This window comes from Streptomyces sp. NPDC051214 (assembly GCF_040682375.1).
Taxonomy (GTDB): domain Bacteria; phylum Actinomycetota; class Actinomycetes; order Streptomycetales; family Streptomycetaceae; genus Streptomyces.
The window spans coordinates 110978-167261 of record NZ_JBFBAT010000018.1 but is presented as its reverse complement, the minus strand read 5'-3'; the positions used below and the strand labels follow the sequence as shown (position 1 = coordinate 167261).

Genomic DNA, 56284 nt, shown 5'->3' with positions numbered 1-56284 from the left:
GCGTGCTCGCGGCGGCGCCGCGTCCCAAGAGCCCTCGCTACGACCAGGTGAGCCTGGCCGTGCAGGCCGCCGTGTACGACGCCATGGCCGGGCATCAGACGCCCGAGGCGGCTGTGCGGCGCCTCGCCCGGGAGCTTGCGGCCATCTCCCGCTAGTTATCTGTTAGGTATCCAGAGTTCCCCTGTGGGGCCTCAAGGGTGCCCGAAACTCTGGACATAACACCTCAACTCATGCCCGCTTTCCGTCTACTCGTTGACACCTCCGCGACATGCCTACCTAACATGCATGCATCACCGCGCGGGTCGCGGTCACTCCACGCACTTCACGTAGACAGGTCAACGGGTCATGCTCACAGCCCCGGCCGGCGACGGCCTCGCGCGCCTCCACACGCACCACTGGTGGCGGGACGCGGTGATCTACCAGGTGTACGTCCGCAGCTTCCTGGACAGCACCGGTGACGGCATCGGCGACCTCGCGGGGGTCCGCGCGGGACTGCCGTACCTGAAGAAGCTCGGCGTCGACGGCATCTGGCTGAGCCCCTTCTACCCCTCGCCCCAGCGCGACCACGGTTACGATGTCGCCGACTACTGCGACGTGGACCCGATCTTCGGCAGCCTCGCCGAGTTCGACCTGCTGATGGCCGACGCCCGGCGCCTCGGCGTCAAGGTGCTCCTGGACATCGTCCCCAACCACTGCTCCAGCGAGCACGCCTGGTTCCGTGCCGCGCTCGCCGCACAGCCCGGCAGCGCCGAGCGCGCCCGCTTCCACTTCGCCGCGGGCCGCGGCCCGCACGGCGACGAGCCGCCCAACAACTGGCACGCCATGTTCGGCGGCCCCGCCTGGACCCGCGTCACCGATCCGGACGGCACCCCCGGCCAGTGGTACCTGCACATGTTCACGCCCGACCAGCCGGACCTGAACTGGCGCAACCCCGAGGTGGGCGCCCACTTCGAGCACGCCCTGCGCTTCTGGCTCGACCGGGGCGTGGACGGCTTCCGCATCGATGTCGCCGCCGGGCTCTTCAAGCACCCCGGCCTGCCCGACTCGCCGGACCCCGAGGCCGACGCCCGCACCCGCGACTCCGTGAACCCCCTCGCCTGGAACCAGCCCGAGGTGCACGACGTGTGGCGGCACTGGCGGGCGGTGTGCGAGGAGTACACCGCGCGCGACGGCCACGAGCGCCTCCTCGTCGGCGAGGTGTCCGTGCCGACCGCCCGCGAACACGCCCGGTACGTACGCCCCGACGAACTCCACCAGGCCTTCTTCTTCGACCTGTTGGGCGCGCCCTGGGACGCCGACGCCTTCCGCAAGGTCATCACCGAGGCGATGCGGGACATCGCGGGCACGGGCTCCACGGTCACCTGGGTCCTCAACAACCACGACCAGGTACGCACGGTCACGCGGTACGGCGAGTCCGGCACCGAGGGCAGCGGCCTCGGCGCCACCCGGGCGCGGGCCGCGGCGCTGCTCATGCTGGCGCTGCCCGGGGCCGCGTACATCTACCAGGGGGAGGAGCTCGGCCTTCCCGAGGTCGACGATCTGCCCGACGAGGTGCTCACCGACCCGATCTTCCACCGCACCGGAAGCCGGGCCCGGATCCGCGACGGCTGCCGGGTGCCGCTGCCGTGGTCGGGGCACGCGTCGCCGTTCGGCTTCACCCCCGGGGCGGAGAGCGCCAAGCCGTGGCTGCCGCAGCCCGCGTGGTTCGCCGAGCACGCCACCGACCGCGCGCTCGCCGACACCCGCTCCTTCTGGCATCTGTACCGCGACGGACTCCAACTGCGCGCCGGACTGCCCCAGTTGGGTGAGGGGCCGCTGCACTGGCTGGAGACGCCGCCCGGCGTCCTCGCCTTCGTGCGCGGCGACGGCCTCGTGTGCGCGGTCAACTTCGGCGCGGCCCCGGTGCCCGCGCCCGTGTCCGGCGCCCCTCTGCTGTCCAGCGGGCCGTGCCCGACCGGCGTCCTCCCCGGCGCCACCGCCGCCTGGTGGATCAGCGACCGCACCACCCCCTGACCGTCAACTCTTTTGCCTCCGAAGGGACATCAACGATGATGCGACGACGTATCACGCTCGCGAGCTGTACCGCCCTCGCCCTGGCCATGGGCGCCACCGCCTGTGGCGGTGGCGACGTCAGCGCCGGCGGCGGTGACAAGTCGCTCGACGGTCAGACGATCACCGTCGCCGGCGTCTGGTCCGGCAGCGAGCAGAAGAACTTCCAGAAGGTGCTCGACGCCTTCGGCGAGGAGACCGGGGCCAAGGTCCAGTTCGTCTCCACCGGTGACAACGTCTCCACCGTCGTCGGAAGCAAGATCGAGGGCGGCAACGCCCCCGACGTCGTGATGGTCCCGCAGGTCGGCGTCCTGAAGCAGTTCGCGAAGAAGGGCTGGCTCAAGCCCCTCTCGAAGAAGACCGAGCAGGCCGTCGACGCCAACTACGCGAGCGTGTGGAAGAAGTACGGCAGCGTCGACGGCTCCTTCTACGGCCTGTACTTCAAGGCCGCGCACAAGTCGACGGTCTGGTACAGCCCCGAGGCCCTCGACCAGGCGGGCGTCAAGACCCCCAAGACGTACGAGGAGATGCTCAAGGCCGGCGAAACGGTCTCCGACTCGGGCCTCGACGCCTTCTCCGTCGCGGGACAGGACGGCTGGACCCTCACCGACTGGTTCGAGAACATCTACCTCTCGCAGGCCGGGCCCCAGAAGTACGACCGGCTCGCCACGCACAAGATCAAGTGGACCGACCCGTCCGTGGTCGACGCGCTCACCACCCTCGGCAAGCTCTTCAAGGACGAGCAGCTGATCGCGGGCGGCCGCAAGGAGGCCCTGAGCACCGACTTCCCGGGCTCCGTCGAGAAGGTCTTCGGGCCCGAACCCAAGGCGGGCATGGTCTACGAGGGCGACTTCGTGGCCGGTGTCGCCAAGGACCAGTTCGACAAGAAGATCGGTGAGGACGCCGACTTCTTCCCCTTCCCCGCGGTCGGCGGCGGCAAGGCGCCCGTGGTCAGCGGCGGTGACGCCGCGGTCGCCCTGAAGGACGGCAAGAACCAGAAGGGCGCCACGGCGTTCCTGGAGTACCTGGCGACCCCCGAGGCGGCGGCCGTCTGGGCCGAGGCGGGCGGGTTCCTCTCCCCGAACAAGAAGGTCGACCTCGCCTCGTACGGCGACGACGTCACCCGCGAGACCGCCAAGTCCCTGGTCGACGCCGGGAATTCGGTCCGCTTCGACATGTCCGACCAGGCCCCGGCGGCCTTCGGCGGCACCAAGGGCATGGGCGAGTGGAAGCTCCTCCAGGACTTCCTGCGCGACCCGTCGGACCCGAAGGCCACGGCGCGGCGGCTCGAGGCCGCGGCGGCCAAGGCCGACAAGGGCTGATCGCCATGACCACCACGTCCGCCGAGACGCCGAGCCCGCCGGGCGCCGAGACGTCGGCCGCCGAGCCGTCCGGCGCCCCCGCCGGCAAAGGCTCCGCCGGCAAGAACCCCTCCGGCAAGGCCCCGAGACCCCCGGCCACCGAGGCCGCCCGGCGCAGGCGCCGCGGGCGGGTCATCGCCGTCGCCTTCGTCCTGCCCGCCCTGCTCCTGCTCGGCGCCCTCGTCGTCTACCCCGTGCTGTTCTCCGCGGGCCGCAGCCTCTTCGACGCCTCCGGCAGCACGTTCGTCGGCGGCGACAACTACGCCGAGATGTTCCGCGACCCGGCCACGCTCAAGGCCATCCGCAACAGCGTCATCTGGGTCGTCATCGCCCCCACCCTGCTCACCGGGCTCGGCCTGATCCTCGCCGTCCTGGTGGAGAAGATCCGCTGGGCCACCGCGTTCAAGCTGCTGCTCTTCATGCCCATGGCGGTCTCGTTCCTCGCCGCGGGCATCATCTTCCGGCTCGCGTACGACGAGGACCCCGAGAAGGGGGTCCTGAACGCCGCCGTGGTGGGCGTCCACGACGCCTTCGAGGGCGCCTCCTCCTATCCGACGGCGCATGCCCGCGACGGCCAGGGCCTGACGAAGGGCGCGGACGGCTCGTACCGTACGACCGCCCCAGCGACCCCGGGCCACACGGTCGGTCTCGGGCTCGTCGGCGTGGCGCCCAAGGACGTGCCCGAGGAAGCCGAGCCCGCGTACGCGGCGGCCGGGCGGTCGGCCGCCGCGCGTGAGCTGCGCGGAGTCGTCTACCTGGACTTCGTGCCCGGCGGGGGAGGGAAGCAGGGCAGGACGGACCGGGCCGAGAGCGGACTGCCGCGGATGCAGGTCGAGGCGGTGCGGGACGGCAAGACGGTCGGCAGCGCCACCACCGGCGCCGACGGCTCCTTCCGCTTCACGGACCTCGACCCCGGCGCGACCTACACCGTGCGGCTGCCCGCGAAGAACTTCGCCCCGCCCTACGAGGGCGTCTCCTGGCTGGGCCCGGCCCTCGTCACCCCGGCCATCATCGGCGCGTACCTGTGGATCTGGACGGGCTTCGCCATGGTGCTCATCGGCGCCGGGCTCGCCTCGCTGCCGCGCGACGCCCTGGAGGCGGCCCGGATGGACGGCGCCAGTGAGTGGCAGGTCTTCCGCCGGATCACCGTGCCGCTGCTCGCACCCGTCCTCACCGTGGTCTTCGTGACCCTGGTGATCAACGTGATGAAGGTCTTCGACCTCGTCTACATCATCGCGCCGGGTCCCGTGCAGGAGGACGCCACGGTCCTTGCCACCCAGATGTGGCTCGTCTCCTTCGGCGGCGGCAACAACCAGGGCCTCGGCAGCGCGCTCGGCATGCTCCTGCTGCTCCTGGTGATCCCCGCCATGGTGTTCAACGTCCGCCGCTTCCGCAGGAGTCAGTCATGACCGTCACCACTCCCGACCGGCAGGCGGTGGCGCCGGAGAAGGAACCGGCGGCCGTCGCACCGGCGCGCCCCCGCCCCAAGGGCCGGCTCGGCCGGTGGCTCGGCAGCAGCCTGGTCCAGGCGTTCCTCGTGGTCGTCGCACTGATCTGGATCACCCCGCTCGCCGGGCTCTTCCTCTCCTCGCTGCGCTCCTCCCAGGACAACGCGCGCGGCGGCTGGTGGACCTCCCTGACCAGCCCGGCGCAGCTCTCCTTCGACAACTACTCGGCGCTGCTCGCCAACACCGGGATGACGAAGGCGTTCTGGAACACCGTCCTGATCTCGGTGCCCGCCACCGCCCTCGTCGTCGTCATCGCGGCCTGCGCCGCGTACGCCTTCGCCTGGCTGGAGTTTCCCGGCCGGGACCCGCTGTTCCTGCTCGTGGTGGCGCTCCTCGTGGTGCCGATGCAGATCGGCCTGCTCCCGGTGGCCAAACTCTTCGGTCAGCTGGGTCTCTTCGGCACCATTCCGGGCGTGGTGCTCTTCCATGTCGCCTACGGACTGCCGTTCGCCGTCTTCCTGCTGCGCAACTACTTCGCCGAGATACCGAAGGAGATGCTGGAGGCGGCGCGGATGGACGGCGGGACCGAGTGGCGGATCTTCACGCGGCTCGTGCTGCCGGTGGGACGGCCGGCCATCGCCAGCCTCGCCATCTTCCAGTTCCTCTGGGTGTGGAACGACATGCTGGTGGCGCTGCTCTTCGCCGACAGTTCGTCGCAGCCGCTGACCGTGGAACTGCAGTCGCAGATACGCCAGTTCGGCAGCAACATCGATGTGCTCGCGCCCGGCGCGTTCCTCTCGCTCGTCGTGCCGGTGGTCGTGTTCTTCGCGTTCCAGCGGCACTTCGTGCAGGGGGTGATGGCGGGCTCAGTCAAGTGAGGCCGTGCGTACGGCAGTTGTCGTCACGTGTAACGCGCCGCGGCCCGGCCCCCACGAGGGGGACCGGGCCGCGGCACGTCGTCCTGCCGACGCTCAGGGAGAAGCCGGCGGATACAGGTCGCGCGGCAGCTGCGAGGCTGCCGCCTTGTCCAGCAGCCACAGCGTCCGTGACCTGCCGTACGCGCCCGCGGCGGGCGCCTGCACCTCGCCGGCGCCCGACAGGGCCATCGCCGCGGCGTTGGCCTTGTCCTCGCCGGCGGCGAGCAGCCACACCTCACGCGCCGCCCGGATCGCCGGAAGCGTGAGCGTGATGCGCACGGGCGGCGGCTTGGGCGCGCCGTGCACGCCGACCACCGTCCGCTCCGTCTCACGGACCGCGGGCAACTCCGGGAAGAGCGAGGCGACATGGGTGTCCGGGCCGACGCCGAGCATCAGCACGTCGAACGTCGGCACCGGACCATGGTCCTCGGGCCCCGCGGCCGCGGTGAGCTCGGCCGCGTACATCCCGGCCGCCGCGTCCACCTCGTACGCGCCGTCCGACGCGGGCATCGGATGCACCCGGGCCGGGTTCAGGGGCACCGAGTCGAGCAGCGCCTCCTTGGCCTGGGTGTAGTTGCGCTCCGGGTCGCCGTCCGGCAGGAAGCGCTCGTCGCCCCACCACAGGTCAAGCCGCGACCAGTCGATCGCGTCCTTAGCCGGGGACGAACTCAGCGCCGCGAGCAGGCCGTTGCCGTTGCGCCCGCCGGTGAGGACCACCGACGCGAAGCCGCGGGCGGCCTGCGCGTCGACGATCTTCGTGATGAGGCGGGCCGCGGCGGCCTGCGCCATCAGCTCCTTGTCGCGGTGCACCACCAGCTGCGGGGCCGCACTCACTTCGTTGCCGCCTTCTTGGCCGCGGTCTTCTTCGCGGGAGCGCTCTTCTTGGCCGCCTCCGCGGGCTCCTCCACGGCGGGAACCGCCGTCTCCTCGTACTCGCCCAGGCGGTCCACGCCGTACCTCAGCGCGGAGGCGTAGGTGTCGTCCGGGTCGAGACGGCGCAGCTCCTCGGCGATCAGCTCGGCCGTCTCGCGGCGCTTGAGCGCCACCGCGCGGTCGGGCTGCCCCTGGATGGAGAGCGTGGCGAGAGAGCCGTCGGCCCGGCCGAGCACGATGGGACCGCAGTCGGTGTCCATGCGTACGCCGGTGAGGCCGGGGCCCGCGGACAGCGAGCGCTTCACGGGGACGGAGAGCCGGTCCGCGAGCCACATGGCGAGCAGCTCGCAGCTCGGGTTGAACTCCTCGCCCTCCACCTCGACCGACGTCACCTTGCAGGCGATCTGGTCGAGAGCGGCCGCGAGCATCGAGCGCCACGGGGTGATCCGGGTCCAGGAGAGGTCCGTGTCACCGGGGTGGTAGGCCTCGGCGCGCGCGGTCAGCTCGTGGATCGGCTGCTCGGCGGCGTACGTGTCCGTGACGCGGCGCTGGCCGAGCGCGCCGAGCGGGTCCTTGGCCGGGTTGAGCGGCGCGTTGACCGGCCACCACACGACCACGGGGGCGTCGGGGAGCAGCAGCGGCAGGACCACCGACTGGGCGTGGTTGATGACCTCGCCGTACAGCCGCAGGACCACCGTCTCGCCGGTGCCCGCCTCGACGCCGACCCGTACCTCCGCGTCGAGACGCGAGGTGGTGCGGTCACGGGGTGAGCGCGCGGCGCGCTTGATGACGACCAGCGTGCGCGAGGGGTGCTCGCGGGACGCTTCGTTGGCGGCCTTCAGGGCGTCGTAGGCGTTCTCCTCGTCGGTGACGATGACGAGGGTGAGCACCATGCCGACGGCCGGGGTGCCGATCGCCCTGCGCCCCTTCACGAGCGCCTTGTTGATCTTGCTGGACGTGGTGTCCGTAAGGTCGATCTTCATGGGCGACGCCAGCTCCGTCCGTCTCGTGCGAGCATTTCGTCCGCCTCGGACGGGCCCCAGGTCCCGGACGAATACTGCGCGGGCTTGCCGTGCTTGTCCCAGTACTCCTCGATCGGGTCGAGGATGTTCCAGGAGAGCTCGACCTCCTCCGTGCGCGGGAAGAGGTTGGCGTCGCCGAGCAGGACGTCCAGGATCAGGCGCTCGTACGCCTCCGGGCTGGACTCGGTGAAGGACTCGCCGTAGGCGAAGTCCATCGACACGTCGCGGATCTCCATCGAGGTGCCGGGCACCTTCGAGCCGAACCGGACCGTGATGCCCTCGTCGGGCTGAACGCGGATGACGATCGCGTTCTGGCCCAGCTCCTCCGTCGCCGTGTGGTCGAAGGGGGAGTGGGGCGCGCGCTGGAAGACGACCGCGATCTCGGTGACGCGACGGCCCAGGCGCTTGCCCGTACGCAGGTAGAAGGGGACGCCCGCCCAGCGGCGGTTGTCCACCTCCAGCTTGATGGCGGCGTAGGTGTCGGTCTTCGACTTGGGGTCGATGCCGTCTTCCTGGAGGTAGCCGACGGCCTTCTCGCCGCCCTGCCACCCCGCGGCGTACTGACCGCGGACCGTGCTCTCGCCGAGGTCCTTGGGCAGCCGCACGGCGCCGAGGACCTTCGCCTTCTCGGCGACCAGCGCGTTCGCGTCGAAGGAGGCGGGCTCCTCCATCGCGGTCAGCGCCATCAGCTGGAGCAGGTGGTTCTGGATGACGTCACGGGCCGCGCCGATGCCGTCGTAGTACCCGGCACGGCCGCCGATGCCGATGTCCTCGGCCATCGTGATCTGGACGTGGTCCACGTACGACCGGTTCCAGATCGGCTCGAACATCTGGTTGGCGAAGCGCAGCGCCAGGATGTTCTGGACGGTCTCCTTGCCGAGGTAGTGGTCGATCCGGAACACCTGGTCCGGGGCGAACACCTCGTGCACGATCGAGTTGAGCTCCTTGGCGGACGCCAGGTCGTGTCCGAAGGGCTTCTCGATGACCGCGCGGCGCCAGGAGCCCTGCGGGGCGTCCGCGAGCTCGTGCTTCTTGAGCTGCTGGACGACCTGCGGGAAGAACTTCGGGGGCACCGACAGGTAGAAGGCGAAGTTGCCGCCCGTTCCCTGTGCCTTGTCGAGGTCCTGAATGGTGGCCTTGAGCTGCTCGAAGGCGGCGTCGTCGTCGAAGTTGCCCTGGACGAAGCGCATCCCCTGGATGAGCTGCTGCCAGACCTCTTCGCGGAACGGCGTACGAGAGTGCTGCTTGACGGCGTCGTGGACGACCTGGGCGAAGTCTTCGTCCTCCCAGTCGCGGCGCGCGAAGCCGATGAGCGAGAAGCCCGGCGGCAGCAGGCCACGGTTGGCGAGGTCATAGACAGCGGGCATCAGCTTTTTACGGGACAAATCGCCCGTGACGCCAAAGATGACCAGGCCCGACGGCCCCGCGATACGCGGGAGCCGTCGGTCTGCGGCGTCACGCAGCGGATTGCTGCTTGACAAGATGGTCAGCCCTCCGAAGGGGTGAGGCGCTTGAGCTCCGCCTCGGTGGACTTGAGCAGGTCGTTCCAGGACGCCTCGAACTTCTCGACGCCCTCGTCCTCGAGCAGCTGCACCACGTCGTCGTAGCTGATGCCGAGCTTCTCGACGGCCTCGATCTCGCCGCGCGCGGTGTCGTACGTACCGGCCACGGTGTTGCCCGTGATCTGGCCGTGGTCGGCGGTGGCCTCCAGGGTGGCCTCCGGCATCGTGTTCACCGTGTTCGGCGCGACCAGGTCGTCGACGTACAGGGTGTCCTTGTACGCCGGGTCCTTGACGCCGGTCGAGGCCCACAGCGGACGCTGCTTGTTGGCCTGCGCCTTGTCCAGCGCGGCCCAGCGGTCGGACGAGAAGACCTCTTCGTACGCCTCGTAGGCCAGGCGGGCGTTGGCGAGCGCGACCTTGCCCTTGGCGGACTTGGCCTCGTCGGTGCCAAGCGCGTCCAGGCGCTTGTCGATCTCGGTGTCCACACGGGACACGAAGAAGGACGCCACCGAGTGGATCTTGGAGAGGTCCAGGCCGCGCTCCTTGGCCTTCTCCAGGCCGGCCAGGTACGCGTCCATGACCAGGCGGTAGCGCTCCAGCGAGAAGATCAGCGTGACGTTGACGCTGATGCCAAGGCCGATAACCTCGGTGATCGCGGGCAGGCCCGCCTTCGTCGCCGGGATCTTGATGAGCGTGTTCGGGCGGTCCACCAGCCAGGCGAGCTGCTTGGCCTCGGCGACCGTCGACTTCGTGTTGTGCGCCAGGCGCGGGTCGACCTCGATCGAAACGCGGCCGTCCTGGCCGCCCGTCGCGTCGAAGACCGGGCGCAGGATGTCGGCGGCGTCACGGACGTCCGCCGTCGTGATCATGCGGATGGCTTCTTCGACGGTGACGCCGCGCGCTGCGAGGTCGGAGAGCTGCTGGTCGTAACCGTCGCCCTGCGAGATCGCCTTCTGGAAGATCGACGGGTTGGTCGTGACGCCCACGACGTGGCTCTGGTCGATCAGCTCGGCGAGGTTGCCGGACGTGATCCGCTTGCGCGACAGGTCGTCCAGCCAGATCGCGACGCCTTCGTCGGAAAGGCGCTTGAGTGCGTCTGTCATGAGGATTACATCTCCTACTTGGTCGTATGTCGGCGTCAGCGCTGAGCGGCGTCGATCGATTCCCGGGCTGCGGCCGCCACGTGGTCGGCGGTGAAGCCGAACTCGCGGAACAGCACCTTGCCGTCGGCCGACGCACCGAAGTGCTCCAGCGAGACGATGCGCCCGGCGTCACCCACGAAGCGGTGCCAGGTCAGGCCGATGCCCGCCTCGACCGCCACGCGCGCCTTGACGGACGGCGGAAGGACGCTGTCGCGGTACCCCTGGTCCTGCGCCTCGAACCACTCGACGCACGGCATCGAGACGACGCGCGTGGGAACGCCCGCGGCCTGCAGCTGCTCGCGCGCCTCGACGGCGAGCTGCACCTCGGAGCCGGTGCCGATGAGGACGACCTCGGGGGTGCCGCCGTCGGCCTCGAAGAGGACGTAGCCACCCTTGACGGCGCCCTCGGTGACCTCGCGGTCGTACGTCGGCACGCCCTGGCGGGTCAGCGCGAGGCCGTGCGGGGCGCCCTTGCCGAACTCCTTGGTGTAACGCTTCAGGATCTCGCGCCACACGACAGCGGTCTCGTTCGCGTCCGCCGGGCGGACCACGTTCAGGCCCGGGATGGCACGCAGCGAGGCCAGGTGCTCGACCGGCTGGTGCGTCGGGCCGTCCTCGCCGAGACCGATGGAGTCGTGCGTCCACACGTACGTCACCGGGAGGTGCATCAGCGCGGACAGACGCACGGCGTTGCGCATGTAGTCGGAGAACACCAGGAAGGTGCCGCCGAAGATGCGGGTGTTGCCGTGCAGCGCGATGCCGTTCATCTCCGCGGCCATCGAGTGCTCGCGGATGCCGAAGTGGATCGTGCGGCCGTACGGGTTCGCCTCCGGCAGCGGGTTGCCCGCCGGGAGGAACGACGACGTCTTGTCGATCGTGGTGTTGTTCGAGCCCGCGAGGTCGGCGGAGCCGCCCCACAGCTCGGGGATCACCGCGCCGAGCGCCTGCAGGACCTTGCCGGACGCGGCACGCGTCGCGACGCCCTTGCCCGCCTCGAAGACCGGGAGCTTCTCCTCCCAGCCCTGGGGGAGCTCGCCCGCGGCCACGCGGTCGAACTCGGCGGCGCGCGCGGAGTCGGCGGTGCGCCAGGCGGCGAAGCCCTTCTCCCACTCGGCCTTGGCGTCACGGCCGCGGTCGAGCGCGGCACGGGTGTGCGCGAGGACCTCGTCCGAGACCTCGAAGGTCTTCTCCGGGTCGAAGCCGAGGACACGCTTGGTGGCCGCGACCTCTTCGTCGCCGAGCGCCGAGCCGTGCGCGGCCTCGGTGTTCTGCGCGTTCGGCGCGGGCCAGGCGATGATCGAGCGCATCGCGATGAAGGAGGGGCGCTCCGTCTCCGCCTTCGCGGCCTGGATCGCCTTGTAGAGGGCGGCCGGGTCGAGGTCGCCGTTCTCCTTGGGCTCCACGCGCTGGACGTGCCAGCCGTAGGCCTCGTACCGCTTCATGGTGTCCTCGGACACCGCGGTCTCCGTGTCGCCCTCGATGGAGATGTGGTTGTCGTCCCACAGCAGCACGAGGTTGCCGAGCTTCTGGTGCCCGGCCAGCGACGACGCCTCGCCGGAGATGCCCTCCTGGAGGCAGCCGTCACCCGCGATCGCGAAGATGTGGTGGTCGAACGGCGACTCGCCCGGGGCGGTCTGCGGGTCGAACAGGCCACGCTCGTAGCGGGCGGCCATCGCCATGCCCACGGCGTTGGCGACGCCCTGGCCGAGGGGGCCCGTCGTCGTCTCCACGCCCGTGGTGTGCCCGTACTCCGGGTGGCCCGGGGTCTTGGAGCCCCAGGTGCGGAACGCCTTCAGGTCATCGAGCTCCAGGCCGAAGCCGGCCAGGTAGAGCTGGATGTAGAGGGTCAGGGACGAGTGGCCCGCGGAGAGCACGAACCGGTCGCGCCCGGTCCACTCGGCGTCCGCGGGGTCGTGGCGCATCACCTTCTGGAAGAGGGTGTACGCGGCGGGCGCGAGGCTCATGGCCGTACCAGGATGGCCGTTGCCGACCTTCTGTACGGAGTCCATGGCCAGGACGCGGGCAGTATCAACAGCCCGCTGGTCCAGTTCGGTCCACTCGAGGTCTGTGGTGGTCGGCTTGGTGCTCACCCTGAGTCAGGGCTCCTCTCCACATGTCGAATGCCGGCGATGTAGATCCCACCGGCCGATGTCGAGCCTACCGCTGTAAAGACGTGCATTTTTTCGAGTCATTCCAGAGTGCCGGGGTGTGCCGCCATCCGCCTCCCGAAAGGGATCCACGGTGTTCACCATGTGATCCGCAAGCCGCTCATCTGGACTCTCACAACGAGTGCGGCACCGCTCATCTGAACGGGTGTCGGGCCGTGTTTCGGGCGCTCCAACACGCCGCTCAACACGACCCCACCCCCGCGAAGGGCGAGGTATGGGCAACGTCTACAGTGGCGTGGTACGCGCGAGCCTTTACCGGATCTTCATGTCAGAACGTCCGACGCGGCTTGCTGGGAAGTCTCTGTCAGGGGTGTGCGTGACGGCCGTTGAATCCCGTCCAGCGGGAGCAATTGGGACGAGCTCTAGCCCAAGCCACCGGCCGCTCGGGGCCCGTGTCATGGCGTTCGTGGCGCTGACCAAGCCGCGAATCATCGAACTCCTCCTGATCACCACCGTTCCGGTGATGTTCCTCGCCGAGCAGGGGGTGCCCGACCTCTGGCTGGTCTTCGTGACCTGCCTGGGCGGTTACCTCTCGGCGGGCGGCGCAAACGCGCTCAACATGTACATCGACCGGGACATCGACGCCCTGATGGACCGTACGTCCCAGCGGCCCCTGGTCACGGGAATGGTCAGCCCCCGGGAGTGCCTCGCCTTCGGCATCGCGCTCGCGGTCGGCTCGACGCTGCTCTTCGGACTCGCCGTCAACTGGCTGTCCGCGTGGCTCGCCCTGGGCGCCCTGCTCTTCTACGTGGTCATCTACACGATGATCCTCAAGCGCCGCACCTCGCAGAACATCGTCTGGGGTGGCATCGCGGGCTGCATGCCCGTACTGATCGGCTGGTCCTCGGTGACCAACACCCTCTCCTGGGCGCCGGTCATCCTGTTCCTGGTCATGTTCTTCTGGACGCCGCCGCACTACTGGCCGCTGTCCATGAAGGTCAAGGACGACTACGCCCGGGTGGGCGTGCCGATGCTGCCGGTCGTGGCGTCGAACAAGGTGGTCGCGCGTCAGATCGTCCTCTACAGCTGGGTGATGGTCGCCGTCTCGCTGCTGCTGCAGCCGCTCGGCTACACCGGCTGGTTCTACACCGTGGTCGCCTTCGTGACCGGCGGCTGGTGGCTGTGGGAGGCGCACGGCCTGCAGAACCGCGCCAAGGCCGAGGTCACGGGCGGCAAGCTCAAGGAGATGCGGCTCTTCCACTGGTCGATCACCTACGTCTCGCTGCTGTTCGTGGCGGTCGCGGTGGACCCCTTCCTTCGCTGAGCCGACAACTTTCCCGACGGGCGGGGCATGTGGTGTTGAACGCCACGTGCCCCGCCCGTCGCCAGTTGATCTACCCGTCGGTAGCATCCTGCTCATGGCAGAGACGCAGCAGGTCGAGGACAGCAAGCAGGCAGCCCGCGCGGACAAGAAGGCGGCCAAGCTGGCCAAGCAGATCGGTGCCTTCGCCCAGGCGCACGGCGGTGCCGAGGGGCAGGTCGCGTACATCGGGCACGAGGGCACCCGCATCGTGCTGGTCGGCGACGACGGCGGCTGGGGCGACCTGGTGGCCCCCACCTACGAGATCGCGCAGAGCGCCGTCGAGAAGGCCGGGATCACCGTCCACGAGGACTTCGACGGTGACTTCGCCGCCAAGGTGGAGACCGGCCCGTACGAGTGGTCGCGGATGGCCGGCATCCAGCTCGGCGGCAAGCGCAACGGCTGACGGCGTCGGGGCCGTGGCGGACAGAACGGCCGTGAGCAACACCTGACACCCGGGTCACCCGTTAGGACGGTAGGAGCACGTCCGTCTACAGGGAGCCCGGATGATCGAAACGCCGTCCCTGGTGGACCAGTACTGCCACGGTGTGCTGCGTACGGAGCTGGGCCTCGGCACCTTCGAGGCCCACCTCGGCCGCGGTGAGGGCCCGCCCGCGCCCGGCACCACCTTCTTCGACACCCAGACGGGCTTCGCCGTGCGCCGCTGGTGCCCGCCGCTGCTCGGCCTCGAACCGCACTGCCCGCCCGCGCGCTACCTCGCCCGCCGCCGTGACCTGGGCGTTCTCGAAGCGGGGCGGCGGCTGCTGCGGGGGAGCGGCATCACGACGTACCTGGTCGACACGGGGCTGCCCGGCGATCTGACGGGGCCCGGCGAGATGGCCTCGGCCGGTGACGCCGACGCCCATGAGATCGTCCGCCTGGAATTACTGGCCGAACAGGTGGCCGACACCTCCGGCACCGTCGACTCCTTCCTCGCCAACCTCGCCGAGTCCGTGCACGCGGCCGCCGCGAACGCCGTCGCCTTCACCTCCGTGGCGGGCGTCCGGCGCAGCCTCGCCCTGGCACCCGAACCGCCGGGGCCGGGGGAGGTGCGGGGCGCGGCGGGACGCTGGCTGGCCCGGCGGCAGGTGGGCGGGGCGCTCCAGGACCCCGTGCTGCTCAGGCATCTGCTCTGGATCGCCGTCGCGTCGGGGCGTCCGCTGCAACTGCACGCGGGGGCCGGCGACCCGCAGGGGTACTTCGGCGGTTTCGCGCGGGCGACCGCGGGGCTCGGCACCGATCTGGTCCTGCTGCACGGCTATCCGTACCACCGCAACGCCGCGGACCTGGCCGGTCTCTTCCCGCATGTGTACGCCGATCTGGGGCCCGCCCTGGTGCGCACGGGCGCTCGCGCGGCTGCCGTTCTCGCGGAGATCCTTGAGCTCGCGCCGTTCGGCAAGCTGCTGTTCTCCAGCGGCGCGCACGGGCTTCCCGAGCTGCACGTGGTGGGTGCGCGGCTCTTCGGGGAGGCGCTGGGGCGGGTGCTCGGCGGGTGGGTCGCGGAAGGCGCGTGGTCGCTGCCGGACGCGCAGCGCGTGGCGGGGCTCATCGCGGCGGGCAACGCCCGCCGCGTGTACGGCCTGACCGACGACTGAGGTCAGACCGCCGAGAGCTGCGAGTCGTCGGCCTGGGCCGGCAGACCGGCGGTGGTGTACGGCCGTTCGCGCAGCGACAGCAGGACGCGCATCACGGCGATCCAGACCACGCACGAGCCGAACATGTGCAGGCCGACCAGGACCTCGGGCAGGTCCGTGAAGTACTGGACGTAGCCGATCGCGCCCTGGGCGAGCAGGATCAGGAAGAGGTCGCGGGTGCGGTGCAGCGGGCCCTTGGGGGCGTCGACCGCCTTGAGGACGAACCACAGGGCGAACGTCAGCGTCACCACGATCCAGGCGAGCACGGCGTGCAGCTTGCTGACCGTCTCCCAGTCGAAGCCCATCCGCGGCACCTCGCTGGAGTCACCCGCGTGCGGCCCGGAGCCGGTCACGACGGTGCCGACCGCGATGAGCAGCACGGACGCCACGACCAGGAACCACACCAGCTGCACCACGGCCTTGCCGACCAGCGGGCGTACGTCGGCGTCGCCCTCGCGGGTGCGCTGCCACATCGTGACGGCGACCGCGATCAGGGCGGTGGAGAGCAGGAAGTGCGCCGCGACCGTCCACGGGTTCAGGCCGACGAGGACCACGATGCCGCCGAGCACCGCGTTGCCCATGACCAGCCAGAACTGGACCCAGCCGAGCCGGGTGAGGCTGCGCCGCATCGGATTCTGCGAGCGCGCCGTGATGATCGCCCAGCCGACGGCCGCGCAGAGCACGTACGTCAGCATGCGGTTGCCGAACTCGATGGCTCCGTGGAAGCCCATCTCGTGGGTGGCCGTCAGGGAGTCGTCCGTGCACTTGGGCCAGGTCGGGCAGCCGAGGCCCGAACCGGTCAGGCGGACGGCGCCGCCGGTGACCACGATGCACACCGTCATCGCGAGCGAGATGAGGGCGGCGCGCTGCACGGTCCGCTGCTGCGGGGTCCAGCGTCCGGCGATGAAGGCGAGCGGGTTGCGCACGGCGGAGACGGCGTCGGCTCGGGTCACGTTTGGCACGGGGACCATCGTAGGGGGCCGCTTGTGCACGGCTTCACGAGGGGGACGTATCCGGTGCTTCTGTGACGCGGCTTACCTCTGTTGCCGCCGCTACTCCCAGCGGAAGAACCTGCCCGCGGCGCCGAGTCCGACGACGGCCCAGACCGCGAGGATCGCGAGGTCCCCCCACGGCATCCCCGCGCCGTCCTGGAGCACGTCCCGCAGGCCGTCGGAGAGCGCGGAGATCGGCAGCAGGCCGAGCACCGACTGGGCCGCGTCGGGGAACTTGTCCAGCGGCACGATGACGCCGCCGCCCACCAGCAGGAGCAGGAAGACCAGGTTGGCGGCGGCGAGCGTCGCCTCGGCCTTCAGGGTGCCCGCCATCAGCAGGCCGAGGCCGGAGAAGGCCGCCGTGCCGAGGACCAGGAGGAGGAGTACGGCGAAGGGGTTGCCGTGCGGTGACCAGCCGAGCGCGAAGGCGATCGCCGTCAGGAGCACGATCTGCAAAACCTCGGTGACAAGCACGGACAGGGTCTTCGCCGCCATCAGCGCCCAGCGGGGCAGGGGCGAGGCACCGAGCCGCTTGAGCACGCCGTAGCGGCGCTCGAAGCCCGTGGCGATGGCCTGCCCGGTGAACGCCGTGGACATCACGGCGAGGGCGAGGATGCCGGGGGCGAGGAAGTCGACCGCCTTGCCCTCGCCCGTGTCGACGATGTCGACCGCGCTGAACAGGACGAGCAGAAGGGTCGGGATCACCACCGTGAGAAGGAGCTGTTCGCCGTTGCGCAGCAGCATCTTCGTCTCGAGCGCCGCCTGCGCGGCGATCATGCGGGGGAGCGGGGCGGCGCCCGGCTTCGGCGTGTACGTACCGGCGGCGCTCATCCGCGCAGCTCCTTGCCTGTGAGCTCCAAGAAGACGTCTTCAAGGGTGTGGCGTTCGACGGCGATCTTCTCCGGCATCACGCCGTGCTGGGCGCACCAGGAGGTGACCGTGGCGAGCAGCTGCGGGTCGACCGTGCCGCTCACGCGGTAGGCGCCCGGGGTGAGTTCGGCCGCCGCGGAGTCCGGCGGGAGTGCCTTGAGGAGCGAGCCGACGTCGAGTCCGGGGCGACCGGAGAAGCGCAGGGTGTTCTCGGCACCTCCACGGCACAGCTGCTCGGGGGTGCCCTCGGCGATGACCTTGCCCGCGTCGATGATGGCGACCTCGTCGGCGAGCTGCTCGGCCTCGTCCATGTGGTGCGTGGTGAGGATGACGCTGACGCCGTCGGTGCGCAGATCGCGTACGAGATCCCAGGTGGCCCGGCGTGCCTGCGGGTCGAGGCCCGCGGTCGGCTCGTCCAGGAAGACCAGTTCGGGCCGGCCGACCACGGCCATGGCGAGCGCGAGGCGCTGCTGCTGGCCGCCGGACAGGCGCCGGTAGGTGGTGCGGCCGCAGCTCTCCAGGCCCAGGCGCTCGATCAGCGCGCCCACGTCCAGGGGGTGCGCGTGCAGCTTCGCCATGTGGCGCAGCATCTCGTCGGCGCGGGCGCCGGAGTAGACGCCGCCGGACTGGAGCATCACGCCGATGCGGGGGCGCAGCGCGCCGGCCTCGCGGACCGGGTCGAGGCCGAGGACGCGGACCGTGCCCGCGTCCGGCCTGCGGTAGCCCTCGCAGGTCTCGATCGTGGTGGTCTTGCCTGCGCCGTTCGGCCCGAGGACCGCGGTGACGGTACCCGCGCGGACCCGGAGGTCGAGGCCGTCCACCGCGGTCTTCTTGCCGTACCGCTTGACCAGGCCGGTGACCTGGACGACGGACTCAATTCCCATGCCGGGAAGTCTAGAGAGGGGCGGACGGGGCGCGGGCAGGGGGCTGTCAGCCGGCCCACTCGGCCCGTGAACGGTGGGTCTCCAGCCACCCTTGTGCGTACGCGACCGCGTCGGCCACCGGGAAGAGGCGGGCCGTCGCGGCGCCCACCGTGCCGCGCACCACGGGGCGGTCCCGCTCGAAGTCCGCGCCGAGTTCGTCGAAGCGCTCCTCGGAGATCGAGGTCTCGCGCACCGTCGTCCAGCGGCGGCCCTCCGGGGTCATGACCGCGAAGGAGTTCTCGGTCTCGGGGGCGGTGAGGCGGTATTCGGCCAGGTGGAAGGAGGTGCAGGTGTCGAAGCCCGCGCCGAGCAGCAGGACCCGGGCGCCCGACGCCTCCAGGCGGGCCAGCGGGCTGCGCTCGCCGAGGCGGCAGTCGAGGGCGTGCCCCTCCAGGAGCGCCTGCGCGCGGGGGCCGACCGCGGCGAAGGACGTCTGGGGGTGGGCGCTGCGATGGGCGCCGGGCCAGGTCCGTACGGTCTCGGGGATCACGCCGACGCCTCGGGTGGGGGCGGTGCGCGGGTCGTAGGCGGGGATGGAGGCGCGGATCTCGGGCCACCAGGACTCCGGGACCGGCGGGTTCTCCCACTCGGCCGGGTCGGAGTTGTCGCTGGACTGCGTGGGGACCACGAGCGTGCCCTTTTGGCCCAGTGCGTCGAGCAGCGCCTGGACGACCGCGATCTGGCCTCCGACGACCCAGCCGAGGGAGCTGAGCGAGGAGTGCACGAGGAGGATCTCGCCGGGACTCACACCGAGCTCGCGGAGGTCGGCCGCGAGGGACGCGCGCGTACACAAAGGCCCGGTGGGAGGGGGTGTCGACATGGTCAGGGAGTCTCCTCGCCCGTGTCGTCCCGCGCCACCGATTTGATCGATCAGTGATCATTTCCGCAGGTCAGCTTAGGTATGCCTAAGTGATGCAGCGCACCGGACCGTGATCCCGACGCGGGTTGTCAGGCTCTGAGGAATTACGCAACAATGGCGTTGTGAAAAACGTCGGCGAGGCTCCGCAGGAGGAACTCGCGACCGGGGAGCGGTCTACACGCAACCGGGTCGCGCGCTCCATCCTGGACCACGGCCCCTCCACGGTGGCCGACCTCGCAGGCCGCCTCAAGCTGACCCAGGCCGCCGTGCGCCGCCACCTCGACACCCTCGCCCACGAGAACGTGGTCGAGCCCCGTGAGCAGCGGATCTACGGCGCTCGTACGCGCGGGCGCCCCGCCAAGGTGTTCGCGCTCACCGACTGCGGCCGGGACGCCTTCGACCAGTCGTACGACAAGCTCGCCGCCGACGCCCTGCGCTGGATCAGTGAGCGGCACGGCGAGGGAGCGGTCGTCGAATTCGCCCGTGAGCGGATCGCGGCCCAGGCCGAGGTCTACCGCAAGGCGATGGACGCGGCGCCCCCCGAGCAGCGCACGGAGGCTCTCGCGAAGGCGTTGACCGCCGACGGGTACGCTGCTACGGCCCGCACGGCCCCCGTAGGCGAGCAGCTGTGCCAGCACCACTGCCCGGTCGCCCACGTCGCCGAGCAGTACCCACAACTTTGCGAGGCGGAGACAGAGATGTTCTCCGCCCTCCTCGGGACGCACGTCCAGCGGCTCGCCACCATCGCCCACGGCGACGGCGTCTGCACGACGTTCATCCCGCGCAACACCCCACACGCTTCACAGACCACTGACAAAGCATCCGCAAGCAAGGCCGGGAGGAACCCCGCATGACGCTCCCCACGGAGACTGCCCACCCCGAACTCGAGGGTCTGGGCACGTACGAATACGGCTGGGCCGACTCCGACGTGGCCGGGGCGTCCGCCAAGCGCGGCATCAACGAAGACGTCGTGAAGGACATCTCGGCCAAGAAGAACGAGCCGGAGTGGATGACCAAGCTCCGTCTCAAGGGCCTGCGCCTCTTCGACAAGAAGCCCATGCCGAACTGGGGCTCCGACCTCTCCGGCATCGACTTCGACAACATCAAGTACTTCGTGCGGTCCACGGAGAAGCAGGCGGAGTCCTGGGAGGACCTGCCCGAGGACATCAAGAACACGTACGACAAGCTCGGCATCCCCGAGGCGGAGAAGCAGCGCCTCGTCGCCGGTGTCGCGGCCCAGTACGAGTCCGAGGTCGTCTACCACCAGATCCGTGAGGACCTGGAGGAGCAGGGCGTCATCTTCCTCGACACGGACACCGCCCTGAAGGAGCACCCGGAGCTCTTCAAGGAGTACTTCGGCACCGTCATCCCCGTCGGTGACAACAAGTTCGCCTCGCTGAACTCCGCCGTGTGGTCCGGTGGCTCGTTCATCTACGTCCCCAAGGGCGTGCACGTCGAGATCCCGCTCCAGGCCTACTTCCGCATCAACACGGAGAACATGGGCCAGTTCGAGCGCACGCTGATCATCGTCGACGAGGACGCGTACGTTCACTACGTCGAGGGCTGCACGGCGCCGATCTACAAGTCGGACTCGCTGCACTCCGCGGTCGTCGAGATCATCGTGAAGAAGGGCGGCCGCTGCCGCTACACGACGATCCAGAACTGGTCGAACAACGTCTACAACCTGGTCACCAAGCGCGCCGTGGCGTACGAGGGCGCGACCATGGAGTGGATCGACGGCAACATCGGCTCCAAGGTGACGATGAAGTACCCCGCCGTCTACCTGATGGGCGAGCACGCCAAGGGCGAGACGCTGTCCATCGCCTTCGCGGGCGAGGGCCAGCACCAGGACGCCGGATCGAAGATGGTCCACATGGCGCCCAACACGTCCTCCAACATCGTCTCGAAGTCCGTGGCGCGTGGCGGTGGCCGCACCTCCTACCGCGGTCTCGTCGAGATCGGCGAGGGCGCCGCCGGATCGAAGTCGAACGTCCTGTGTGACGCGCTGCTCGTCGACACGATCTCCCGCTCGGACACGTACCCCTACGTGGACGTGCGCGAGGACGACGTGTCCATGGGCCACGAGGCGACCGTCTCCAAGGTCTCCGACGACCAGCTCTTCTACCTGATGAGCCGCGGTCTGACGGAGTTCGAGGCCATGGCGATGATCGTGCGCGGCTTCGTCGAGCCGATCGCCAAGGAGCTGCCCATGGAGTACGCCCTGGAGCTGAACCGGCTGATCGAGCTGCAGATGGAGGGCTCGGTCGGTTAAGACCGGACACCGTCCCCGCAGCGACCGACTTCTTTACCCAGAGAGAGAGCACGACGACAGCCATGGCTGAGGCTCAGAACATCCCGGTGGGCTCGACCACCGCCGGATCGATCGCGGTGGCCGCCGAGTCCACCGTCGCGACCCGCATGAGCGCTCCCCCGTCCTTCGACGTGGCGGACTTCCCCGTCCCCCACGGCCGCGAGGAGGAGTGGCGGTTCACGCCGCTGGAGCGCCTTCGCGGGCTGCACGACGGCACCGCGGTCGCCACCGGCGGCATCCGTGTCGAGGTGACGGCCCCCGCGGGCGTGACCCAGGAGACCGTCGGCCGTGACGACGCGCGCGTGGGCAAGGCGGGCAGGCCCGTCGACCGCGTGGCCGCGCAGGCCTACTCGTCCTTCGAGAAGGCCTCGGTCGTGACCGTCCCCAAGGAGACGGTCCTGACCGAGCCGATCCGGATCGCCGTGCACGGCGAGGGCGGCACCGCCTTCGCGCACCAGGTCATCGAGGTGGGCGCGTTCGCCGAGGCCCTCGTCGTCATCGACCACACCGGTGACGCCGTGCTCGCGGCCAACGTCGACTACCTCTTGGGCGACGGCGCCAAGCTCACCGTCGTCTCCGTCCAGGACTGGGACGACAAGGCCGTGCACATCGCGCAGCACAACGCGCTGATCGGCCGGGACGCCTCCTTCAAGTCGGTCGTCGTGACCTTCGGCGGCGACGTCGTACGCCTGCACCCCCGCGTCGAGTACGCGGGCACGGGCGGCGAGGCCGAGCTCCTCGGCCTGTACGTCACCGACGCCGGCCAGCACCAGGAGCACCGCCTCCTGGTCGACCACAACCAGCCGCACTGCAAGTCGAACGTCGTCTACAAGGGCGCGCTCCAGGGCGACGACGCCCACGCGGTGTGGATCGGCGACGTCCTCATCGAGGCCGCCGCCGAGGGCACGGACACGTACGAGATGAACCGCAACCTGGTTCTGACCGACGGCGCCCGCGTCGACTCCGTGCCGAACCTCGAGATCGAGACCGGCGAGATCGTCGGAGCGGGCCACGCCTCGGCGACCGGCCGCTTCGACGACGAGCAGCTCTTCTACCTCCAGTCGCGCGGTATCCCGGAGGACGAGGCGCGCCGCCTGGTCGTCCGCGGCTTCTTCGCCGAGCTGGTCCAGCAGATCGGTCTGCCGGACGTCGAGGAGCGCCTCATCGCGAAGATCGAAGAGGAGCTGGAGGCGACGGTCGCATGACCTTCGACCATGGCCGATTCATTCGGGCCTGTGGCCTGAGCGAGCTGTCGGAGGACACCCCGAAGCGGGTGGAACTCGACGGCACGCCGGTCTCGGTCGTCCACACCGAGGGCGAGGTGTTCGCGATCAACGACATCTGCTCGCACGCGAACGTCTCCCTCTCCGAGGGCGAGGTGGAGGACTGCCAGATCGAGTGCTGGCTGCACGGCTCCGCCTTCGACCTCCGTACCGGCAAGCCGTCCGGTCTTCCCGCGACGCGCCCCGTCCCCGTATACCCCGTAAAGATCGAAGGGGACGATGTGCTCGTCTCCCTCACCCAGGAGTCCTGAGGCACATGGCAACGCTTGAAATCCGAGACCTGCACGTCACCGTCGAGGCCGACAACGCCACGAAGGAGATCCTCAAGGGCGTCGACCTCACCGTGAAGCAGGGCGAGACGCACGCCATCATGGGCCCGAACGGCTCCGGCAAGTCGACGCTCGCCTACTCCATCGCGGGTCACCCCAAGTACACGATCACCCAGGGCACCGTCACCCTCGACGGCGAGGACGTCCTCGAGATGTCCGTCGACGAGCGTGCCCGCGCCGGCATGTTCCTCGCCATGCAGTACCCGGTCGAGGTCCCCGGCGTCTCGGTCTCCAACTTCCTGCGCACGTCGGCGACGGCGATCCGCGGCGAGGCCCCCAAGCTGCGCACCTGGGTGAAGGAGGTCAAGGGCGCGATGGAGCAGCTCCAGATGGACCCGGCCTTCGCCGAGCGCAACGTGAACGAGGGCTTCTCCGGCGGTGAGAAGAAGCGCCACGAGATCCTCCAGATGGAGCTCCTCAAGCCGAAGATCGCGATCCTCGACGAGACCGACTCCGGCCTGGACGTCGACGCCCTGCGCCAGGTCTCCGACGGCGTCAACCGCGTCCGCGAGACCGGCGAGGTCGGCACCCTGCTGATCACGCACTACACGCGCATCCTGCGCTACATCAAGCCCGACTTCGTGCACGTCTTCGCGAACGGCCGCATCGCCGAGTCCGGCGGCGCCGAGCTCGCCGACAAGCTCGAGGCCGAGGGCTACGAGGCTTACACGAAGGGTGGCGTATCCGCGTGACAGTGGCCCACCAGGGGCTCTCCGGCCTCCTCGACACCGAGGCGATCCGCAAGGACTTCCCGATCCTGGATCGCACGATCCACGACGGCAAGAAGCTCGTCTACCTGGACAACGCGGCGACGTCCCAGACGCCGCGCCAGGTGCTCGACGTACTCAACGAGTACTACGAGAAGCACAACGCCAACGTCCACCGCGGTGTGCACGTCCTCGCGGAGGAGGCCACGGCGCTCTACGAGGGCGCCCGTGACAAGGTCGCGGCGTTCATCAACGCGCCGAGCCGCGACGAGGTGATCTTCACCAAGAACGCCTCGGAGTCGCTCAACCTCGTGGCCAACATGCTGGGCTGGGCCGACGAGCCCTACCGCGTGGACCACGAGACCGAGATCGTCATCACGGAGATGGAGCACCACTCCAACATCGTGCCGTGGCAGCTGCTCTCGCAGCGCACGGGCGCGAAGCTGAAGTGGTTCGGTCTCACGGACGACGGCCGGCTCGACCTGTCCAACATGAACGAGATCATCACGGAGAAGACGAAGATCGTCTCCTTCGTCCTGGTCTCCAACATCCTGGGCACGCAGAACCCCGTCGAGGCGATCGTCCGCCGTGCGCAGGAGGTCGGCGCGCTCGTCCTCATCGACGCCTCGCAGGCGGCCCCGCACATGGTGCTCGACGTGCAGGCGCTGCAGGCCGACTTCGTGGCCTTCACCGGCCACAAGATGCTCGGCCCGACGGGCATCGGCGTGCTGTGGGGACGGCAGGAGCTCCTGGAGGACCTCCCGCCCTTCCTCGGCGGCGGCGAGATGATCGAGACCGTGTCGATGAACTCCTCGACCTACGCTCCCGCGCCGCACAAGTTCGAGGCGGGCACGCCCCCGGTCTCCCAGGCCGTCGGCCTGGGCGCGGCCGTGGACTACCTCTCGGCCATCGGCATGGACAAGATCGCCGCTCATGAGCACGCGATCACCGAGTACGCGGTCAAGCGCCTCCTGGAGGTCCCCGACCTCCGGATCATCGGCCCGGCATCGGCCGAGGACCGCGGCGCCGCGATCTCCTTCACGCTCGGCGACATCCACCCGCACGACGTGGGCCAGGTCCTGGACGAGGAAGGCATCGCGGTCCGCGTGGGTCACCACTGCGCCCGCCCCGTCTGCCTCCGCTACGGAATTCCTGCGACCACGCGAGCGTCGTTCTATCTGTACTCCACGCCCGGCGAGATCGACGCTCTCGTCGACGGCCTGGAGCACGTACGGAACTTCTTCGGCTGAGGGGCTGGCTGGGAACGTGAAGCTGGATTCGATGTACCAGGAAGTCATCCTGGACCACTACAAGCACCCGCACGGGCGCGGTCTTCGTGATGGCGACGCCGAGGTGCACCACGTCAACCCGACGTGCGGCGACGAGATCACGCTGCGCGTCAAGTACGACGGGTCGACGATCGCCGACGTGTCGTACGAGGGCCAGGGCTGCTCCATCAGCCAGGCCAGCGCGTCCGTCCTGAACGACCTGCTTGTCGGCAAGGAACTCGCCGAGGCGCAGAAGGTCCAGGAGGTCTTCCTGGAGCTGATGCAGTCCAAGGGCAAGCTGGAGCCGGACGACGCCATGGAAGAGGTCCTGGAGGACGCCGTCGCGTTCGCCGGGGTCTCGAAGTACCCGGCGCGTGTGAAGTGTGCGCTGCTGAGCTGGATGGCGTGGAAGGACGCGACGGCCCAGGCGCTGGGTACCGACGACGTCGCTGAGAGGAAGACCGCATGAGCGAGAACGAGACCCTGACCAAGCCGGCCTCCGAAGAAGAGGTCCGCGAGGCGCTGTACGACGTGGTCGACCCCGAGCTGGGCATCGACGTCGTCAACCTCGGCCTGATCTACGGCATCCACGTCGACGACGCGAACATCGCGACGATCGACATGACGCTCACCTCGGCGGCCTGCCCGCTGACGGACGTCATCGAGGACCAGGCGAAGTCCGCCACCGACGGCATCGTCAACGAACTCCGGATCAACTGGGTCTGGATGCCGCCGTGGGGCCCGGACAAGATCACGGACGACGGCCGCGAGCAGCTTCGCGCGCTCGGGTTCAACGTCTGAGGTGTGACAGGTAGTTCTTCCGGTTCGGCCCCCTGCGCTGCTGCGCAGGGGGCCGAACCGCGTTCAGCTCCCTTGCGGGGATTCGGCCTGCGCAAGGGTGTGCGCGAGGCCCTCCTTGCGGATGCGCCGGTCGATGTAGAGCAAGGCGGTCACCAGCGGCAGGAACACGCTGGCCGCCAGTTGCGTGATGAACGTGGCGACCAGCGAGAACAGGGCGAACAGGCCGAACTGGGAGCGCAGTTGGTCCAGGAAATAGGCCGAAGCGGAGTCGTCCGGGTCGACCGGGGGCGGGGCCGGCGCGGTGAATTGCAGGGGGAGTCGCAGGGCGAGGGAGACGCCCATCACGATGAGCCCCGCGAGCAGTGAGATGCCGAAGGTGCGCCACCAGGCGCCCCGGACCAGGCGTACGGAGCGCCGCAGCGCCGTGAACGGGCCCGCTGTCTCGAGGGCCGCGGCGGCCGGGGCGAGGGCGAACAGGACGTACAGCCAGGCCGCGAGCGGCAGCGTCACCAGGAACAGCGGGAAGACCAGGCCGATGGGGATGAGCGACTGGGTCATCATCAGGAAGAGGAGCGAGAGGAAGAGCAGCGCGAACGCGGCCACCGGCAGCATCAGGACGACCGAGAGCAGCAGGGTCACGGCAAGCACGGACGGTGTCCGCGACCAGGCCCTGCGCCACACCGCACCGAACGTCGCCGGGCGGCCGAGGACCGCCTCGTGCAGCGTGGCGGCGCATGCGGCCTGGATGAACGAGTTGACGACCAGCGTGGCGAGCATGAACACCAGCCACGCCAGGCCGAACGCGACCAGGATCGGCCTGCCGTCGTCCCAGGAGAAGTCCGCGCCGGTTTCGTGCAGGACGCGGATGTGCTCGCGGGTCGCGACGTAGGCGAGCGCCCCGCCGACCACGACGACGAGGGCGAGCAGACCGTAGGCGGCGGCCGCGGTGCCGAACAGCGGCTTGGCGTAGCGCCGCATCGTCGCGAACGCGCCGCCGATGACGTGGTTGGCGCCCAGCGGTGCGAGGGGTATGACGCCGGGCTTGGGCGGCGGCGGTGGCGGGGTCCATCCGTAGCCGTTCCAGCCCCAGCCGGGTGGCGCTCCGTACGGCCCCGGCGGTGCGCCGTAAGGCGCCTGTGGTCCCCGCCCCGATGTGTCTGACATCGCTCTTGTGCTCCGTGGTCTCGTGCGGTTCTCGCCGCGTCGCCCCTGTGGCCCCCCCCACAGTGATCGCGTCACCTTAGCCCGCTCCGGTCACCGTCGTTGTGTACGGCCGTACGCAACGATGTGTACTCTCGTACACATGGGATACGGACTGCTGGCCGGAGCGATCGTGGCGGAGGTGGCCGGGACGACGGCCATGAAGTACAGCGAGGGGTTCAGCAAGCTCTGGCCCTCGCTGATCACCGTCGCGGGCTATCTGATCGCCTTCACGCTGCTCGCACAGACCCTGAAGACGCTCTCCGTCGGCACCGCCTACGCGATCTGGGCCGGGATCGGGACCGCCGCCGTGGCCGCCATCGGCATGATCTTCATGGGTGAGTCCGCGGGCCTCGCCAAGATCGCGGGGATCGCCCTCGTCATCGCGGGCGTCGTCCTGCTGAACCTGGGCGGTGCGCATTGATGGCCCGGCGTTACGACCCCGAGCGGCGTACCCGGATCATCGACGCCGCGATCCGGGTGGTGGGGGCGAAGGGGATAGGCGGGCTCAGCCATCGCTCGGCCGCCGCCGAGGCCGATGTGCCGCTCGGGTCCACCACGTACCACTTCAAGACACTCGACGAGCTGCTCCTCGCAGCGCTGGAGAAGGCCAACGAGGGCTTCGCGAAGGTCGTCGCGAGCCGGGGCGGCTTCCAGGACCCCCGGGTCGACCTCGCCGGTGAGATCGCCGAGGTGCTCGGGATGTGGCTCGGCCAGGAACGCACGGGGATCGAGCTGGAGTACGAGCTGTATCTGGCCGCCCTGCGCAGGCCCGCCCTGCGCCCGGTCGCCGCCTGCTGGTGCGACGGACTCGCCGAGGTCTTCGCCGAACGCACCGACCCGGCCACCGCGCGTGCGCTGGTCGCCCTGATGGACGGAATCTGCCTCCAGGTGCTGCTCACGGACGGCACCTACGACGAGGCGTACGCCCGCGAGATGCTGGGCCGGCTGATCCCCCGCGACGGCTGACCGTCACCGTGGTCCGGCCACGGTCCCGGAAGCTCGCCGGCCCGGAGGCTGAGACCGGTTCGCTCGGGCGGTGCGGTGACCGTTAGGTTTTCCCCATGACCGACACGAACGCTTCCCGCACCACCGGCGCCGTCGCCGCAGGCCTCGCCACCCTCACCGCCGACGGCACCGTCCTCGACACCTGGTTCCCCGCGCCCGAGCTCGTCGCCGAAGCGGGCCCCGCAGGCACCGAGCGGCTCACCGCCGAGCGTGCCGTGCAGCTGCTCGGCGAGGGCGCGGGCAAGGCCATCGGCCTGGACGCCCGCCGTGGCGTGGAGATCGTCGCCGTCCGTACGGTCATCTCGTCCCTCGACGAGAAGCCGGTGGACGCCCACGACGTCTACCTGCGCCTGCACCTGCTCTCGCACCGCCTGGTCAAGCCGCACGGCGTGAACCTCGACGGCCAGTTCGCCTTCCTCGCCAACGTCGCGTGGACCTCGCTCGGCCCGGTCGCCGTCGACGACGTCGAGAAGGTCCGGCTCAACGCCCGCGCCGAGGGCCTGCACCTCGCGGTGACCTCCGTCGACAAGTTCCCGCGCATGACGGACTACGTCACGCCGAAGGGCGTCCGCATCGCCGACGCCGACCGCGTGCGGCTCGGCGCGCACCTCGCCGAGGGCACGACCGTCATGCACGAGGGCTTCGTGAACTTCAACGCGGGCACGCTCGGCACCTCCATGGTCGAGGGCCGTATCTCCGCGGGTGTCGTCGTCGGTGACGGCTCCGACATCGGTGGCGGCGCCTCCACGATGGGCACCCTCTCCGGCGGCGGCAACGTCCGCATCGTCATCGGCGAGCGCTGCCTGATCGGCGCCGAGGCGGGCGTGGGCATCGCGCTCGGCGACGAGTGCGTCGTCGAGGCCGGGCTCTACGTCACCGCGGGCACCCGCGTGACCATGCCCGACGGACAGATCGTCAAGGCCCGCGAGCTCTCCGGCGCCTCGAACATCCTCTTCCGCCGCAACTCGGTCACCGGCGCCGTCGAGGCCCGCCCGAACAACGCGGTGTGGGGCGGCCTGAACGACGTGCTGCACAGTCACAACTGACGTACCGCGTATCCCTCTCGTCCCGCGCGGCTGCGTATGCTGCGCGGGACGACAGGAGACTGACATGCGCGGAACGGGGATCAGGGCCGTAGCCCTGGGCGCGGTGACGGTACTCGGCCTGGTGGCCGGGTGCGGCGAGAGTGCGGGGCAGGGCGAGGGCGCCGACCGCAAGGCGGCACAGAGCATGAGCCGGGCCGCCGCCACCGGCGACCACGGCCATCCGCTGGAGAAGAGCGACATCCCGTGGAGCGGCAGTCCCAGCCCCTTCAACGCGCAGGTCAAGCTCGCCGACGGGCGACGCGTGGCGATGCACTACATGAAGGGCAAGGGGCTCTTCGTGCAGGACTACAGCCCCAAGGCCAAGGGCTGGTCCAAGTCGGCCGTCGTGTACAAGACGGAGACCGATGCCTGCCAGGGGATCACGCTCAAGGCCAAGGACGGCACCGTCGCGGCCTTCGGGGACTTCGGCGTGTACTGCGCCGACGGTGAGCCGCCGACCGAGTCGGTCGCCGCGGTCGCCACCGGCCCGCTGACGAAGTGGGCCACGCACCTCACGAAGGACTTCGACGGCTGGGAGAAGATCGCCGTCGCCACCGGGGGCAAGAAGGTCACGTTCAGCGGGGGCGGCGAAACGCTCGTGTGGACCAAGGCCGGTGGCTTCCCCGCCGCGGGCTGATTCCCGCCGGCGGCCGCGTCACAGCGCTTCGTAAGCCGCGAGCAGCCCGTCGGTCGCCTGGCGGCTGGCGGGTCGCAGGGGTGCGCGGACCGGGCCGCCGGGCAGGCCGAGCGCGTTCAGCAGGGCCTTGGAGGTGACCGTGCCCGGGAGGCCCGCGCCCATCATCAACTCGATGAGCTCCATGGACTGTTGCTGGAGGCGGCGGGCACCGGCGGTGTCGCCCGCGTCGAACGCGTCGATGATGGCGCGGAGACGGCGCGGTACGACGTTGGCCACCGTGCTGATGTAACCGACGCCGCCGACCGCGTACAGCGCAAGGATGAACTCGTCGCAGCCGGTGTAGTAGGCCAAGTCGGTTTGTGACAACACCTTCTGAGTGGCCATCAAGTCGTACGCGCAGTCCTTCACGGCGACGATCCGCGGATGGTCCGCGAGCCGCAGCATCGTGTCCGGTTCGATGCGCGTCCCGGTGCGCCCCGGGATGTCGTAGAGCGCGAGCGGAAGCCCTGTCGCGTCGGCGACCTCCAGGAAGTGGGCCTCGACGGCGTCCTGCGGCGGCTTGCTGTAGTAGGGCGTGACCACCAACAGGGCGTCCGCGCCCGCCTTTTCGGCCTGCAGTGCCATCTCGACGGTGTGCCGGGTGGCGTAGCTGCCGACGCCCGCGACGATCCTGGCCCGGTCGCCGACCGCCTCGGCGACGGCGCGGACGAGCGCGGCCTTCTCGTCGTCGGAGGTGGTGGGGGACTCGCCGGTGGTGCCGGACAGGACGAGCCCGTCGCAGCCTTCGGCCACCAGGCGGTCGGCGAGCAGCTGGGCACCGTCGAGATCGAGCACGCCGTCGTCCGTGAAGGGCGTGACCATCGCGCAGAGGGCGCGGCCGAGGGGAGGGGCCGGAGCTGTCGATGAGGGTGAGGTCATAGGGGCAGTGTCGGTACGCCGACGCTGAAGCTCCACTTAATTCTGCTACGAGGTATGCGACAGGAACGCTAAGAGGTGGCCGCTGTGCCCGGCCGTGAGCCGGCGGTCAGCGGGTCGGGACCTAGTGCCAACTCGCCCCCGTATGCGCCACCATGGGCCGACGGTAGTCGACGGACGGCCGCGCGGCGGCCGGCCACAGGAGGCGTCATGAGGCTGGGCAAAGCACTCGCCACCGGGATCGCCGAAGAAGACCCGCAGGAGCGGCTGCAGAAAGACCTCGAACAGCACGTGGAGTCCGAGCCCGAACCGGCGCCGACGGCCGCGGAGCCGTCGGCCGAGGTTCCGGCGCCCGGGGTCCCGGCGGCCCGGTGAGGCTGCGGCTCCCCGCGGAACGCCCGAAGGAGCCGCCGACCGGATACAAGATCGCCCGCCTCGCGCTGTCCCAGGACGGCGCGCGGGCGGGGTTCACCGGCGTCTCCCTGGGTGCCGCCCTGCCCTACGGCGTGCTCGACGAGGCCCGCTGCGTCTACGGGCGACGGCACGCGGCTCCGCACCGCCGCTGCGACTGCGGGTTCCACTGCGTCCACGAACACGCCACGGCCCAGGCCTTCTTGTGCACCGCCGAGCACCGCGGGGCGGCGTTGCTGCGGGTCACCGTGCTCGGCGCGTACATCCGCTTCGAGCGGGGCTTCCGGTACGCGCGGCAACGGGTGCGGGCCGTGACGGTGCAGCCCTGCCGCTGCGGGGCGCGCGCCTCGGTCCTCGCGGACGCCGGGTGGGGCAGGCCGGGGTGGCGGGTGGTCGAGGGGGTGTGCGCGCTGTGCGCGGGCAGGCGTACGTCGATGCGGCTCGCGGAGTTCGCCCGCCTCGCCGGGGAGGGCCTCACGGTCACCGGAGTGGGCCCCGGGTCCGTGCCGGGGTCGCCCTCCGAGGCCATGGGAGTGCCCGAACTGGTCGCGGAGGCGGCGCTGCTGCAGGCCAGGCTCGACGTGTTCCAGGGCGAGCTGGCGCGCCTTTCGGAGGCCGAGTAGCGCCGGGGGCCCGTCGCGTTGACGTTCCCTCACTCCGCGGGGAAGCTCTGGCCATGACGACGCACACGTACACCCGTTACGTCGCGATCGGCGACAGTCAGACGGAAGGGGTCGGCGACGGTGACGAGGTGCACGGACACCGCGGCTGGGCCGACCGGCTCGCCGAGATCCTGGCCGAGGGGAACCCGGGGTTCGGATACGCGAACCTCGCCGTACGGGGCAGGCTGACGGCCCGCATCAAGGCCGAGCAGCTGGTCCCGGCCCTCGCGCTGCGCCCCGACCTGGTCACGGTCATGGCGGGGATGAACGACCTGGTGCGCCCCGGCTTCGACGCGGCGCAGGTGGTCGGCGACATCGAGGACATGTTCACCGAACTGACCGCGGCGGGCGCGCGCGTGGCCACCGTGACGTTCCCCGACCTCGGGCGGATCTCGCCGCTCGCGCGCAGGGCGCTGCCCCGCGTCCTCGACCTGAACGCCCGTATCCGCGCCGCCGCGGACCGCCACGGGGTCGTCGTCCTCGACACGTTCCCGCACCGGGTCACCACGGACCCCCGGCTGTGGAGCACCGACCGTCTGCACGCGAGCCCGCTGGGGCACGCCCGGATCGCCGCGGGCATGGCGGACGCGCTGGGCGTCCCCGGCCACGAGGACTGGACACGGCCGCTGCTGCCCCCGCCGCCCCCGGTCTCCGCGCTGCGTGCGGTGGCGGCGGAGACGGCGTGGTTCGCGGGGTTCATGGGGCCGTGGTTGTGGCGACGCGTGCGCGGGCGCTCGTCGGGCGACGGGCGTGCGGCCAAGCGTCCCGAGCTCGGGCCGGTCGCCGCTTCTCCCGAACGGGCTTGACCTCAAGTTTGCTTGAGGTCGCAGGCTGTGTGGACCGGGCCAAAGCAGGGCCCGTCCACACGCTGAAGGAGCAGGTCATGAAGGCACACGTCGACGCCACCACCCTCCCCGACCCGGCCCGCGCGGACGGCGGCCTCGTCTTCCTCAGCACCTGGAGCACGGGTACGCCGGAGCGGCAGCGGGCGACGGTCGAGGCGATCGCCACGGCCTGGGGGAGCCGCCCGTGGCCGCACGAGGGCCTGCTCTCGTACACCGTGTACGCCGGGGCGGACGGCTCAACCGTGGCGCACCGCTCGCACTGGCGTGACGACGCGGCGTACCAGGACTTCTTCGCGCACGGCAGGGACGAGCGGAACGCCGAGATCGACGCGGCGGTGCCGGGCATCGAACGGCTGGGGCTGCACAAGACGCGGCTGCGGGACGGGACGGCGCGCGCGGCCGGTGACGGCCGGCCGGCCCGGGTGATCGTGATCGCCGAAGGGGAAGCGGGCGCGCAGGCGGCGCCGGGCCTGATATCCGCCCACTTCCACGTGACGACGGACGGCGGTCAGGTGATCCGCTACGAGGAGTGGGAGAGCGGCGAGGGGCTGCCCGACGAGGGCACGTACCGCCTGGCGTACGGGATCGAGCCCCGCTGACCCCCGCGGTCGTACGTTCCGAGAAGGCCGGCGATTTCGCCCCCGACACGCACTTCCTGCCCGGTCGTCGCGCACCCCTTCCCCGGCACCGCCGATGCCCTGGACGGGGAGGGGTGCCGGTGGGATGTTGAAGCGATTCGGGACGTCAGGGGGCCGCCATGACCGCAGGCAAGGAGTTTGAGATCGAGCGGGAGTTCGAGGTCGATGCCTCTCCCGCCGAGGTCTGGGACGCGTTCACCACCGGCACCGGTGGCTGGTTGTGGCCCATGGTGGAGTACGAACCCCGCGAGGGCGGAGCCGCCCCCCACGGCGGCACCGTCACCCACTGGGAGCCACCGCACCGCCTCACCGACCGCGTCGACGACCCCGAACACCTCCCGCCCGGCCAGACCGTCAACCGGCTCGACCGCGTCATCGAGCCCCGCGACGGCGGCCGCCGCTCCTGGGTCCGCTATGTGCACAGCGGCATCCTCACCGACGACTGGGACAACCAGTACGAGGGGGCCAGCAAGCACACCGACTTCTACCTGCACACCCTGCGCCAGTACCTGACGTACTTCACGGGCCTGCCCGTCACCTTCACCACCCTCGACGGACCCGCCCCCTCCACCGCCGCGCACGCCTTCGTCAAGCTCGGCCGCCGCCTCGGGCTGCCCGACGACGCGTCCGAGGGCGCCCGCGTACGGGTGGACGCCCCCGGCGAAGCCCTCGACGCGATGGTCGACTTCCGCAGCAGGCACTTCATCGGCCTGCGCACGGACACCGCGCTCTACCGCTTCTTCGGCCGCAACCACTTCGGTGCCCCGGTGGGCGTCAGCATCCACGACTTCGCGCCGCAGGCGGACGCCAAGGGCACCGAAATGGCATGGCGGGACTGGCTGCTCAGGCTCTACGCGTGACCCTCGGCTACGGCTTGAACCTCAGCACCTGCGGGTCATGGTCACTGTTCTGCTCGGCGAACTCCGCGTTGATGTGCACGCTGTCGTACGAGAAGCCCTTCGACCCCGCACGCCCCACCCCCGGGCTGGTCAGGATCTGGTCGAGGACCTGCGAGTTGCCCTGGTAGACGTACGAGTAACGCTCGGACCGGGGAAGGGACTTCGCGGCGGACTTCAGCGCACCGCCTGCCTCGAGGGCGGCCGTCGTCGCCGAGAACTCGAAGTCGTTCACGTCCCCGACGACCACCACGTCCGCGTTCTTCTCGGCCTTGCGCACATCCCGCACGAAGGAGTTCACGGCCTGCGCCTGCCGGAGCCGCTTGGCCTCGGAGGACCGCACCGGCGGCTGGTGCCGAGAGGTGAGACCCTCGTCGCCGCCCTTCGACCCGAAGTGGTTCGCGACCACGATCACGCTGCGCCCCCGGAAGCGGAACTCCCCGGCCAGCGGCTTGCGGCTGTCCGCCCACGCGGTGTTCGCGGGGTCGACGCGCCCGGGGGAGAGCGTCAGCGCGGCGCGCCCGGAGGTCCTTACGACCCCCGTACCCGTCGTCGCGTCGCCCTCGCCGCGGTCCGTGAAGGAGACCCGCTCGGGGTTGAAGAGGAACACCTGGCGGATGTTGCCGCCCGGCTCCCCGCCGTCCTTGTTGTTCTCCGGGTCGATGGACCGCCACTCATAGCGGGGCCCGCCCGCGGCGACGATCGCGTCCGCGAACTTCTTCAGGGTCGCCTCCGCCGAGACCGTCCCGTCGTTCTTCGCGCCGTTGTCGTCCTGGATCTCCTCCAGGGCGAGGATGTCGGGCGAGGCGAGGTTCGTGACGACCGCCCCGGCCAGCGCGTCGAACTTCGCCTGCGGGTCGCCCGGGTCGAGGTTCTCGACGTTGTACGTCGCGACGGCGAGCTCACCCTTGGCCTGGCGCCGCGTCTTCTCCCGTACGAGCCCCTTGTCCTCGACCTCGCCGAGCGTCCGCGCGACCAGCGTGTAGCCGCCGAACTGGTTGAAGTCCAGGGGGCCTTCGGCGCCGCCGGACAGCGAGTCGCCGACGTTCGCCTTCGGGAAGGGACGCTCGGAGACCGGAGCCAGCTGCTGGATCTGCAGGCGCCCGGTGTTCTGGTCGTCGTAGGACCTGTACACCGTGCCGCCGCGCCGGTTGGCGTTCTCGTGCGGCTTCACGGTGACCCACAGCTCCGAGTACGGATCGGTGGCGCCGACCACGCGCGAGGTGCCGACGCGCACGTTCATGCCCTCGAGGGACTCGTACAGGTCGAGGGCGTACGAGCGGGGCCTGAGGGGCAGCGCGCTGATGTCGCCGCCGGCAGCGGGGTCCCCCTCGGGCGCGTACGCGGAAGGCACCGACTTGGCGGTCACCGTGACGGGCGCGGGCAGCGTGTTGCCGGACGACTCGACCGTCACCGCCGGCTTGGTGAGCTGGGTCAGGGACTGGTTGCCGGACGCCTCGCCGCCGGGGACGTACTCGCCGACGGTCCCGGAGACGCGGACCGCGTCACCGGCCTTCACGGTCAGGGCGGCCGAGCCGGTGTAGACGAAGACGCCCTCGCTGGTCGCGGGGTCGGCGTCGGCCTTCGGGTCCTGGATCCAGAAGCCCTTCGAGCCGTACGTACGGACGCCGGTCACGATGCCCGTCACGTCCGTGACCTGCTGCCCCGCGAGGGGCGAGAGGCGGGTGGCGCCCTGGATGTCGTGGACGCGCACCTCGGCGGCGGAGGCGGACGAGGTGCTCACGGCGAGCAGACCGGCGGCCAGGGCGGTGGCCACGACGGTGGAGACGGCGGCGGATCTCACGGCGGGCCGGGTGGCACGGGATATGTGCGGCATCGAGGAACTCCGGATGAGGGTGAGGTCGTATGACGAGGGTGAGAGCGAGCGGGGCGGGCCGGTGGGCCCGCAGCGCTCTACGCGCGTCAATCTCTTGTGTGCCCAGGGGAGTTGTCAAGGTTCGGCGGGTGTTCTCACCCTGTATGTCTCCTGACAGGGACATGAACCGGGCGGCATGGGTGGAAATCCGTCTAGGCTTCGGTCCAGCAGACCTTTCCCCGGGTGCTCGGCCCCGCCCGAGCAGGGGACGCCCCATCCTTCGGAGGAGAACCAGCCGATGTCCGTAAGTCCCGCCACCCTGCCGCCGGTGCTGCTGCACTCCGAAGCGGAACTCGCGCGGGCCGCGCTCGCCACACCGCTGCTCTCCCGCGCCGCGCGGCTCGCCCGCTGGGCGGGCCCTCAGACGCGTGTCGGGGCGGGCGGTGAGCTCATCGAGGAGCAGCTGCCGGCCGCCGCGGCCGAGCTGGGCCTGGCCGCCGACGACCCGGACGCCGCCGCGTACGCGAGCGAGGCCTGGCGCATCGCCGTCGACACGGGTCTGGTGGACGTCACGGACGCGGACGAGTCGGAGGGCGAGGACGCGCCGGGCACGGTGGCCGCGGGCGAGGACCTCGCCGCGCTCACCTCCGGCAGCCCGCAGGACATCCTGGCCGTCTGGCTCGGCGCCCTGGACACCGTCTACTCGGACGCGACCGTGCCCGACATGGACAACCTCCTCGACGTCCTGGAGGAGAAGGGCGAGGTCGACTTCGAGGAGCTCGGCTGGGACCCGCAGGCCGAGGCGGACTTCCTGGACGGCGTGCTCGGCAACCTCTACCTGCTCACCGCGGGTGAGGCCGGGGCGGGCGAGGGCCCGGTGCCGCTGCCCGCGCTCGCCGCGTCGATGATCGTGCCCGACGACATGGGAGAGCCGACGGACGACATCCTGGAGCAGGTGTCGGACGCGATGATGAAGCTCGACGACCAGTTCCGGCTCTTCGAGCCGCTCGGCCTCGTCGAGTACCAGCCGGTCGACGAGGCCCTCATGGTCGACATCGACGAGGCCGAGGCGCCGCTGCCGGACGACGACGAGGACGTCACGCGGTACGGGATGGTCAAGCTGACCCCGCTCGGTGTGTACGGCATCAGGGCGCGGATGCTGGAGGCCGGTGTGGACGCCCCGGCCGTCGGTGATCTCACGGACAAGGGCGCCGACGCGCTGCTCGAAGGGACGGCAGGATTCCCGCAGGCCGCCGCGCAGGCCGAGATCGAGCAGTGGCTCGCCCGGCACGAACCGCTGGGCGCGGCACGGGAGTTGCTGGCCGCCGCACGCGGCGGGGACGAGGGCGCGCCGCTGCGCCGGCTCCGCTGCCAGCAGGCGCTCTCGCTGGTCGGCGACGAGGCGGAGCCCGCCCTGCGGGAGGTGCTCGACGACGCCGAGCTCGGCGGGCTCGCCCGGGTGTGGCTGGCCGAGCACGGGGCGGCCGACGTGCCCGCGCCCTCCGAGGCGCTGGTCTTCTGGCTGACCATCGACACGATCGCCGCGCAGCTCGCGGCCGAGGGCAACTCGGACGAGCTGCAGGGGCTCGTGGAGGGTCTCTCGGAGCAGCACAGCGGTTTCTTCGCCGCGGCCTGGCGGGTCGAACACCCCGCCACCGCGGACGTCCTGGAGGCGATGGGGCGGCTGCACCCCGACAAGAAGGTGGCCAAGGAGGCCCGCAAGGCGGCCTTCAAGGCCCGTTCGCAGCAAGGGATGTGACGCGCCGGTGAACCGGCCGGGGCAGACATTTCTCTTTCGTCTGCCGTGCGCCCGGCCGGTTCCCGGTTCAGCTCAGCACTGATACATCGTCGTGTGCTTGAACGACGACGTCGCGCCGTTGAAGCCGTACGTCCCCCGGTACGCCGGAGGGTTCTGGTACTCGCCGACGATCGTGATCGTGTCGGCGCAGGACCCCTGGCCGGTGCGCTTGGCGTCCAGTCGGATGGTGTCCCCGATGAATCCGCCCGTGATGTCCCACGGAGCGCCGCAGATGCCGGAGGTGATCTGCCCGCCCAGGACCACGTGCGGGTAGGTGTTCGGGTTGAACTTCACCTCCATCGCGAAGGTGACCGCGCCGTTGTGCAGCTCCAGCTTGGAGGTGGTGGAGACCGCCTCGGCGGACACCTCCTGGGTCGCGGAGAACGCCTCGTCGCGCGTCTTGACCTCGGCGCCCTGCGGATTGTGGAAGCGGTGCTCCGCGCGGGCCTGGCCCTTCTGCTTGCGTGCCTGAGTGGTCATGGAAGCCCTCCTCTCGTGGTGCGACCGGTCAGGCCAGCTGTTCGGAGACCTCGACCCGCAGCAGCGCGCGGACGTTCTCGAAGTGGTTGAGCACGGTGACGGTCGAGGAACCGGCGAACAGCAGGCCGAGCGCGACGTTGTCGAGCGAGGTCACCAGGGACCCCGAGTCGCCGCCCGCCGAGATGTTCGTCGTCAGGATCTGGTCCTTGAAGCGGGCCGTGCCCGCCGTGCCGTAGTTGACGTCGATGGTGGCGTCGACCGCGATGATCCGGCCGAAGGAGATGTTGGTCGTCCGGCCGGTCTTCTTCACCAGGTCGCCGACCGCGACATTGGCCTTGCGGCGCCAGGCGCGCGGGGCTCCGCTGAAGTACGTCTCGCGGGTCGCGTCCTGGAAGTCGACGGTGCCGAGGGCCGCGTCGACGACGTTGTTGTGCCGCTCCAGCGGGATCTGCGGGGCGAACTGGATCGTGATGAAGCGCTCCAGGGTTGCGATGCGGTCGGCCGGGTCCTGGCCGCCGTCGAAGACACCCGGCTGCACGATCGCGCTGCCCAGCTGGGCGCGGTTGGAGTCGGCGAGCACGTGGTTGTTGGACAGGATGTAGAACTTCGCCGGTACGCCGAGGCCGGGGCCCGGCGGGTCGACCGAGGCGCCGGGCAGGAAGTCGTAGACCACGCTGCCGAGCGTGCCGGCCGTCACGCGTACGTTGCCGACCGAGGCGCCGGAGGGGCACGGGCGCATCCGGCGCCTGAGGAGCTGCGGCTCGAAGGCGCCGAGTCCGGAGAGCTCTTCGAGCATGGGCTGCGAGAGGCCCGCCAACTGCCCGCTCAGGCCGCCGTCGGGGCCGAACGCCGCCGAGCGGTCGTCGGTGCGTCCCGCCTTGCGCTGCTGCCGCTGCGCGGCGACGTGGCCGACGGCCACGACGTCGGTGGGGGTGCCGTCGTCCATCTGGGCGGGGATGACGTCCCGCTCCGGGAGCATGGACTCCGGGATCTTCTGGGTCACGAACACGATGACCGCGGGTTCGCCGGTGGGCTCTCCCTCGATCCACTTCACGCCGTGGCCGAAGCCGACGACGTTGGCCGGTGACGTCTGGGAGCCCAGGAAGTCCCCCGCCGCCTGCCGGCGCGAGCTGTCGCTGAGCTGACCGCCGGTGGGTCCTCGCATCAATTCGGGCTGGCTCACCACGCCAGACCACCTCTTCCCCTTGGTTGAAGGGTGGAGTTCCGGTCGGCTTCCGCGGGCCATCGGCTTCCGCGGGCCGTCCTACTGCGCCGCGGGCTCACCGATGGCGAGTACGCGCACGGGGACGCCTTCCAGCACCGCCGGAACCACGTCTTCGTCTTGGAGTCGGTCACGGGGCACCTTGCGGGTCACGAACACGACGATCACGTCCGCTCCCGAGCGGTCGTCCTTGCCGATGCCGACGCCGGTGACATTGGCCAGCTTCATCAGCCGGTCCTCATGGAGGCTGCGTGCCTGCGATGCGTCCACGCGGCTCGCCTCCCCCAACGGGTGATGCAGGTAGGGGATGTCTATTGCCGTGTGGGAGGCGGGTCAAGGCGTTCCGCACGAAATCTTGGCTTTGCGGGTGATCTGCTCCTGTTGACCTTGTTTACGAAGATTCTTCCGACTGCCGGCTCAGGGCCCGGGAGCACCCGACTCACGTACGCAGATGTGAGGCGCCGTTCAGGTCGAGGACCGTGCCCGATGCCCATTCCGCGACCGGAGAGGCCAGCCACAGCACCGCCGCGGCGATCTCGTCCGCCGTGCCCGCACGGCCGAACGGGCTCTGCGCGCGGATCGCCGCGCCCTCGTCGCCGCTCAGCCGGTGGGCCACCCGTTCGGTCTCGAAGAACCCGGGGGCCACCGACGCCACCGCGATCCCGTACGGCGCGAGCGACACCGCGAGGGACTGGCCGAGCGCGTGCACGGCCGCCTTGGTCGCCCCGTACGCCGGGTGGTCGGGCTCCCCGCGGAACGCGCCGCGCGAGCCGATGTTCACGATCCGGCCGCCCGTGCCCTGGTCGATCATCCGGCGCGCCGCCAGATGACTGAGGTTGGCCGTCGCGAGAAGGTTCACCGACACATGCCGCCGCCAGAGCGCCGCCCAGTCCTCGTACGACGTGTCGGCGAGGGGGTGCGGCAGATTCACGGCGGCGTTGTTGACCAGCACGTCGAGCCCGCCGAGCGCTTCGGAAGCCCGCCCCGCGACGTCCGCGGCGCCCGCCGGGTCCGACAGGTCGCCGCCCACCAGGACGTGGCCCTCGCCCGTGAGCGAGCCGAGCGTCGCGCGCGCGTCGTCCTCGCGCGAGCCGTAGTGCACCGCGACGCGGTCGCCGTTCGCCGCGAAGGCGCGGGCGAGGGCTCTGCCCAGGCCTCGGGAGGCGCCGCTGATCAGGACGCGGCGGTCGGTGCCTGGCAGGTTCATGGAAGGAGGCCCCTTGACGTCGGACGGTGTTCAACCGCCGTTTATACGTGAGCGGGAACGTGACGCCGACAGCAGCCCGGCCGGAACCCGCCCCAGGAGACATCATGTCGCTCACCCGCAGGGACTTCGCCAGACGCTCCGCGATCACCGGCGCGGGGGTCGCGCTGACCGGCAGCGTCGGCGCGCTCGCCACCGCCCCGGGCGCGCTCGCCGCCGAGGAGACGGCGGAGGGCGGGGCCGACCGGCTCGGCCGCGACCCCGGCTACGGGCCCCTCGTCCCCGACCCGAAGGGCCTGCTCGCGCTGCCCGCCGGATTCTCGTACCGCGTCCTCACGCACAGCGGGAAGACGAAGCTGGAGACCGGCGAGTTCACGCCGTCCAACCACGACGGCACGGCCACCTTCGCGGGCCCGCGCGGCGTCACGCTGCTCGTCAACAACCACGAGCTCGGCGGCCCCCGCTCCAGGTGGACGCACCCGGTCCCGCTGACCGAGGGCCTCGTCTACGACCCGGCCGCGGCCGGCGGCTGCACGGTCGTCGAGGTGCGCCGCGGCGGACATGTCGCCGAGTGGGTGGGCATCGCGGGCACCGCCACCAACTGCGCCGGCGGCAGCACTCCCTGGGGCACCTGGCTGACCTGCGAGGAGACCGAGGACCGGGCCGGCCAGAACGGCATGACCAAGGACCACGGGTACGTCTTCGAGGTCGACCCCTACGACCGGCGCGCCAACCGCGCCCCGAAGCCCATCAAGGCCCTCGGCCGCTACGCCCACGAGGCCGTCGTGGTGGACCCCAGACGCGGCCACCTCTACCTCACCGAGGATGCGTCGGGCCCCAACGGCCTGCTCTACCGCTGGACCCCGCCGCAGGGCTTCGAGCACGGCCGCGGCAAGCTGCGCACCCTCGCCGACGACGCGGGCGTCCTGAAGGCGCCCAAGTGCTTCGACTCCGGCGGCCGCTTCGTGGACGACCTGTCCCGCGCCACCAGGATCGGCACCGTGTACGGCGTGGACTGGGTGGAGGTCCCGGACCGCGACGCCCGCACGGTTCCCGTGCGCGAGCAGTTCGACGACGGCGACATCACGCGCGCCCGCAAGCTCGAGGGCATGTGGTGGGGTGACGGCGGTGTCTACATCGTCGCCTCGTTCGCCCGTGACGAAAGCCCCGTGGCGCACGACGGGCAGGTGTGGTTCTACCACCCCGCGCGCCGCACCCTCACGCTGAAGGTCCTCCTGGGCGTCAACCCCGACCCCTCCAAGGACGGCGCCTTCGACGGCCCCGACAACATCACCGTCTCCCCGTACGGCGGCCTCGTCATCGCCGAGGACGGCGACGGCGTCCAGCACCTCTTCGGGGCGACCGAGCGCGGGCGCACGTACCCCATCGCACGTAACGAACTCAACGCGGGCACCCCCGAGAAACCCTCCTACAGCGAATTCACCGGCGTCACGTTCTCCCCGGACGGCACAACGCTCTACGCCAGCATCCAGACCCCCGGCATCCTGCTGGCGATCACGGGGCCGTGGCGACGCCGGCACCACTAGGTTCTTCGTGAGTCCGGCGATGCCGTACGCCCAAGGCCATTGCTCACGTGGTGAGTTGACATCTAGCATCGCAGGCGAACCCGCCGCCCGCAGCGCCGCGATGTGGGCGGCCCAGTCGTCGGTTCGTGGTGGTCGTGGCGGTCGGTGCCCCTGAAGCCCTGAGCCGGCCGGAGGCCCACGTGTCCACACCTCTTGACTCGTACTCCCGCTACCCCCTCCTCTTCGGCCCCTCGCCCGTTCACCCCCTGGACCGCCTCACCCACCACCTCGGCGGCGCCGCGCTCTGGGCCAAGCGGGAGGACTGCAACTCCGGGATCGCGTACGGCGGCAACAAGACGCGCAAGCTGGAGTTCCTGGTGGCCGACGCGCTCGCGCAGGGCTGCGACACCCTCGTGTCGATCGGCGGCGTCCAGTCCAACCACACCCGTCAGGTCGCGGCCGTCGCCGCCCGCGCCGGACTCAGGTGCGTGCTGATCCAGGAGAGCTGGGTCGACTGGCCCGATCCCGGCTACGACAAGGTCGGCAACATCCTCGTCAGCCGGCTCGCGGGCGCCGATGTGCGCCTCGTGCGTGCCGGGTTCGGCATCGGCATCAAGGAGAGCTGGGAGCGGGCGGTGCGCGAGGTCGAGGAGGCGGGCGGCAAGCCGTACGCGATCCCGGCGGGCTGCTCCGAGCACCGGCTCGGTGGCCTGGGTTTCGCGCGCTGGGCGTACGAAGTGGCCGAGCAGGAGGAGGAGTTGGGGGTGTTCTTCGACACCGTCGTGGTCTGCTCGGTGACCGGGTCCACGCAGGCGGGCATGGTCGCCGGTTTCGCCGCGCTCGCCGAGGAGGGCGCCCGCCCCCGCCGTGTCCTCGGCATCGACGCCTCCGCCGATCCCGGCCGTACCCGCGAACAGATCGCCAGGATCACCCGCGGGACCGCCGAACTCATCGGCGTGCAGGCAGAGGTGAAGGACGCCGACATCGAGCTGGACGGGCGCTATCACGCGGGCACCTACGGACTCCCCGACGAGGCCACCCTCGACGCGATGCGGCTCGCGGCCCGTACGGAGGGCATGGTGACCGACCCGGTGTACGAGGGGAAGTCGATGGCCGGGATGATCGACCTGGTGGACCGGGGAGAGATCGCGCGTGACGCGACCGTCCTGTACGCCCACCTCGGCGGGCAGCCCGCCCTGAATGCCTACAGTGAACTGTTCTGATTCAGTTTGTCCGCCTGGTGGATCAGAGGTCCGGTCGGGGTCCGTGGGGCACGTATGTGCGCGTCGTGCGCGTGGTGCCACGGAACAACTACGTACCGCTACGGGGAACCTGCATTTGTGTGTCGGTTTGATGCCGATGTGAGGACCGTGTGAGCTCGGAGCATGGTGCGGCGGGGTCCGGAGGGCGCATACTCAGAACATGACGAGGCCCCCCGGTACCCGACGCCACCTGCCGAACAGCCCTTTCAACGTTCCGCCGCCCCCCGCCCCGCCCATCGAGCAGTTCGCCGTGGGCGACCGGGTCTCCCACGATCAGTACGGACTCGGACGGATCGTCGGAGTGGAAGGCGAGGAAGCAGTGGTCATCGACTTCGCAGGCCGCCAGGGAAGGTTCCTGAGCCCCTATCCCAAGCTGGCCAAGCTCTGATCTGACGTACGCCTGCGCGCGCGTCCCCACGTACGACAAGGGGCGGCCGACGGGGAAGGTTCATCCCTTCCCGCCGGCCGCCCCTGTGCTTGCCCTCAGCGGCCTCTCGCGTCCGCCGGCGGCCCCTCGAAGGCCGCCTGAGGACGCGCGGCGGCTACAGCGCCTGTGCCGCGGGCTTCACCATTCCGCGTACGGTGCGTGACTTGACGAAGTCACCCATGGCGGTCATTTCCCACTCGCCGGTGAACTGCTTGATCAGCTTGGCCATCATGACGCCCGTCTGCGCCTCGGCGTTCGTGAGGTCGAAGCGGACCAGCTCCTCGCCCGTCGCCGCGTCGAGCAGGCGGCAGTACGCCTTGGCGACCTGCGTGAACTTCTGGCCCGAGAACGAGTTCACCGTGAAGACGAGACCCGTCACGTCCTGCGGCAGCCGGCCGAGGTCCACGACGATCACCTCGTCGTCACCGCCGCCCTCGCCCGTGAGGTTGTCGCCGGAGTGCTTGATCGCGCCGTTCACGATCGACAGCTTGCCGAAGTAGCAGCTGTCCACGTGGTTGCGCTGCGGGCCGTACGCGATGACGGAGGCGTCCAGGTCGATGTCCTTGCCGCGGAACGCGGGCTCCCAGCCGAGGCCCATCTTGACCTGCGAGAGGAGCGGCTTGCCGCCCTTGACCAGGGACACGGTCTGGTTCTTCTGGAGGCTGACCCGGCCCTTGTCCAGGTTGATCTTCCCGGCGCCGGGAGCGGGCGCCGGGGGAGCGGCGGGGGCGGCGGGCGCGGCGACGCGGGGGTCCGCGACGGGCGGGGGCGGGCCCTGGACCGGGGCGCCCGACGGGGGCGCCATCGGGGCGGCGGGCGCCGGAGCGGCCGGGGCGGCGGGCTCCTCGACCGAGACACCGAAGTCCGTCGCGATGCCCGCCAGGCCGTTCGAGTACCCCTGGCCGACGGCGCGCGCCTTCCAGGCGCCGTTGCGCAGATAGACCTCGACGATCACCAGGGCGGTCTCGCCGCCGAGCTGCGGGGGCGTGAACGAGGCGAGGACGGTTCCGTCGTCCGCGTTGCGGATGGTGGCCGTGGGCTCGATGCCCTGGAAGGACTGGCCCGCCGCGTCCGGGCTCGCGGTGACGACGATCTTCTCGATGCCGGCGGGCACGGCGCTGGTGTCCACCGTGATCTTGTCGGGTGTGGTGCCGCCACCCGACTGATAGGTCACACCGGGGCCCGAGGGCTGGTTGAAGAAGATGAAGTCGTCGTCGGAGCGCACCTTGCCGTCGGCGGTGAGCAGCAGGCCCGACACGTCGAGCCGCACCGGAGCGGCGACGTCAACCGCCACGCGGGTGGCGGAGAGAGGGATGTTCGAGCCGGGTGTCATAGCGGTCATGTCCGGGGTAACGAACGTCCCGGCTTTGCCGTTCCCTTACCCGCGGAAGTTTCTCTCTCCGCCCCCGCGGGCGTCCCTAGGGCACCACCACGATCTTCCGTCCCACACCCGAGGCGAACCGTTCCAGCGCCTGCGGGTAGGTGTCCAGGGGGAGCCGGTCGCTGATGAAGACGTCCGGGTCGAGCACACCCCCGGCGAACAGCTCCGCCGCCCGCTCATAGCTGTGCAGCACCGCCATCGACCCGGTGATGGTGATCTCCTGGTTGTAGATGCGGTACGGGTCGATGCTGACCCGCGTCGCGTAGTCGGCGACGCCGAACTGCAGGAACGTCCCGGCCTTGGCGACGCGCCCGATGCCGTCCTGGATCGCGTTCGCGTTGCCCGTGGCGTCGACCACGATGTCCCAGCCCTGCGGCCGCTCGAGCTCGTCCGCGCCCGCGGCCGACCCCGAGACGCCCAGCTGCCGGGCCGTGGCGAGGCGGTCGGGGTTGAGGTCCACGATGTCCACGCTCGCCGCGCCCGTCCGCTTGGCGAGTTCCAGCATCATCAGGCCCATCGTCCCGGAGCCGTAGATCAGGACATGGGCGCCGAGGCGGGCGCGCAGCACGTCGTAGCCGCGCACCGCGCAGGACAGCGGCTCGATGAGGGCCGCGTCCTGGGTGCGTACGTGCTCGGGGAGCCGCACGCAGTTGGCGACGGGCGCGACCGCGTACTGGGCCGCGCCGCCCGCGGTGGTGACGCCGATCGCGGCCCAGCGCTCGCAGAGGTTGTTGTGGCCGGTGCGGCAGTAGCGGCACTCGTGGCAGTACAGCGAGGGATCGACGGCGACCCGGTCGCCGACCGCGAGCTCCGTGACCTCACGGCCGAGCCCCACCACCTCCCCGGCGAACTCGTGCCCCGGCACCACCGGCAGCGTGGGCGCGAACTCGCCCTGCAGGATGTGCAGATCGGTTCCGCACAGACCGCACGCGGCGACCTCGACGACGACCTCGCGCGGCCCCGGGGTGGGGTCGGGCACCTCGCCGACGACGGCCTTGCCGACGGACTCGATGATGGCGGCCTTCACTTGACGGCTCCCAACGACAGGCCCTGGACCAGCTTGTCCTGGGCGGCGAACCCCGCGGCGAGCACCGGCAGGGAGATCACGAGCGACGCGGCGCACACCTTCGCCAGGAACAGGCCCTGGCTGGTGATGAAGCCGGTCAGGAACACGGGCGCGGTCTGGGCGACGACGCCCGTCAGGACCCGCGCGAAGAGGAGTTCGTTCCAGCTGAAGATGAAGCAGATCAGGGAGGTCGCGGCGATGCCCGGCAGCGCGATGGGGGCCACCACGCGCGTGAGGATGGTGGGCAGCCGTGCCCCGTCGATCTGCGCGGCCTCGATGATCGCGACCGGCACCTCGGCGAGGAAGGACTGCATCATCCACACCGCGATCGGCAGGTTCATCGACGTGTAGAGGATGACGAGCAGCCAGATGTTGTCGAGCATCTCGGCGTTCTTGGCGAACAGGTAGATCGGCAGGAGGCCCGCCACGACCGGCAGCATCTTCGTGGAGAGGAAGAAGAACAGGACGTCCGTCCACTTCTTCACCGGCCTGATGGAGAGCGCGTACGCGGCGGGCAGCGCCAGGATCAGCACCAGGAGGGTCGAGGCCACCGAGGCGACCGTCGAGTTGATGAGCGCGGGCCAGGGGCTCGCGCCGCCGCCCGAGCCGAAGAACTCGCGGTAGCCGTCCAGGGTGAGGGAGGCGGCGACCGAGGGCGGATTGGTCGCCGCGTCCTCCTCCGAGTGGAAGGAGGTCAGCGTCATCCAGGCGATGGGCAGGAAGAACAGGATGCCGGCCAGCCAGGCGGCGAGGCCGAGGCCCGCGGAGCCCCGGATGCGGAAGCGGCTCCCGGGCTGTGACGGCGGCTGTGGCCGGGTACGTGTCTGCGTCGCGACGGTGCTCATGAGCGGGACGCCTCCTCACGGAACAGGGACGAGACGACCCGCAGCGCGAAGGTCGCGATGATGATGGAGCCGATGACGACGAGGACACCGGCGGCGGACGCCAGGCCGTTCTCGTGGGCCTGGTAGAAGCTCTGGTAGACGGTGTAGGGCAGGTTGGCCGTGCCCAGACCGCCCGAGGTGATCGTGAAGACGGCGTCGAAGTTCTGCACGATGTAGATCGAGCCGAGCAGCGCCCCCAGCTCCAGATAGCGGCGCAGATGCGGCAGCGTCAGATACCGGAACACCTGCCAGTTGCCCGCGCCGTCCATCCGGGCCGCCTCGATGAGCTCACTGTCGCGACTCTGCAGCCCGGCGAGCAGGATCAGCATCATGAACGGCGTCCACTGCCAGATCAGGGAGGCCTCGATGGCGATCAGCGGGGTGTTGGACACCCAGTCGGGCTGCGCCGCGCCGTCACCGCCGACCCAGTGCAGCAGGCCGTTGAAGAGGCCGTACTCGGGGTTGTAGAGCACGTGCTTCCACAGCAGCGCGGCGGCCACCGGCACCAGCAGGAACGGCGCGATGAGCAACGTACGCACCACACCGCGCCCTCGGAACTTCCGGTCCAGGAGCAGGGCGAGGCCGAGCCCGATGACGAGGCTCGCGAGGACCACGGTGGCCGTGAGCACGATGGTCGTCAGGACGGACTTGCGCAGGTCGGGGTCGGTGAGGACCTCGGAGTAGTTGTCGAGCCCGGCGAAGCTGCGGGCGTCGGGGTAGAGGGCGTTCCAGTCGAAGAAGGAGATCACCAGCGTGGCCACGAACGGCAGCTGGGTGACGACGACCATGAAGATCAGGGCGGGCAGGAGCGGGGCCCTGGTGGCCCAGGCGCGCAGCCTGCCTCCCGGCTTCCCGGACGGGGACACGCGCGCCTTCGTGGGCGCGACGGCGGAGGTACTCGCGGTGGCGGTCATCGTCCCTCGTACTCCTCGGCGATCTTCTCGGCGAGCTTCTGTGACTTCTTGAGGGCCGATTCGACGGACTGGCGTCCGGCGATGGCCGCGCTGATCTCCTGGGAGACCTTCGTGCCGAGGTCGGTGAACTCGGGGATGCCGACGAACTGGATGCCGGGCGCGGGCCGGGGCTGCACGCCCGGGTCACGCGGTTTCGCGCCCTCGATGGCGGCATGGGTGACGTCCTGGAAGGCGGCGGCTTCCTCGCGGTACTCGGGGTTGTCGTACGTGGAGGCGCGCTTGCCCGCGGGAACGTTGGACCAGCCGATCTTCTCGCCGACCAGTTCCTCGTACTCCTTGCTGGACGCCCAGGAGACGAACTTCCAGGCCTTGTCCGGGTTACGCGACGCCTTCTGCAGGCCCCAGGCCCAGGTGTAGAGCCACCCGGAGCTCTCGGTCTTCTCCACGGGCGCCGGTACGTAGCCGATCTTGCCCTTGACCGGGGACTTGGCGGACTCGAGCGACCCGGCGGCGGCCGTGGCGTCGTACCACATGGCGGTCTTGCCCTGGGTGAGGTTGTTCAGGCACTCGGCGTAGCCGGACTGGGCGGCCCCGGACTCGCCGTGCTCGCGGACGAGGTCCACGTAGAACTGGGTCGCCTTCTTGAACTCGGGGGAGTCGAGGCGCGCCTTCCATCCCTGGTCGAACCACGTCCCTCCGAAGGTGTTCACCACCGTCGTCAGGGGCGCGATCAGCTCGCCCCAGCCCGGGAGTCCGCGCAGACAGATGCCCTTCATCCCGGACTCGGCGCCGTCCACCTCGGCCGCGAGCTTGCCCACCTCCTGCCAGGTGGGCTTCTTCGGCATGGTGAGACCGGCCTTCTTGAAGACGTCCTTGCGGTACATCAGGAAGGACGACTCCCCGTAGAAGGGCTGTCCGTAGAGCTTGCCGTCGTCCCCGGTGAGGGACTGGCGCATCGACGGCAGCACGTCCTTCTCGTCGTACGCCGTGTCCTTGCGGGTGTACGAGCCGAGCTCGTGCAGCCAGTCGTTCTTGGCGTAGATCGGGATCTCGTAGTTGGAGAGCGTGGCGACGTCGTACTGGCCGGCCTGGTTGGCGAAGTCCTGGCTGATCTTGTCGCGGACGTCGTTCTCGGGCAGGACCGTGAAGTTCACCTTGATGCCCGTTTCCTTGGTGAAGTGGGCTGCGGTGAGCTTCTGCAGTTCGACCATCTGCGGGTTGTTCACCATCAGTACGTTGATGGAGTCGCCGCCTGAACCGGTCCCGCCCGCCCCGGCCCAGCAGCCGGAGAGCAGCGGGGCAAGCAGCGTCCCTGCGGCTGCCGCGGCGAGTGCGCGCGGCCTCCGTCGGCTCTGGGTTCGCATGAATGCTCCTGGACTTATGGGGACTTATGGGGTGGATGGGGGTGCGTCGGGGTGGATTCGGGCGTGCGGGATCACGAAAGGTGGGGGAGGGAGGGGTGAGCGGGTGGGCGTCAGACGCGGATGACCTGGGGGCCCTGGAGCGAGTAGCGATGTGCCTCGGAGGCGGGCAACTGCGTGCTCGTGACGATCGCCTCCAGCTCGCCGACGTGCCCGAACCGGCAGAAGCTCGTCGCCCCGAACTTGGTGTGCACGCCCGCGAACACGGTGCGCCGTGACGCGCGGATGGCCTGCGTCTTGACCTCGCTGACCGCGGGGTCGGGCGTGGTCAGGCCGTGCTCGCGGGAGATGCCGTTGGCACCGATGTAGGCGAGGTCGATCACGAACCCGGCCAGCATGCGCGTCGTCCAGTGGTCGACGGTCGCGAGGGTGCCGGGGCGGACACGTCCGCCGAGGAGCAGCACGGACATGTTGTCGGCCTCGGCGAGGGCGCCCGCGGTGGCCAGGGAGGCGGTGACCACGGTCAGCGGGCGGCCCTTGGCGGCCTCGGGGAGTGCCTCGGCGATGAGCTGCGGGGTGAAGCCCTCGTCCACGAAGACGGTTTCGGCGTCGCCGAGGAGGTCGGCGGCGGCGGTGGCGATCCTTCGCTTCTCCGGGACGTGCATGGTGGTGCGGAAGGCGAGGGTCGTCTCGAAACCGGCGCTCTCCACGGGGTAGGCGCCGCCGTGGGTGCGGCGGACCAGGCCGTGGTCCTCCAGGGCGCGGAGGTCACGGCGGACGGTCTCCTTGGCGACGCCCAGTTCGGTGGCGAGGGCGGTGACGTCCACGGAGCCGGAGGTCCTCGCGGCCCGGACGATTTTCCGCTGGCGCTCTTCCGCGGTCATGGCCGCCTCCTTCCCTCGCTGTGCCCGTTCGGGCCCTGGGGGAAAGTTCTACAGCCGGGCGGGGTGTGTGAACAGGCTCGGAGCGGGGGTGATGGTGCCCGGCTGTGCCCGTTTCGCAGCGCTCTGGCCTCCGGTTCGGGCTTTGGGGGTGCCCGTTCGGGGGGCGGAGGTGCCCGTTCGCTGCCCGCTTGGGGGTTCGGGGGCGTCTTTTCCCCAACCCCACCCCTTCCCGAAAACCCGCTCTGGCGCGGGGGCCTTGGCGGACCTCATCACCGGCTTCGCCGAGTTCGTCCTCAAACGCCGGACGGGCTGGATCTTCAGCCGTCCGGCGTTTGAGGACGCCCTCGCGCAGCGGGTTTTCGGGAAGGGGTGGGGTTGGGGACTAATTCCTTCAGTACGGCCACACCGGAGGGTTCGTGCAGAAGTGGCCCCCCAGGTTCGCGTGGTCCGGGTTTGAGGGATCCAACTCCCCCTGCTCCGCGACCAGCTTCGCCGCGTACCGCTCGGAGTCGTCCTCCGGCGAGTAGCCCAGCGCACGCGCCGACGAAAGGTCCCACCACAGCCGCGTGTTGGCGGAGGAGCCGTACACCACCGTGTGCCCCACCGAGGGAGCGGTCAGCGCCGCGTGGAAGAGCCGGGCGCCGTCCTCGGGGCTCATCCACACCGACAGCATCCGCACGCTCGTCGGCTCCGGGAAGCACGAGCCGATCCGTACCGAGACGGTCTCCATGCCGTGCTTGTCCCAGTAGAACTGGGCGAGATCCTCGCCGAAGGACTTCGAAAGGCCGTAGAACGTGTCGGGGCGGCGCGGCGTGTCCACCGCGATCAGCGGGTCGTCGCCGACGGGCCGCGGCGTGAACCCCACCGCGTGGTTCGACGAGGCGAAGACGATCCGGCGGACGCCCTCTTCACGCGCCGCCTCGTAGAGGTTGTACGTCCCCTCGATGTTCGCCCGCAGGATCTTGTCGAAGGAGGACTCCAGGGAGATGCCCGCGAGATGGATGACCGCGTCGACACCCCGTACGGCCTCCCGCAGCGCCTTCTTGTCGGCGAGGTCCGCCGTGATCGCGTCCGGCTCGCCCTCGACGGGCCGCACGTCGAGCAGCCGCAGGTCGTGGCCGTGGGCCGGGAGCAGCCCCCGCATCAGGGTGCCGAGGCCGCCGGCGGCGCCGGTGAGCAGGACGGTGCGGGGAGCGGGCATGAGGGAGTCTCCTGTGTATGTGTACGTACAGCATTCACATCTGTGGACACGCTAGAGATCGACGGTTCACCGCGTCAAGTGTCGAACGGAGGCGAGTGATCCGCTCGCGAATCGCTCTCAAATCGCGGTTCTCTCGCCGACCTTGGCGCTTGACCGGGGATCGGCGAGCACCTTAGCGTGGTGCTGTTCAGAAATATGGACGTGAATCAGAAACGTGGATCAGAATACGTGCACGCTAAGGGAGAGCCCGTGACGTCAGCACCCCTCGCCGCTCGACTCGACATCCCCAGCGGGCCGCTGTTCTTCCCGGTCACCGCCTACGCGCCGGACGGCTCCGTCGACCTCGACGTCTTTCGCGCCCATGTGCGCGCGGGCGTCGAGGCGGGTGCGGCGGCCGTGTTCGCCTGCTGCGGCACGGGTGAGTTCCACGCCCTGACGCCCGAGGAGTTCCGGGCGTGCGTCGCCGCCGCCGTCGAGGAGACGGCGGGCCGCGTGCCGGTGGTCGCGGGCGCGGGCTACGGCACCGCGCTCGCCGTCAGGTACGCGCAGCTCGCCGAGGAGGCGGGTGCCGACGGGCTCCTCGCGATGCCTCCCTATCTCATCGTGGCCGGGCAGGAGGGCCTGCTCCGGCACTACGCCGAACTGGCCGCGGCCACCTCCCTCGAAGTCATCGTCTACCAGCGCGACAACGCCGTGTTCACCCCGGAGACGGTGGTCGGACTCGCCCGCACCGAGGGCATCATCGGGTTCAAGGACGGCCTCGGCGACATGGATCTGATGCAGCGCATCGTCAGCGCCGTGCGCACGGAAGTCCCGGAGGGGTTCCTCTACTTCAACGGCCTGCCCACCGCCGAGCTGACCGGCCTCGCCTACCGCGGCATCGGCGTGTCGCTCTACTCGTCGGCCGTCTTCTGCTTCGCGCCCGACATCGCGCTCGCCTTCCACCGGGCCTTCAACGCCCGGACCGCCGAGGGCGACGCCACCGTGAACCGCCTCATCGACGGCTTCTACCGCCCCTTCGTGGAGCTGCGCGCCGAAGGCAGGGGGTACGCCGTCTCCCTCGTCAAGGCGGGCGTACGCCTGGCCGGGCTCGACGTCGGCGGGGTGCGGTCGCCGCTGCACGAACCCGCCGACGAGCACATCAAGCGCCTCGCCGAGCTGACCGAGCGCGGGCGCGCCCTGCTCCAGGAGGAGAGCGCGTGAGGACCTCCGCCTTCCTGTACCCCTGGGACGTCGTCGGCGACCCCGCGGCGCCCGCGCGCGTCGCCGGTCTCGGCGTCCAGCAGGCCACCCTCGCCTCCGCCTACCACTCCACCCGCGCGCTCACCCCCCGCCACCCGCGCCACCGCATCGTCACCGCCGAGCACGCGGCGGTGCTGTACGAGCCGGGCGACCGGTGGCAGGGGCGCGCGCTGCACCCGTACGCGGCCGGGAGCTGGGCCCCGGGCGATGCCTACGCAGAGGCCGCCGAAGCCCTGGCGGCCGCCGGGCTCGACGTGCACACCTGGGTCGTCCTCGCCCACAACTCCCGTATGGGCGCCGAACATCCGGACACCTCCGTCGTCAACGCCTACGGGGACCATTACCCCTGGGCGCCCTGCATCGCGCAGCCCGCCACGCGCGCGTACCTCGTCGATCTCGCCGCCGAGGCCGCTGCCCGGCCCGGCGCGCGCGGCACCGAGCTGGAGTCCCTCGGCTGGTACGGCCTCGCGCATCTGCACGCCCACGACAAGATCGCGGGAGTGCCGCTCGGGGAGGCCGGGCAGTACCTGATGTCCCTGTGCTTCTGCGCGGACTGCCGTGCGGGGTACGCCGGGCGGGGCCTCGCCCCCGACGAGTTGGCGGCGGGCGTGCGCCGTGCCCTGGAGCCCGTGTGGCGCGGCGAGGAGCCTGCCGGGGGCTGGGAGGCGGTGGAGAAGCTCCTGGGCGCGGAGACGGCGGCCGCCACGCGCGCGTGGCGCGAGGAAACCGCCCGCACGCTTCAGGAGGCGGCGATCGCGGCCGTGCGTGCCGCCGCCCCCGACGGGTTCCAAGTGCTGCTGCACGCCGACCCCGTGGCATACCACTGCGGCGCCAACGCCGGGGTCGACCCCGGGCACATCCTCTCCGTGGCCGACGGCGTGGTCGTGCCCTGCACGGGCGGCGCCCAGGCTCTGACGCCCTTCGACACGCACCGCACCGCTCGCACCACCCTCGCCGCGAACCTCACCGTCGTGTCCGGCATGGGCGGCAGCCCCGCCACCCTCGCCGCCGACGCCGAGCACGCGGCCGCGCTGGGCGCGGACGAACTGCGTCTCTACCACGCCGGGTTGGCGTCAGACGCGGATCTGGCCCGTGTGACGACGGCCCTGGCGCGCCTCCCATAACCTCTGTCGCACCGCGAGTGGAAGCGGTTACCATCCGCGCAACCATTTCGCTCCAGTACGAGGAGACAAGGTGCGCAACAAGGGGATATCCGCGCTGGTCTGCGCCGGATTCATGGCGGGCGCGGCCGTGCTCGGCGGGGCGGTGCCCGCGGCCGCGCAGGGCGACGCGAGTCCGGCGGCGGCCGGGAAGGCGGACATCCGGGAGCGGTTGGAGAAGATCCCCGGCATGAAGGTCGTCTCCGTGGCCGACCGGGAGGGCCACCCCTTCTACACGCTCACCTACACGCAGCCCGTCGACCACGGCAATCCCCGCGCCGGCACGTTCACCCAGCGCGCCACGCTCTGGCACAAGGCCACGGACAAGCCGACCGTCCTCTACACCGGCGGCTACACCCTCGCCTCGAACACCACCGCCCTCACCAAGCTGATCGACGCCAACCAGGTCAGCGTCGAGCACCGCTACTTCGAGCAGTCCCGCCCCTCGGGCGCGGCCGGCTCCGACTGGTCCAAGCTCACCGTCCAGCAGGAGGCCGCCGACGAGCACCGCCTCACCCAGGCCCTTCGCGGCATCGAGAAGGGCAAGTGGCTCGGCACGGGCGCGAGCAAGGGCGGCATGACGGCGACGTACCACGAGCGCTTCTACCCCGACGACCTGGACGCGGTCGTCGCCTTCGTGGCCCCGAACGACGCCGACAACAGGGACGACAGCGGCTACGAGCACTTCTTCCGGACGGTCGGCACGGCCGAGTGCCGCACCGCGCTCAACGCCGTGCAGCGCGAGATGCTCGTGCGCCGTGACGCACTGCTCCCGAAGTTCGAGGCGGACGCGAAGGCCGCGGGCGACACCTTCGAGGAGACACTGGGCACCACCGACCGCGCCTACGAGTTCGCGGTCCTCGACCAGGTGTGGAACTTCTGGCAGAGCGGCACCGTCGACAACTGCCCGACCGTGCCCGACGCCAAGAAGGCCACCGACGACGAGCTCTACGACTGGTCGAAGAAGCACGGCTTCAGCGTCTACCAGGACGAGACCCTCGGCACGAACGGTACGGGCCCCTACTACCGCCAGGCCGCCACCCAACTCGGCTGGGCCGACCTGAAGTTCAAGCACCTCAGGGACGTCCGCCGCTACCCGGACATCTACCAGCCCAACTCGGTCCTGCCCGAGTCGATGCGCGGCACGTACAACAACAGGACCATCGCCGACGTCGACCGCTGGGTGAAGACCCGCGGCCAGCGGATGATGTTCATCTACGGCGAGAACGACCCGTGGAGCGCGGAAAAGTTCACCCCCAGCCACCGCGACTCCTACCGCTACGAGGCCCCCGCCTCCAACCACGGCGCCACCATCGCCAAACTCCCGGCCACGGACCAGGCCGAGGCCATCGCTACGATCAAGCGCTGGGCCGATGTGAAGTAGTGGTCTTACAGAGGGGGTTGGGGCGAGTGCGAAACAAGGGGATCGACGGCGTCAGAGGGGCGACCGCGCTGTTGTGCGCAGGCCTGCTGGCGGGTTCGGCCGTGCTGGCCGGGGCCGCGCCCGCGGCGGCGCGGACATCCGCCGGTGTGGCGGGGGGCCAGGCCGAGGACTTCCGTGAACGTCTGGAGAGCATTCCGGGCATGACGGTCACCGGCGTGCAGGACGTGCGGGGGTACCCCCAGTACGCACTCACCTACGCCCAGCCCGTCGACCATCGCCACCCGGACGCGGGGACCTTCACCCAGCGCCTCACCCTCTGGCACAAGGCCACGGACAAGCCGACGGTCTTCTTCACCCCGGGCTACGACCTCTTCTCCGACGTCACACCGCTCACCGACATCCTCGACGCCAACCAAGTGAGCGTGGAGCACCGCTACTTCGAGAAGTCGCGCCCCTCCGGACCCGCGGGCGACGACTGGTCGAAGCTCACCGTCCAGCAGGAGGCGGCCGACGAACACCGGCTGACCCAGGCGCTGCGCGGCATCGAGAAGGGGAGGTGGATCGGTGTCGGCGCCAGCAAGGGCGGTATGACGGCGACGTACCACGAGCGCTACTACCCCGACGACCTGGACGGGGTCGTCGCGGTCGTCGCGCCGAACGACGCCGACAACAAGGAGGACGCCGCCTACGAGCGCTTCTTCAAAACCGTGGGGACGCGCGAGTGCCGCAACGCCCTGAACGCCGTGCAGCGCGAGATGCTCCTGCGGCGGGACACTCTGCTCCCCCAGTTCGAGGCGGAGGCGAAGAAGGAAGGCGCCACGTTCGAGGAGAACCTCGGCACCGCGGACCGCGCATACGAGCGCGGCGTGCTCGAACAGGTCTGGGGCTTCTGGCAGAGCGGTGGAGTCGACAAGTGTCCGACCGTGCCTGACGCGAAGAGGGCCACGGACGACGAGCTGTACTCCTGGTCCAGGAAGAATGGCATGGGCATGTTCCAGGACGAGGTCCTCGGAACC

The 56284-nt window shown here is 70.4% G+C and carries 56 protein-coding genes (2 of these 56 cut by a window edge); 33 read left to right on the top strand and 23 right to left on the bottom strand.

The window, feature by feature from the left end; all coding sequences use genetic code 11:
• From AB0M70_RS36890 to AB0M70_RS36870, 5 genes are all read left to right on the top strand, one after another.
• Window positions 1-155, top strand: the final stretch of a protein-coding gene (locus AB0M70_RS36890) for an ABC transporter substrate-binding protein (RefSeq protein ID WP_365827277.1). Its footprint begins 1111 nt before the window's first position; only the last 155 of its 1266 coding nucleotides appear in the window; its start codon lies off the left edge, out of view; it ends in the stop codon at window positions 153-155.
• A 190-nt stretch (window positions 156-345) separates the two neighbouring features.
• A complete protein-coding gene (locus AB0M70_RS36885; protein WP_365827275.1) occupies window positions 346-2013 on the top strand; it encodes an alpha-amylase family glycosyl hydrolase in 1668 nt (555 codons plus the stop codon).
• Between the two features lie 35 nt (window positions 2014-2048).
• The gene (locus AB0M70_RS36880) at window positions 2049-3371 is read left to right on the top strand and encodes an ABC transporter substrate-binding protein (RefSeq protein WP_365827273.1); all 1323 of its coding nucleotides are present in this window, start codon (window positions 2049-2051) and stop codon (window positions 3369-3371) included.
• A 5-nt stretch (window positions 3372-3376) separates the two neighbouring features.
• Window positions 3377-4819, top strand: a complete 1443-nt coding sequence (locus AB0M70_RS36875; protein WP_365827271.1) for an ABC transporter permease subunit — start codon at window positions 3377-3379, stop codon at window positions 4817-4819.
• A complete protein-coding gene (locus AB0M70_RS36870; protein WP_365827269.1) occupies window positions 4816-5736 on the top strand; it encodes a carbohydrate ABC transporter permease in 921 nt (306 codons plus the stop codon). Before AB0M70_RS36875 ends, AB0M70_RS36870 begins: the two co-directional genes overlap by 4 nt.
• A 93-nt stretch (window positions 5737-5829) precedes the next feature.
• On the opposite strand, the gene pgl is transcribed toward AB0M70_RS36870, so the two are convergent.
• From pgl to tkt, 5 genes are read right to left on the bottom strand one after another with little or no spacing between them, the layout of a single operon-like run.
• Entirely contained in the window at window positions 5830-6609 is a 780-nt protein-coding gene (pgl, locus tag AB0M70_RS36865; RefSeq protein WP_365827267.1) for a 6-phosphogluconolactonase, read from the bottom strand.
• Window positions 6606-7631 carry a glucose-6-phosphate dehydrogenase assembly protein OpcA gene (opcA, locus tag AB0M70_RS36860; protein WP_365827265.1) on the bottom strand — a complete coding sequence of 342 codons (1026 nt, stop codon included), beginning with the start codon at window positions 7629-7631 and terminating at the stop codon, window positions 6606-6608. Before opcA ends, pgl begins: the two co-directional genes overlap by 4 nt.
• Window positions 7628-9160, bottom strand: a complete 1533-nt coding sequence (gene zwf, locus AB0M70_RS36855; protein WP_365827337.1) for a glucose-6-phosphate dehydrogenase — start codon at window positions 9158-9160, stop codon at window positions 7628-7630. Before zwf ends, opcA begins: the two co-directional genes overlap by 4 nt.
• Entirely contained in the window at window positions 9157-10275 is a 1119-nt protein-coding gene (tal, locus tag AB0M70_RS36850; protein WP_365827263.1) for a transaldolase, read from the bottom strand. The genes zwf and tal overlap by 4 nt, the downstream gene beginning before the upstream one ends.
• A gap of 35 nt (window positions 10276-10310) precedes the next feature.
• Window positions 10311-12404: a transketolase gene (gene tkt / locus AB0M70_RS36845; RefSeq protein WP_365827261.1), complete on the bottom strand. Its 2094-nt coding sequence runs from the start codon at window positions 12402-12404 to the stop codon at window positions 10311-10313.
• 388 nt (window positions 12405-12792) lie between these two features.
• Here tkt and AB0M70_RS36840 point away from each other — a divergent pair, with 388 nt between their 5' ends.
• The 3 genes from AB0M70_RS36840 to AB0M70_RS36830 all read left to right on the top strand — a co-directional run bounded on the left by AB0M70_RS36840 (window position 12793) and on the right by AB0M70_RS36830 (window position 15377).
• Complete coding sequence (locus AB0M70_RS36840; protein WP_365827335.1) at window positions 12793-13746, top strand: heme o synthase; 954 nt, start codon at window positions 12793-12795, stop codon at window positions 13744-13746.
• Window positions 13747-13840: 94 nt separating this feature from the next.
• A complete protein-coding gene (locus AB0M70_RS36835) occupies window positions 13841-14188 on the top strand; it encodes a hypothetical protein (RefSeq protein ID WP_365827259.1) in 348 nt (115 codons plus the stop codon).
• Window positions 14189-14288: 100 nt separating this feature from the next.
• Window positions 14289-15377, top strand: coding sequence for an amidohydrolase (locus AB0M70_RS36830; protein WP_365827257.1), 1089 nt, complete (start codon window positions 14289-14291; stop codon window positions 15375-15377).
• Window positions 15378-15379: 2 nt separating this feature from the next.
• Here AB0M70_RS36830 and AB0M70_RS36825 read toward each other — a convergent pair whose 3' ends face one another.
• The 4 genes from AB0M70_RS36825 to AB0M70_RS36810 all read right to left on the bottom strand — a co-directional run bounded on the left by AB0M70_RS36825 (window position 15380) and on the right by AB0M70_RS36810 (window position 19021).
• Window positions 15380-16387, bottom strand: a complete 1008-nt coding sequence (locus AB0M70_RS36825) for a COX15/CtaA family protein (RefSeq protein WP_365827255.1) — start codon at window positions 16385-16387, stop codon at window positions 15380-15382.
• A gap of 81 nt (window positions 16388-16468) precedes the next feature.
• Window positions 16469-17239, bottom strand: coding sequence for an ABC transporter permease (locus AB0M70_RS36820; protein WP_365827253.1), 771 nt, complete (start codon window positions 17237-17239; stop codon window positions 16469-16471).
• On the bottom strand, window positions 17236-18162 hold the full coding sequence (locus tag AB0M70_RS36815) for an ABC transporter ATP-binding protein (RefSeq protein WP_365827251.1): 927 nt from the start codon (window positions 18160-18162) through the stop codon (window positions 17236-17238). Before AB0M70_RS36815 ends, AB0M70_RS36820 begins: the two co-directional genes overlap by 4 nt.
• A gap of 46 nt (window positions 18163-18208) precedes the next feature.
• Window positions 18209-19021, bottom strand: a complete 813-nt coding sequence (locus AB0M70_RS36810) for an AAC(3) family N-acetyltransferase (RefSeq protein WP_365827249.1) — start codon at window positions 19019-19021, stop codon at window positions 18209-18211.
• Window positions 19022-19182: 161 nt separating this feature from the next.
• On the opposite strand from AB0M70_RS36810, the gene AB0M70_RS36805 reads away from it, so the two are divergent.
• The 8 genes from AB0M70_RS36805 (at window position 19183) to AB0M70_RS36770 (ending at window position 25759) form a co-directional block, all read left to right on the top strand.
• On the top strand, window positions 19183-19914 hold the full coding sequence (locus AB0M70_RS36805) for a metalloregulator ArsR/SmtB family transcription factor (protein WP_365827247.1): 732 nt from the start codon (window positions 19183-19185) through the stop codon (window positions 19912-19914).
• The gene (gene sufB, locus AB0M70_RS36800; RefSeq protein ID WP_190083270.1) at window positions 19911-21332 is read left to right on the top strand and encodes a Fe-S cluster assembly protein SufB; all 1422 of its coding nucleotides are present in this window, start codon (window positions 19911-19913) and stop codon (window positions 21330-21332) included. The genes AB0M70_RS36805 and sufB overlap by 4 nt, the downstream gene beginning before the upstream one ends.
• A 62-nt stretch (window positions 21333-21394) precedes the next feature.
• Complete coding sequence (gene sufD, locus AB0M70_RS36795; protein ID WP_365827245.1) at window positions 21395-22576, top strand: Fe-S cluster assembly protein SufD; 1182 nt, start codon at window positions 21395-21397, stop codon at window positions 22574-22576.
• Window positions 22573-22905 (top strand): bifunctional 3-phenylpropionate/cinnamic acid dioxygenase ferredoxin subunit, encoded by a 333-nt coding sequence (locus AB0M70_RS36790; RefSeq protein ID WP_365827243.1) that lies wholly within the window; start codon window positions 22573-22575, stop codon window positions 22903-22905. The genes sufD and AB0M70_RS36790 overlap by 4 nt, the downstream gene beginning before the upstream one ends.
• A 5-nt stretch (window positions 22906-22910) precedes the next feature.
• Window positions 22911-23675, top strand: a complete 765-nt coding sequence (gene sufC, locus AB0M70_RS36785; RefSeq protein ID WP_365827241.1) for a Fe-S cluster assembly ATPase SufC — start codon at window positions 22911-22913, stop codon at window positions 23673-23675.
• A complete protein-coding gene (locus AB0M70_RS36780) occupies window positions 23672-24940 on the top strand; it encodes a cysteine desulfurase (protein WP_363208036.1) in 1269 nt (422 codons plus the stop codon). Before sufC ends, AB0M70_RS36780 begins: the two co-directional genes overlap by 4 nt.
• A 16-nt stretch (window positions 24941-24956) precedes the next feature.
• Complete coding sequence (sufU, locus tag AB0M70_RS36775) at window positions 24957-25427, top strand: Fe-S cluster assembly sulfur transfer protein SufU (protein ID WP_160504341.1); 471 nt, start codon at window positions 24957-24959, stop codon at window positions 25425-25427.
• Window positions 25424-25759 (top strand): metal-sulfur cluster assembly factor, encoded by a 336-nt coding sequence (locus tag AB0M70_RS36770; RefSeq protein ID WP_160504340.1) that lies wholly within the window; start codon window positions 25424-25426, stop codon window positions 25757-25759. Before sufU ends, AB0M70_RS36770 begins: the two co-directional genes overlap by 4 nt.
• Before the next feature lie 63 nt (window positions 25760-25822).
• Here the strand turns inward: AB0M70_RS36770 and AB0M70_RS36765 are convergent, their stop codons facing one another.
• Window positions 25823-26923 (bottom strand): hypothetical protein, encoded by a 1101-nt coding sequence (locus tag AB0M70_RS36765; protein ID WP_365827238.1) that lies wholly within the window; start codon window positions 26921-26923, stop codon window positions 25823-25825.
• Window positions 26924-27062: 139 nt separating this feature from the next.
• On the opposite strand from AB0M70_RS36765, the gene AB0M70_RS36760 reads away from it, so the two are divergent.
• From AB0M70_RS36760 to AB0M70_RS36745, 4 genes are all read left to right on the top strand, one after another.
• Window positions 27063-27383, top strand: coding sequence for a multidrug efflux SMR transporter (locus AB0M70_RS36760; RefSeq protein ID WP_365827236.1), 321 nt, complete (start codon window positions 27063-27065; stop codon window positions 27381-27383).
• Window positions 27383-27928, top strand: coding sequence for a TetR family transcriptional regulator (locus AB0M70_RS36755; protein ID WP_365827234.1), 546 nt, complete (start codon window positions 27383-27385; stop codon window positions 27926-27928). The genes AB0M70_RS36760 and AB0M70_RS36755 overlap by 1 nt, the downstream gene beginning before the upstream one ends.
• Window positions 27929-28023: 95 nt before the next feature.
• Complete coding sequence (gene dapD, locus AB0M70_RS36750; RefSeq protein WP_365827232.1) at window positions 28024-29013, top strand: 2,3,4,5-tetrahydropyridine-2,6-dicarboxylate N-succinyltransferase; 990 nt, start codon at window positions 28024-28026, stop codon at window positions 29011-29013.
• 64 nt (window positions 29014-29077) lie between these two features.
• On the top strand, window positions 29078-29689 hold the full coding sequence (locus AB0M70_RS36745; RefSeq protein WP_365827230.1) for a hypothetical protein: 612 nt from the start codon (window positions 29078-29080) through the stop codon (window positions 29687-29689).
• Between the two features lie 18 nt (window positions 29690-29707).
• On the opposite strand, the gene dapA is transcribed toward AB0M70_RS36745, so the two are convergent.
• A complete protein-coding gene (dapA, locus tag AB0M70_RS36740; protein WP_365827228.1) occupies window positions 29708-30607 on the bottom strand; it encodes a 4-hydroxy-tetrahydrodipicolinate synthase in 900 nt (299 codons plus the stop codon).
• Window positions 30608-30814: 207 nt separating this feature from the next.
• Here dapA and AB0M70_RS36735 point away from each other — a divergent pair, with 207 nt between their 5' ends.
• From AB0M70_RS36735 to AB0M70_RS36715, 5 genes are all read left to right on the top strand, one after another.
• Window positions 30815-30979, top strand: a complete 165-nt coding sequence (locus AB0M70_RS36735) for a hypothetical protein (protein WP_365827226.1) — start codon at window positions 30815-30817, stop codon at window positions 30977-30979.
• Window positions 30976-31638: a hypothetical protein gene (locus tag AB0M70_RS36730; protein ID WP_365827224.1), complete on the top strand. Its 663-nt coding sequence runs from the start codon at window positions 30976-30978 to the stop codon at window positions 31636-31638. Before AB0M70_RS36735 ends, AB0M70_RS36730 begins: the two co-directional genes overlap by 4 nt.
• Before the next feature lie 53 nt (window positions 31639-31691).
• Window positions 31692-32483 (top strand): SGNH/GDSL hydrolase family protein, encoded by a 792-nt coding sequence (locus AB0M70_RS36725; RefSeq protein ID WP_365827222.1) that lies wholly within the window; start codon window positions 31692-31694, stop codon window positions 32481-32483.
• Between the two features lie 77 nt (window positions 32484-32560).
• The gene (locus AB0M70_RS36720) at window positions 32561-33121 is read left to right on the top strand and encodes an antibiotic biosynthesis monooxygenase (RefSeq protein ID WP_365827220.1); all 561 of its coding nucleotides are present in this window, start codon (window positions 32561-32563) and stop codon (window positions 33119-33121) included.
• Between the two features lie 158 nt (window positions 33122-33279).
• A complete protein-coding gene (locus AB0M70_RS36715; protein WP_365827218.1) occupies window positions 33280-34020 on the top strand; it encodes an SRPBCC domain-containing protein in 741 nt (246 codons plus the stop codon).
• A 7-nt stretch (window positions 34021-34027) separates the two neighbouring features.
• Here AB0M70_RS36715 and AB0M70_RS36710 read toward each other — a convergent pair whose 3' ends face one another.
• Complete coding sequence (locus AB0M70_RS36710; RefSeq protein WP_365827216.1) at window positions 34028-35893, bottom strand: endonuclease/exonuclease/phosphatase family protein; 1866 nt, start codon at window positions 35891-35893, stop codon at window positions 34028-34030.
• 277 nt (window positions 35894-36170) lie between these two features.
• Between AB0M70_RS36710 and AB0M70_RS36705 the strand changes: the two genes are divergently transcribed.
• Window positions 36171-37631, top strand: a complete 1461-nt coding sequence (locus AB0M70_RS36705; RefSeq protein ID WP_365827214.1) for a hypothetical protein — start codon at window positions 36171-36173, stop codon at window positions 37629-37631.
• A gap of 72 nt (window positions 37632-37703) precedes the next feature.
• On the opposite strand, the gene AB0M70_RS36700 is transcribed toward AB0M70_RS36705, so the two are convergent.
• From AB0M70_RS36700 to AB0M70_RS36685, 4 genes are all read right to left on the bottom strand, one after another.
• Complete coding sequence (locus tag AB0M70_RS36700; RefSeq protein ID WP_365827212.1) at window positions 37704-38150, bottom strand: hypothetical protein; 447 nt, start codon at window positions 38148-38150, stop codon at window positions 37704-37706.
• A gap of 28 nt (window positions 38151-38178) precedes the next feature.
• Window positions 38179-39333, bottom strand: coding sequence for a hypothetical protein (locus AB0M70_RS36695; protein WP_365827210.1), 1155 nt, complete (start codon window positions 39331-39333; stop codon window positions 38179-38181).
• 81 nt (window positions 39334-39414) lie between these two features.
• The gene (locus AB0M70_RS36690) at window positions 39415-39642 is read right to left on the bottom strand and encodes a hypothetical protein (protein WP_365827208.1); all 228 of its coding nucleotides are present in this window, start codon (window positions 39640-39642) and stop codon (window positions 39415-39417) included.
• Window positions 39643-39811: 169 nt separating this feature from the next.
• Complete coding sequence (locus AB0M70_RS36685; RefSeq protein ID WP_365827206.1) at window positions 39812-40579, bottom strand: SDR family oxidoreductase; 768 nt, start codon at window positions 40577-40579, stop codon at window positions 39812-39814.
• A 104-nt stretch (window positions 40580-40683) separates the two neighbouring features.
• Between AB0M70_RS36685 and AB0M70_RS36680 the strand changes: the two genes are divergently transcribed.
• The 3 genes from AB0M70_RS36680 to AB0M70_RS36670 all read left to right on the top strand — a co-directional run bounded on the left by AB0M70_RS36680 (window position 40684) and on the right by AB0M70_RS36670 (window position 43752).
• A complete protein-coding gene (locus tag AB0M70_RS36680; RefSeq protein ID WP_365827204.1) occupies window positions 40684-42123 on the top strand; it encodes an alkaline phosphatase PhoX in 1440 nt (479 codons plus the stop codon).
• Between the two features lie 179 nt (window positions 42124-42302).
• On the top strand, window positions 42303-43325 hold the full coding sequence (locus AB0M70_RS36675) for a 1-aminocyclopropane-1-carboxylate deaminase (RefSeq protein WP_365827202.1): 1023 nt from the start codon (window positions 42303-42305) through the stop codon (window positions 43323-43325).
• A 199-nt stretch (window positions 43326-43524) separates the two neighbouring features.
• The gene (locus AB0M70_RS36670) at window positions 43525-43752 is read left to right on the top strand and encodes a CarD family transcriptional regulator (RefSeq protein ID WP_135329399.1); all 228 of its coding nucleotides are present in this window, start codon (window positions 43525-43527) and stop codon (window positions 43750-43752) included.
• Window positions 43753-43906: 154 nt separating this feature from the next.
• On the opposite strand, the gene AB0M70_RS36665 is transcribed toward AB0M70_RS36670, so the two are convergent.
• The 7 genes from AB0M70_RS36665 to AB0M70_RS36635 form a co-directional block, all read right to left on the bottom strand.
• Window positions 43907-45124, bottom strand: coding sequence for a TerD family protein (locus AB0M70_RS36665; RefSeq protein WP_365827333.1), 1218 nt, complete (start codon window positions 45122-45124; stop codon window positions 43907-43909).
• An 85-nt stretch (window positions 45125-45209) separates the two neighbouring features.
• Window positions 45210-46199 carry a zinc-dependent alcohol dehydrogenase family protein gene (locus AB0M70_RS36660; protein ID WP_365827200.1) on the bottom strand — a complete coding sequence of 330 codons (990 nt, stop codon included), beginning with the start codon at window positions 46197-46199 and terminating at the stop codon, window positions 45210-45212.
• Window positions 46196-47083 (bottom strand): carbohydrate ABC transporter permease, encoded by an 888-nt coding sequence (locus tag AB0M70_RS36655; RefSeq protein WP_365827198.1) that lies wholly within the window; start codon window positions 47081-47083, stop codon window positions 46196-46198. Before AB0M70_RS36655 ends, AB0M70_RS36660 begins: the two co-directional genes overlap by 4 nt.
• Window positions 47080-48036 (bottom strand): sugar ABC transporter permease, encoded by a 957-nt coding sequence (locus AB0M70_RS36650; protein WP_365827196.1) that lies wholly within the window; start codon window positions 48034-48036, stop codon window positions 47080-47082. The genes AB0M70_RS36655 and AB0M70_RS36650 overlap by 4 nt, the downstream gene beginning before the upstream one ends.
• Window positions 48033-49400 (bottom strand): sugar ABC transporter substrate-binding protein, encoded by a 1368-nt coding sequence (locus AB0M70_RS36645; protein WP_365827194.1) that lies wholly within the window; start codon window positions 49398-49400, stop codon window positions 48033-48035. Before AB0M70_RS36645 ends, AB0M70_RS36650 begins: the two co-directional genes overlap by 4 nt.
• Before the next feature lie 110 nt (window positions 49401-49510).
• Window positions 49511-50281: a DeoR/GlpR family DNA-binding transcription regulator gene (locus AB0M70_RS36640; RefSeq protein ID WP_365827192.1), complete on the bottom strand. Its 771-nt coding sequence runs from the start codon at window positions 50279-50281 to the stop codon at window positions 49511-49513.
• A gap of 391 nt (window positions 50282-50672) precedes the next feature.
• Window positions 50673-51482 carry an NAD(P)-dependent oxidoreductase gene (locus AB0M70_RS36635; protein WP_365827190.1) on the bottom strand — a complete coding sequence of 270 codons (810 nt, stop codon included), beginning with the start codon at window positions 51480-51482 and terminating at the stop codon, window positions 50673-50675.
• Window positions 51483-51731: 249 nt separating this feature from the next.
• Between AB0M70_RS36635 and AB0M70_RS36630 the strand changes: the two genes are divergently transcribed.
• The 4 genes from AB0M70_RS36630 to AB0M70_RS36615 form a co-directional block, all read left to right on the top strand.
• Window positions 51732-52685 (top strand): 5-dehydro-4-deoxyglucarate dehydratase, encoded by a 954-nt coding sequence (locus AB0M70_RS36630; RefSeq protein WP_365827188.1) that lies wholly within the window; start codon window positions 51732-51734, stop codon window positions 52683-52685.
• Window positions 52682-53848 (top strand): hypothetical protein, encoded by a 1167-nt coding sequence (locus AB0M70_RS36625; protein ID WP_365827186.1) that lies wholly within the window; start codon window positions 52682-52684, stop codon window positions 53846-53848. The genes AB0M70_RS36630 and AB0M70_RS36625 overlap by 4 nt, the downstream gene beginning before the upstream one ends.
• A gap of 70 nt (window positions 53849-53918) precedes the next feature.
• Window positions 53919-55268: a S28 family serine protease gene (locus AB0M70_RS36620; RefSeq protein ID WP_365827184.1), complete on the top strand. Its 1350-nt coding sequence runs from the start codon at window positions 53919-53921 to the stop codon at window positions 55266-55268.
• Window positions 55269-55294: 26 nt separating this feature from the next.
• Window positions 55295-56284, top strand: the 5' portion of a protein-coding gene (locus AB0M70_RS36615) for a S28 family serine protease (RefSeq protein ID WP_365827182.1). It continues 381 nt past the right edge of the window; 990 of the gene's 1371 nt are visible here — the first part of the coding sequence; the start codon lies at window positions 55295-55297; its stop codon lies off the right edge, out of view.

Coding starts and splice junctions, on each gene's coding strand:
- AB0M70_RS36760 (WP_365827236.1), top strand. CDS start 27,063: ATGGGATACGGACTGCTGGCCGGAGCGATCGTGGCGGAGGTGGCCGGG.
- AB0M70_RS36665 (WP_365827333.1), bottom strand. CDS start 45,124: ATGACACCCGGCTCGAACATCCCTCTCTCCGCCACCCGCGTGGCGGTT.
- dapA (WP_365827228.1), bottom strand. CDS start 30,607: ATGACCTCACCCTCATCGACAGCTCCGGCCCCTCCCCTCGGCCGCGCC.
- opcA (WP_365827265.1), bottom strand. CDS start 7,631: ATGAAGATCGACCTTACGGACACCACGTCCAGCAAGATCAACAAGGCG.
- AB0M70_RS36875 (WP_365827271.1), top strand. CDS start 3,377: ATGACCACCACGTCCGCCGAGACGCCGAGCCCGCCGGGCGCCGAGACG.
- sufD (WP_365827245.1), top strand. CDS start 21,395: ATGGCTGAGGCTCAGAACATCCCGGTGGGCTCGACCACCGCCGGATCG.
- sufB (WP_190083270.1), top strand. CDS start 19,911: ATGACGCTCCCCACGGAGACTGCCCACCCCGAACTCGAGGGTCTGGGC.
- AB0M70_RS36705 (WP_365827214.1), top strand. CDS start 36,171: ATGTCCGTAAGTCCCGCCACCCTGCCGCCGGTGCTGCTGCACTCCGAA.
- AB0M70_RS36745 (WP_365827230.1), top strand. CDS start 29,078: ATGCGCGGAACGGGGATCAGGGCCGTAGCCCTGGGCGCGGTGACGGTA.
- AB0M70_RS36820 (WP_365827253.1), bottom strand. CDS start 17,239: ATGAGCGCCGCCGGTACGTACACGCCGAAGCCGGGCGCCGCCCCGCTC.
- AB0M70_RS36645 (WP_365827194.1), bottom strand. CDS start 49,400: ATGCGAACCCAGAGCCGACGGAGGCCGCGCGCACTCGCCGCGGCAGCC.
- AB0M70_RS36680 (WP_365827204.1), top strand. CDS start 40,684: ATGTCGCTCACCCGCAGGGACTTCGCCAGACGCTCCGCGATCACCGGC.
- AB0M70_RS36710 (WP_365827216.1), bottom strand. CDS start 35,893: ATGCCGCACATATCCCGTGCCACCCGGCCCGCCGTGAGATCCGCCGCC.
- AB0M70_RS36765 (WP_365827238.1), bottom strand. CDS start 26,923: ATGTCAGACACATCGGGGCGGGGACCACAGGCGCCTTACGGCGCACCG.
- AB0M70_RS36825 (WP_365827255.1), bottom strand. CDS start 16,387: ATGGTCCCCGTGCCAAACGTGACCCGAGCCGACGCCGTCTCCGCCGTG.
- AB0M70_RS36880 (WP_365827273.1), top strand. CDS start 2,049: ATGATGCGACGACGTATCACGCTCGCGAGCTGTACCGCCCTCGCCCTG.
- AB0M70_RS36885 (WP_365827275.1), top strand. CDS start 346: ATGCTCACAGCCCCGGCCGGCGACGGCCTCGCGCGCCTCCACACGCAC.
- AB0M70_RS36755 (WP_365827234.1), top strand. CDS start 27,383: ATGGCCCGGCGTTACGACCCCGAGCGGCGTACCCGGATCATCGACGCC.
- AB0M70_RS36735 (WP_365827226.1), top strand. CDS start 30,815: ATGAGGCTGGGCAAAGCACTCGCCACCGGGATCGCCGAAGAAGACCCG.
- dapD (WP_365827232.1), top strand. CDS start 28,024: ATGACCGACACGAACGCTTCCCGCACCACCGGCGCCGTCGCCGCAGGC.
- AB0M70_RS36830 (WP_365827257.1), top strand. CDS start 14,289: ATGATCGAAACGCCGTCCCTGGTGGACCAGTACTGCCACGGTGTGCTG.
- AB0M70_RS36640 (WP_365827192.1), bottom strand. CDS start 50,281: ATGACCGCGGAAGAGCGCCAGCGGAAAATCGTCCGGGCCGCGAGGACC.
- tal (WP_365827263.1), bottom strand. CDS start 10,275: ATGACAGACGCACTCAAGCGCCTTTCCGACGAAGGCGTCGCGATCTGG.
- AB0M70_RS36870 (WP_365827269.1), top strand. CDS start 4,816: ATGACCGTCACCACTCCCGACCGGCAGGCGGTGGCGCCGGAGAAGGAA.
- AB0M70_RS36700 (WP_365827212.1), bottom strand. CDS start 38,150: ATGACCACTCAGGCACGCAAGCAGAAGGGCCAGGCCCGCGCGGAGCAC.
- sufC (WP_365827241.1), top strand. CDS start 22,911: ATGGCAACGCTTGAAATCCGAGACCTGCACGTCACCGTCGAGGCCGAC.
- AB0M70_RS36715 (WP_365827218.1), top strand. CDS start 33,280: ATGACCGCAGGCAAGGAGTTTGAGATCGAGCGGGAGTTCGAGGTCGAT.
- AB0M70_RS36685 (WP_365827206.1), bottom strand. CDS start 40,579: ATGAACCTGCCAGGCACCGACCGCCGCGTCCTGATCAGCGGCGCCTCC.
- AB0M70_RS36790 (WP_365827243.1), top strand. CDS start 22,573: ATGACCTTCGACCATGGCCGATTCATTCGGGCCTGTGGCCTGAGCGAG.
- AB0M70_RS36720 (WP_365827220.1), top strand. CDS start 32,561: ATGAAGGCACACGTCGACGCCACCACCCTCCCCGACCCGGCCCGCGCG.
- AB0M70_RS36810 (WP_365827249.1), bottom strand. CDS start 19,021: ATGTCGACACCCCCTCCCACCGGGCCTTTGTGTACGCGCGCGTCCCTC.
- AB0M70_RS36725 (WP_365827222.1), top strand. CDS start 31,692: ATGACGACGCACACGTACACCCGTTACGTCGCGATCGGCGACAGTCAG.
- AB0M70_RS36650 (WP_365827196.1), bottom strand. CDS start 48,036: ATGACCGCCACCGCGAGTACCTCCGCCGTCGCGCCCACGAAGGCGCGC.
- AB0M70_RS36815 (WP_365827251.1), bottom strand. CDS start 18,162: ATGGGAATTGAGTCCGTCGTCCAGGTCACCGGCCTGGTCAAGCGGTAC.
- AB0M70_RS36670 (WP_135329399.1), top strand. CDS start 43,525: ATGACGAGGCCCCCCGGTACCCGACGCCACCTGCCGAACAGCCCTTTC.
- AB0M70_RS36835 (WP_365827259.1), top strand. CDS start 13,841: ATGGCAGAGACGCAGCAGGTCGAGGACAGCAAGCAGGCAGCCCGCGCG.
- AB0M70_RS36655 (WP_365827198.1), bottom strand. CDS start 47,083: ATGAGCACCGTCGCGACGCAGACACGTACCCGGCCACAGCCGCCGTCA.
- AB0M70_RS36635 (WP_365827190.1), bottom strand. CDS start 51,482: ATGCCCGCTCCCCGCACCGTCCTGCTCACCGGCGCCGCCGGCGGCCTC.
- AB0M70_RS36770 (WP_160504340.1), top strand. CDS start 25,424: ATGAGCGAGAACGAGACCCTGACCAAGCCGGCCTCCGAAGAAGAGGTC.